Here is a 57,671-nt window from a genome sequence, read left to right as displayed (position 1 = left end):
CACCGCTTAGGTATTGGTCACATCAAGTGGGAGCTCGAAGATCTTGCTTTCCGCTACCTCCATCCTGAGGAGTATGTGCGCATCGCTAAATTGCTGGATGAGCGCCGACTGGACCGCCAGGAGTTTATCGATAAGGTGGTGGCCACACTGGATGAGCAGTTAGCCGAGGCTCATATCACCGCTTCTATCATGGGGCGCGCCAAGCATATCTACAGTATCTGGCGCAAAATGCAGCGCAAAGAGATCGGTTTCTCCCAGGTGTACGACATCCGTGCCGTGCGTATTCTGGTGCCAACCGTGCGTGACTGTTATGCCGCACTGGGCGTGGTGCACTCGCTCTGGCGCAATATTCCCAACGAATTTGATGACTACATCGCCTCTCCCAAAGAGAACGGCTACCGTTCTCTGCACACTGCGGTTATCGGCCCGGAGCAGAAGGTACTGGAGGTACAAATCCGTACTGAATCCATGCATGAGGAGGCGGAGTTTGGTGTCTGCGCTCATTGGCGCTACAAGGGTGCCGATGACGAGGGGCCGGAGGACAGCTACGAGCAGAAGATCGCCTGGCTGCGACAAGTGCTTGAATGGCACGATGAGGTGGGCGGTGGTAACCCCTTGGAAGATCACCTCAGCCACGGCATCGAGCAGGATCGAATCTACGTCTTCACCCCCGATGGCCATATCGTCGACCTGCCCCAGGGGGCAACACCACTCGATTTCGCCTACCAGATCCACACCGATATTGGCCACTGCTGTCGTGGCGCCAAGGTTAACGGCCGCATAGTGCCGCTAAACCACCCGCTGAAAACCTCCGATCAGGTAGAGATTCTGAAGGGCAAGCGTGAGGCGCCAAGCCGCGATTGGCTGTCACCCGCACTCGGCTATCTACGTACCTCGCGCGCCCGGGCCAAGGTACAGCAGTGGTTTAAAATGCAGGCCCGGGATCGCAATATCGCCGATGGCCGTGCACTGCTCGATCGCGAATTTCGCCGCATGGCGCTGGCCGATCTGGACTTTGATCAGCTGATCAAGGCGATGAATCTGCACAGCCTGGACGATCTCTACGCCGCCGTTGGCGCCAATGACCTGGGTGTTAATCAGGTGCTCAACGCCGCCCAACGGCTGCTGGGTTCACCACAACCGACGCCGGTCATCTCTTTAACTTCCAAAGCTCAAAGTGATGTGGGAGCCGATATCTACATCGATGGCGTTGGTAACATGCTCACCAGCATTGCCAACTGCTGCCATCCGGTACCCGGTGATGCCATTCTTGGCTACATCACCCAGGGGCGTGGGGTGTCGGTACACAGGCAGGATTGCCAAAACGTCTTGCACCTGTATGAAGACGAGCCCGAGCGGATTATCAAGGTGGACTGGGGTGTGGCGCCGCAGAACTCCTATTCAGTGGATATCATGGTCGAGGCCTTCGACCGCCATGGCCTGCTGCGCGATATCACCACACTGCTTGATAAAGAGCGTATAAATATCAGTGCACTACAGACTCTTTCTGATAAACGACTGAACACAGTGGATATGCAAATCACCATGGAAATTCGCAGCTTTGAAGAGTTGAGCCGAGTGCTGGCCAAGCTCAACCAACTGCCCAATATCGCCTCGGCGCGACGCAAGCAGCCAATGGCGGAACGTCATTGATCGTTATCCTTGGCGCGAACCAACAGCCAGTAGGGAAGATTTGATTGTGTATACCATTGCCGACCTGCAAGCGGTTATGGCTCGCCTGCGTGACCCCGAGGGCGGTTGCCCTTGGGATTTGCAGCAGTCTTTCAAAACCATTGCCCCTTCAACTATAGAAGAAGCGTACGAGGTGGCCGATGCCATCGAGCGCGACGACCTTAAACACCTGCCCGAGGAGCTGGGCGACCTGCTGTTTCAGGTGATCTTCTACAGCCAACTGGGTGAAGAGCAGTCGCTGTTCACCTTCGAAGAGATCGTCCACACCATCGTCAGCAAGCTATTGCGGCGCCACCCCCACGTATTTCCCTCTGGTCAGCTGAATGGCGAGTCAACTCAAACCACAGCGCTCGACCAGGCGCAGGTAAAAGAGAATTGGGAGGCGATTAAAGCTGAAGAGCGTAGTAGCAAAGGGCTGGCGAGTATTGTCGACGATGTTCCAGTGGGCTTGCCGGCGCTGAGCAGGGCGCAAAAGCTGCAAAAGCGGCTGGCACGGGCTGGTTGGGATTGGCAGGCGGTGGCCGAGCTGCTCGATAAGCTCGATGAGGAGGTGGCTGAGTTAAAAGCCGCGCTGGCTGAGGCGGAGCAAGCCGAGAACTCACTCGGCGCCGATCCTCATGTCGTCGAGGAGTTGGGGGATGTGCTGTTTATGGCAGTAAACCTGGCGAGGTTTCTCGATATCGACGCTGAAAACTGCCTGCGAGCCGGCAATCGCAAGTTTGAATCCCGGGTTAAATTTATAGAGCGCCAATTGGCGAACCAGGGGCAGAGCTTCACGGAAGCTTCCTCTGGTGCACTGGAAGTACTATGGCAACAAGCCAAGTCGTATGACTAAGGTTGTATGGAGCTTAGCCGGCGCTTGGTCAACAATAGACCAGTTCCACATTGAGTGGCAATGTTAGCGAATGCTTCTCATCCAGGCTAGCGTGGCCACAGCGACAGCAAAGAGAGCGACGAGCAGCGGCGACATCCGGCTTGAGATAAATGCAACACGAGTGTAAGGTACGCGCCAATTGATGGTGGTCTGTCGCAAGTGGCCTAGTGTGTAAAAATTAGTCAGATTTTGATATTGCATTAAAGTTAATAGGAGCATTTGTATGCGGATCATACTTCTGGGTGCGCCCGGTGCAGGTAAGGGCACTCAAGCCAAATTGATCATGGATGAGTTCTCTATACCTCAAATTTCCACGGGTGATATGTTACGGGCAGCGGTTGCCGCCGAAACTCCACTCGGTCTGCAGGTGAAAGATATTATGGCCTCTGGTGGCCTGGTGTCTGACGAAATCATCATTAATTTGGTAAAGGAACGAATCACCCAGGACGATTGTGCCAACGGTTTTCTATTTGATGGTTTCCCACGCACTATCCCGCAGGCGGAAGCTCTGCTCGAAGGAGGGGTAGTTATCGACCACGTGATGGAAATCGCTGTCGATGATGAGGAGATTGTTTCCCGTCTCAGTGGTCGCCGCGTTCATGAAGCCTCCGGCCGCATCTATCATGTTAAGTACAATCCACCTAAGCAGGAGGGATTGGATGACGAGACCGGTGAGGCGCTAATTCAGCGTGCCGACGACAACGAAGAGACCGTACGCAAGCGTTTGCAGGTCTACCATGAGCAGACCGAGCCTCTGGTAGAGTTCTACAGCAGTCTTACCAGCCAGGGTTCCTCTCCCGGCCCGGTATTTACCAAAATTGCAGGTGTTGGTGACGTATCTGATATCAAAGCCAAGGTCTTCGCTGCTCTTAAATAGTTGCCAGCCGCAAGCCTTTCCTACAACGCTATTGGCTAAACAAGCGCCCATTTATGGGCGCTTTGTCCTTCCCAAATGACCAAAATACTCTGTTTAGAATCCTCCTCAGAAGCCTGCAGCGTCGCGCTTTGCTCTGGTGAAGAGCAGCTATATAAAATCCATACTCAGGCTCGCCAACACGCCCAGGTTTTTCTGCCGCTGGTCGACGAACTCCTGGCCGAAGCGGGAGTCCCACTCTCCCAGTTGGACGCGATCGGTTTTGGTTGTGGGCCTGGATCCTTTACTGGTGTTCGCATCTGCCTGAGTATTACCCAAGGGTTGGCGATGGGAGCCGATTTGCCGGTGCTGCCTATCTCGACACTACAAGCCTTGGCCTGTGCGGCAGAAGCGAGTGGCGTGGCGGGCAACAACGACCGCGTGATGGCTGCACTGGATGCCCGCATGAATGAGGTCTATTTTGCGGTTTACCAACTGACTGGCCAAATGCCGAAGCTGCTAGACGCAGAAGCTGTACTGCCTGTAACTGAGGCGGCCAGCTGGTTGCCTGAGCAACAGGGCGTTGCAGTGGGCTCGGGCTGGCAGTATGAGGCGTTGGTGGGCCGGTTAACCGGTAGCCATTTTCCCGAGTTGACGGTATCGGCGCTGGATATTTTGCGTTTAGCTCGATTATCATGGCAGCAGGGTGCAGCGCTACCAGTGGAGAGTGTTACCCCTGTGTATTTGCGTGATGAAGTCACATGGAAAAAACGTGAGCCTATCCGCCAGTCCACGTTGAAGTAACCGTACTTGGTGCGGTGATATTAAGGACACCCCGGACACCGTTTGATGGATCTATTTCAAATTGTTTTTCTGGCCCTGATACAGGGTCTGACTGAATTCCTGCCGATTTCCAGTTCCGCACATCTTATCCTGCCGAAAGAGATACTGCTCTGGCCCGACCAGGGCTTGGCGTTTGATGTGGCCGTGCACTTCGGCTCGTTAATCGCGGTACTTGCCTATTTCCGCAAAGATGTTTCCCGTCTGATAATCGCTTTCTTTCAGCAGTTTGGCAGCCGAGGTCAAACCCCAGACAGCCGCCTGGCCTGGATGGTGGTGATTGCGACCATACCCGCAGGCATTGCCGGGTTATTGTTTAACGACTATATCGAGACGAACTTCCGCACCTCTTTGGTTATTGCCATTACCACTATCCTGTTTGGATTGGTGTTGTGGGCCGCAGATCGTAGGTCCAATCTTAGCAAGGGTGTTTACCAGATAGGGGTTGCTACGGCGCTGATTATCGGCGTTGCTCAGGCCTTAGCCCTGATCCCGGGCACCTCCCGCTCGGGCATAACTATTACCGCTGCGCTGTTTTTGGGGTTCACACGCTCCGACTCCGCCCGTTTCTCATTTTTGATGGCGATCCCCATTATTGTGCTGGGGGCGGCATTTGAGACTCTGGAACTGTTCAAGGAGCATACTATCGCCTGGTCCGATATCTTCCTCGGAGCCGCGCTCTCGGCAGTGAGTGCCTATCTCTGCATTCACTACTTTCTGACCTTTATCGAGCGCCTGGGTATGTTGCCCTTTGTGGTTTACCGGCTGTTGCTTGGTGGCGCGCTGTTTGCGATGTTGGCTTTCAATTAGCCCTAGAGTTGACCGCTAAGTTATTCATAATTCAATGAAATGTCTGAAGTTTGATGGCGCTCACTATTTTACATGGGTGTACATCAATATTTCCGTCCATACTCTCTATAAAATAAGTTCCCCATTATAGATGTGTCGGGTTTAGGAGCTCAGGCCTATGTCACTAACGACCCAACTGTTAGGTCAATTTCACCCATTCTCTCAGCTTGCCCCCGAATATTTAGATCGGATTGCCGAACACAGTGAAACGGTCACTGTGGCGAAAGGAAAGTTAGTATTTCAGCGGGGTAAGAATCTTAGCCACCTCTTCTATCTATTAGAAGGCGAGGTCAATCTGGTTGATGCCAGCTTCCAAACCACCACTCTCTCCGCCGAGAGCGACGCAAGCCACTATGCGCTCAATGAGATCAACCCCAGTAAAACCTCTGCGGTTGCTGCCACAGAAGTGGCGGTACTGGCGGTAAATCGCCGACAGTTGGATCTGGTAATGGCGGCCAGTGAGGCCGGCCCGGAGCTGCCTATAGATGCAGATCCAGCTGCAGCCGACATGGTTACCGCGCAGATTAACTACCTCGACGCCTACGCCTACCCACAGCATGTGGAAGTAGACAGCGGTGGTCAGCAGGATTGGATGTCTCGCTTATTGGATTCACCGCTGTTCCACTCCGTCCCCGCCGGTAATATTCAGCAGCTGTTTTCCCGGTTTGAATCGATAGGATTTATGCGCGGTCAGCGCGTGGTCGAAGAGGGCGAGCCCGGGGACTATTTCTATGTGATCGCCAGTGGCCGTGCCCAGGTGGCGACCACCAAAGGGGAACAGATTCTACTTGAATGTGGCGACTATTTTGGCGAAGAGGCGCTGGTGGGCGATACCACACGCAATGCCACTATTACCATGGAGAGTGATGGCGAACTGATGCGCCTGGCCAAGGAGGACTTCGTAAAACTGTTGCAGGAACCCCTGTTCCGCTACGTTGAGTTTGATCAGCTAACCGACATGGGGCCACAGGTCGAAATTCTGGATGTCCGTCTACCGGTGGAACACCGCCATATCAGTGTCCGCGGCAGCCGCAATATCGCCCTCAACAAGTTGCGCGCGAACCTGAAAAGCCTCGACCCCGGGTTGACCTACATAGTCACCGATGACGGTGGCAGCCGCTCCAAGGTGGCAGTACAGCTACTGATTCAGCGCGGTTTAAGCGCCGCTATTCTAACCAACTCTGATCGCGCGTATCATTAAGCCTCTGTACTTATAAGATACAGCACTATTAATCCGCTGTACCTCGGGGAGCCAAGGAGCTTCGGCGCCCCGCCCGGCATTCAATTTAGGGATAATCCACGCCGTAACGCCCATGAAACGAGTTCTATTGCTCTCTGCTTATCACGCAGCCAGCCATATGCGCTGGTGCCGTGGTTTGATGAATTATCTGGCTGATTGGGAGTGGACCCTCGAGAGCCTGCCGGCTCGATTTTTCAACTGGCGCAGCCGTAGTAACAGCCTCACCTGGGGGGTAGGGGATTATCCACAGCTGGATCAGAGCTACGATCTGCTGGTGGTCACCTCCATGGTCGACCTGAGTGCGCTTAAGGGGTTTCGGCCGGGGCTGGCCAGGGTGCCCTCAGTTGTCTATTTCCACGAGAATCAATTTGCCTATCCCGCCCGAGAGCAGCAGCAAGGCTTACTGGAGATTCAGCTCACCAGTATCTACACCGCCCTGGCAGCAGACCAGGTGGTCTTTAACTCCCGTTTCAATTGTGACTCCTTTCTGGCTGGCGCCAGGGCGTTGTTGGCGAAAATGCCCGATGCGGTACCGGCCAACATCATCGGCCGTATAAAAGCCAAGAGCCAAGTGTTGCCGGTGCCTTTGGAGGATGAGCTGTTTGAGGCTCAAATCGGTCGCCCATCCACATCAGCGCCGGTAGAGCTGTTGTGGAATCATCGCTGGGAGTGGGACAAAGGACCAGAGCGTTTACTGATGTTGGCGGAAGAGCTGGCCGAACGGGGCTATCTGGGACCGGGCTTTAAGTTGCACGTGGTGGGTGAGCAGTTTCGACAAATCCCCGAACCCTTCAACCGATTGCGACAGTTGTTGGATGATCACGATGCCCTCGGCCACTGGGGCTACGGCGAATCGTTGACAGACTACCGCGATCTGCTGGCGCGCAGTCACGCGGTGATCTCCACCGCTACCCATGACTTTCAGGGGCTCTCCATGATCGAGGCGGCACTGCTCGGCTGTGTGCCTTTTGCCCCGGGTCGACTGGCTTACCCTGAGTGGTTTAATCGCGAACATCTCTATACCTCGCTACCCGATAAACCCCAACACGAGGCGGAAAAGGCAGCGGCGGCCCTCATCCAATGGTTCTACCCGGAGGGGTTGGCGGGCGAGATTGCTCACTATCCCGATGAGGATCGCAACCAGGCATTTCTGCATCTCTCCTGGCGCGAGCTGGGCCCACTCTATCGCGACCTGCTCACCTGAAAGCTATCCATTCACCACGCGCCTCGTTGCTTGCGAGCCATTGGTCAAACCCGGGCCATTTTCCAATCACTGGTTAATAAGTTTCATCAAAACCGCTATTATCCCCACCTCAGCATCCTCCTCCAGCCTGGAAAGGCGAGTATTGATTGGAAAGTAGCCGAAATTTATGAGCAAGCAACGAATTTTAACCGGTATCACCACCACAGGAATGCCGCATCTGGGCAACTATGTGGGTGCCATCCGCCCCGCGATTCGCGCAAGTTTAAGTGATGACAATCTCTCCTTCTTTTTTCTGGCTGATTACCATGCGTTGATCAAATGTACCGACCCTAATCAGGTCCATGAATCAACCAAACAGATCGCTGCCACCTGGCTTGCCTGTGGCCTGGACCCTGAGCGGGTGCTCTTTTACCGGCAGTCGGACATACCGGAAATTCCTGAACTCTGCTGGCTGTTAACCTGTATGACCGCCAAGGGGTTAATGAATAGGGCGCATGCCTATAAAGATGCGGTGGCCGGCAATCAGGCCGCTGGCGAAGATCCGGATTTCGGCATCACCATGGGGCTCTACAGCTATCCGATTCTGATGGCGGCCGATATCCTCATGTTCAATGCCAATAAGGTGCCGGTCGGCAGAGACCAGATCCAGCACATTGAGATGGCGCGCGATGTGGCCGCCCGTTTCAACCACCACTACGGTGAGAAATTTGTACTGCCCGAGGCGGTGGTAGATGATCAGGTAGCGGTGTTGAATGGCCTGGATGGGCGCAAGATGAGTAAGAGTTACGGCAACACCATACCGCTCTTTTTAGCGCCCAAACAGCTGCAAAAACATATCAATAAGATCCAAACCAACCTGCTGGAGCCGGGCGAGCCAAAAGACCCGGATACCTCCACGGTATTCCAGATTTGGCAGGCCTTTGCCACACCCGAACAGACCGCCGAAATGCGCCAAAAATTTGCTGATGGGATTGCCTGGGGGGAGTCCAAGAAGCAGTTGTTTGAATTGATTAATGCCGAGCTGGAAGAGCCACGGGCCAAATACGAAGAGCTAATGGCCAAGCCTGACGAGGTGGAAGCAGCCCTCCTGGCTGGTGCTGACAAGGCCCGCGGTTACGCCACAGCCCTGATTAAAGAGCTGCGTGCAGCGGTGGGTATCAAACCTTTAGGTTAACGGCCGAATTTCAATCTTGTAATTTCAGACTCATAACAGCGGGAAAAGGGGGCGGCGTTGGTTAATTTTACCGAGCAGGAATTTGAGCTCGAGCACCTGACGTTGACGGCGCGAGTGTGGGGCCATGGCCGTAGGCACAAGGTGTTGGCGCTGCATGGTTGGCTGGATAACTGCGCCAGTTTCAACTGGCTGGCACCGGCGTTGGATGCTCACGTGGTGGCTCTGGATATGGCCGGGCATGGTCTGAGTGGTCATCGCAACCACATGGCCCCCTACAATATTTGGGAAGACGTGGTTGAGATCTTCGCCGTTGCCGATCAGCTGGGTTGGGAAGAGTTTACACTGCTTGGCCACTCGCGCGGAGCCATGGTGGCCATGGTGGCGGCAGGGACCTGGGCCCGCCGGGTAACCCATCTTATTATGTTGGATGGTATCTGGCCGGAATCGACTCCCGACGAATACGCCCCTAAACAGCTATCACGCAGTGTTCGCCAAACCTTAAGCCCCTCGCGTAAGCGGGCAACCGTGTACGAATCCTGGGAGAAGGCCATAGTTGCGCGTATGAATTCCGCCTGGCCCATCGTTCGAACCTCCTCTGAAGCCCTGGCCGAGCGCGGTTTGATTGCGGTCGATGGTGGCTTTATTTGGCGGGCCGATCCAAAACTGCAGTTGCCCTCCGCGGTGAAGCTGACCAAAGCCCAGATTCATGCGTTTATGCACGAGGTAACCGCCAGGTGTCTGCTGATATTGGCGGACGAGGGAATTACCTCCAAATTTGAGGATCTACTTCAAGGTGTTCACCACTTCCCTAAAATAGAAGTGATGAACCTGCCAGGCAGCCACCACTTCCATATGGAAGGGCAGGCCGATGGCGTTGCCGCGCTGGCGAACCCGTTTATTGAATTGGGGCCGTTGGTGGTTGAGTAAAATCGAGTCAACCAGATCAGACCCAATAAGCCTTCAACCAAAGAGTGGCTAGTGACAATTATAAAAAGAGTGATGAACCAGGGTTTGCCGCAATCGATGCGGCGGCAGGCCATAAATCCAACAGGGCAGGTGGGTAGACCTTTAGTCTGGAGGAGTACAGTGGCAAATGGAGGCCGGTTACCCCGAGCTTCTATCACTTCTCTTTTTAGCCGCACACTGGCCGCTCTTTTACTCACCCTCTCTAGCTACGTTTACGCCTTTGATATTACCCCTATCCATGGGTCCTCGGTGACCGACACCAGTGACCTCAGTGGCGATTACAGCCTGGCACTGGGGCCGATGAAAAACATCAACGGCAATTGGCAACCAGAAACAGAACGGTTGCTGGAGGTGGTTGGTCAGCGCACGCTTTATGAGTTGCCGCGTAACCGTAACCTGCAGGAGACGTTGGCGTATTTTCAGCAGGAGCTACACGCCAGTGGTGCCGTGCCGCTCTTCTTCTGCTCTGGCCACAACTGTGGCAGCAGCGCCAGTTGGGCCAATGAACATTTCCATGAGCGCCGCGTTTATGGTCTGGACCAGTACCAGCACTATTTGGTCTACCAAGTTAAGGCCAGCAATCGCTCACAGTTGGTTATTCTTTATCTGGTGACACGGGGCAATCAGCGCAGTTATCTGTTGATGGACGTGGTGCAAACGGAGCAGAGCGTCGAGCAGGTGCCTACCCGGCAAACTTTGGTGAATCTGTTCGATAACAACCAGAGTTTTGTTTTGCCATTGCAGCAGCAAGGACAAGCCTGGCTGCTGCCCGATGAATATGTGCAGCTGTTAGTGCTGCTGACCAAATACTCGCCCACCACTAAACTGGCAATGGTTGCTGCAGACTACCGCAGCAAGCAGTTGGACGATAACCTGGCCGGATCAAAAATGGTGGCGGAGGGGGTTGTAGAGCAGTTGCTTGCGGCGGGTGTTGATAGTGGCCGATTGCGGGCGGAGGGGATTGGTAACTTGGCCCCTCGCCGGGGCGGGGAGGTATCGATCTGGGTTATGCAATACCGTTAAATCTTGCTCAATAAATGCAGATTGCAAACCGCAGATCGTTAAATCGATAGGTTAACGGTTAGTGCCGCTGACGAGCGAGAGAAACTCGTAGCGGGTTGCCTGGTTGTCGCGGAAGCTACCCAGCATGGCCGAGGTTTTCATCACGGAATTTTGCTTCTCGACGCCGCGCATCATCATACACATGTGCTTGGCCTCAATAACTACTCCAACGCCGCTGGCCCCGGTTACCTCTTCTACTGTTTGTGCCACCTGCATGGTCAGCTGTTCCTGGATTTGTAAACGGCGTGCATACATATCAACAATACGAGCCACCTTGGAAAGCCCCAACACTTTGCCGGTGGGAATGTAAGCCACATGGGCACGGCCGATGAAGGGCAGCAGGTGGTGCTCGCACATGGAGTAGAGTTCAATATCCTGTACCAGGATCATTTCACTGGAGTCAGAGGGGAAGAGGGCGTCGTTGATCACCTCATCCAGGGTCTGATGGTAACCGCGAGTCAGATATTGAAATGCTTTGGCAGCGCGCTCTGGTGTATCCTGCAGACCGGGACGCTCCAGGTCCTCACCGACAGCTTCAATAATCGCAGCAAAATGTTCTTTCATGACTCAGTTCCTAAGCTGAATAGGCGCGCAGCACTACCCGGGTGGAGGGTTATTAGAATACTCACCCCTAACTTCGCTGCACAGGCTGGTTGAAAACGCTAACAGTACCATTTGATGTTTATAGCCGCCAGCGCTCCGGGGGGCATACCCTACGACAAGGCAGGCAGAGGGTAAAGCTATAATTACGCCTGGCGCGGCTATCCAGATGATAGCGCTGGTTAATTATTGCATAGCCGTTAAAATAGCCGCCTTACACGATATGAGAAGCGTTCACCATGTCTGTCACCGACTGGCAACTAGACACCAAAACATTACGAACAGTGCGTGATTTTGTGCGGTTTGGCGCTTCGCAAATGGCCAATGCCGATATCTATTTCGGGCATGGTACCGATAACGCTTGGGATGAAGCGGTTTTTCTTACTCTGGAAACCCTGCACCTGCCTTATTCCTTGTTGGATCAGATCATGGAGGCTGCGCTCACCGAAAGCGAGCGGGCCACGCTCCTGCAACATTTTGATACTCGTATCCGTGATCGCGTACCCGCTGCTTATTTGGTCGGTAAAGCCTGGTTTGCAGGGCTGCCCTTTATCATTAATGAAAACGTGTTGGTGCCGCGATCACCCATCGCCGAGTTGATCGAAAAGCAGTTCAGCCCCTGGCTGTTGGAGCCGCCGCAGAAAATTCTCGATCTCTGTTGTGGCAGTGGTTGCATCGGTATTGCGGCCGCCACCGTCTTTCCCGAAGCCCTGGTCGATTTAGCCGATATTTCGCCAGAGGCGGTTGATGTCGCCTGGCAAAATATCGATCTGCACGGGATGGACGAACGGGTACAGGCGATTGAATCGGATCTCTTCTCCGATTTGCAAGAGGAGGTATACGACCTGATTCTCTGTAACCCACCCTATGTGGATGCCGAGGATATGGCGACCATGCCTGAAGAGTACCAGCGGGAACCAGCCCTGGGGTTGGAGTCTGGTACTGATGGCCTCGATTTTACCCGTCGTCTCCTGGTCGAGGCGCGTGACCACCTCACCGATAATGGTCTGTTGGTGTGTGAGGTGGGCAACAGTTGTTACGCCCTGGAAGAGGCCTACCCGGAGGTGGCCTTTACCTGGGTTGATTTTGAAAAAGGCGGTCACGGCGTGTTTATCATGACCGCCACGGAGCTGGATGCGCTGTTGGATTACGACGTCTAAGCGTTGCCAACCAATAGCAGAGGAATGAGAGCAGTATGTCTGGAAATACCTTTGGAAAGTTGTTCACCGTAACCACCTTTGGTGAGAGCCATGGTCAGGCCCTGGGCGCTATTGTCGATGGTTGTCCGCCGGGTATGGCGCTAACGGAAGAGGATCTGCAAAAAGATTTAAATCGGCGCAAACCCGGCCAGTCCAAGTTCACCACCCAACGCCAGGAAGCGGACGCGGTAAAAATTCTCTCTGGCGTGTTTGAAGGTAAAACCACCGGCACCCCAATTGGTTTGCTTATCGAAAATACCGATCAACGCTCCAAAGATTACGGCAACATCAAAGATATTTTTCGCCCGGCCCACGCCGACTACACCTACAGCCACAAATACGGTGTGCGCGATTATCGCGGCGGTGGCCGCTCCTCGGCGCGCGAGACCGCCATGCGTGTCGCCGCCGGTGCAATCGCCAAAAAGTACCTCAATGAATTTCATGGCATAACGGTACGTGGTTACCTCAGCCAGCTTGGCCCTATTAAGGTTGAAACTATCGACTGGGATTTTATTGAACAGAACCCCTTCTTCTGCCCAGACCCAAGCAAGATAGAGGCGATGGAAGCCTTTATGAAAGGCTTAAAGGGCGACTCCATCGGCGCCAAAATTACTGTGGTAGCGAGTGGCGTTAAACCGGGTTTGGGCGAGCCTATTTTTGATCGTCTGGATGCTGACATCGCCCACGCTTTAATGAGCATTAACGCGGTGAAGGGTATAGAGATTGGCGCCGGCTTTGCGAGTGTCGAACAACTGGGAACTGAGCATCGCGATGAGCTCACCCCGGAGGGCTTCCTCTCCAATAACGCCGGTGGTGTTTTGGGGGGTATCTCCAGTGGCCAGGATATTATTGCCCACCTGGCGTTAAAGCCAACCTCCAGTCTCTCCATCCCTGGGCGCAGTATTAATCTGCAGGGGGAGCCGGTGGAGGTGGTCACCAAAGGGCGCCATGACCCCTGTGTTGGAATTCGGGCAACCCCCATCGCTGAAGCGATGCTGGCAATCACGCTCATGGATCACCTGCTGCGTCACCGCGGCCAGAATGGCGACGTTAAGCACTCCATTCCCATCATTACCAAGTAACCGCTTTGCGGGTACTCATGCTTAGCCTGTTGTTGCTGCCGGCCAGTTCGGTTTGGGCCGGGTGGGTGGTCCAGCAAAATCCGGTGGCGCCGGCGGAGACCCGGTGGGTCTACCAGGCCGCGCAGAGCGGCGCCGACTGGCAGCCGGTATTGGCCGTGCCCATCAAACAGGCGCTGTTAGTTTCGGCTCCTGTGCGTGAAATTCAGTGGCTACTGCAAACCCAGAGCCATACGGTTATTGATCTGCAGTGGCAAAGTATTGCTTTGCTGAATAACCAGCGCCGACTCAACTTCGATGCGTTCACGTGGTTGCTAATGAGCCAGCAGAGCCGCAGTAGGCGTTGCCAGCCAACAAACAAGACGATGACCCCCAACCACGTTAACCACAGCGATTTTCCCGCCAGCAAGCTGCACTGATATGACCAGCCTGCCATACACCCGTCTCTCTGCGTGGTATTTTTGCTACTTCGCCATTGTCGGTACCATCAGCCCCTACTGGACGCTCTATCTGCACTCGCTCAATTTTTCCGCCAGTGAGATTGGCTGGGTGGCGGCATCACTCTTTGTTACCAAAATCGTTGCCCCTAATCTCTGGGCCAGGGCGGGTGAACGCTGGGGTCGAATGACGCTGGTGCGCCTTGGCTGTCTGTTGGCATTTCTCCTCTTTCTGCCAATCTTTATAACGCGTCACTTTGTCCCGGTGTTGTTGGTCTGCCTGCTGTTCAGCTTTTTCTGGAATGCCGTATTGGCGAGCTGGGAGACCCTTACCTTGCAGTATCTACGGGGCAGGCCGGAACGCTATAGCCAGGTTCGCCTCTGGGGGTCGTTGGGTTTCACCGCGGCGGTAATACTGCTTGGCTACTGCTTTGAACACTACACCATTGGTTGGGTACCACCCGCTATTGCCCTGTTGTTAGCCCTGGTCTGGTTGGTGAGTACCCGAGTGAATGAGCCAGAGGCAGCTGCTGATACGGCAGCCAGCGCGGGGCGTTCGCCACTGGGGCTCGGCATCGTGCTCTTTTTGTTGGCTCAGGCTCTGTTGCAGATAAGCCACGGGGCCTACTACACCTTTTTCAGTCTCTACCTGGAGCAGAACCACTATTCACGCACGGCCATTGGCCTGCTCTGGGCCTTGGCGGTCGCTGCCGAAATTATCCTGTTTGTCTACATGTATCGTCTGCTGGAGCGCTACAACGTTTACCACCTGTTGCTAATCAGCCTGATATTGACCGCCTTACGCTGGTGGTTAACCGCCTTTCTGGTTGATCAGCCGCTGTTTATTGCGGCTGCCCAACTGTTGCACGCGTTCAGTTTCGCTACGGCCCACGCCTGTACGGTTGAGATCATTCGCCGGCTCTATCGGGGTAGTTATCAGGCCCGGGGTCAGGCTCTCTATAGCTCCATGGGCTTTGGTTTGGGCGGTGCTTTAGGGGCGCTTATCAGTGGTTATCTGTGGCCCTGGGGGGCCGAGCTGACCTTCCTGGTGGCCGCCTTGTCGTCGATGGTGGCGGCGCTGCTGATTGTACTGGTACGAAAACGTCTGGAAGGGGAGCGAGTGTCGGTAGTGGCATCTGGTTAACGCTCTGCCGTCTCCTCTGCGAAGAGTCTGAGAAACGCCTTGCTGGCGTTGCTCAGGCTGCGCTCCTTGTGATGGATAATCCCCAGCCGCCGCACCAGCGGCGGGCTGTCGATGGCTATCTCCTTTAAGCCGGCACCCTCCAACAGGGTTTTCGGCAGCACACCCCAGCCCAAGCCAATGGAGACCATCATCTTGATCGTCTCCAAATAGTTAGTCGCCATGCGCAGCTCCAATTCGGTGCCCTGTTGTTGAAACAGCTGGCTGACCAAGCGCGTGGTAAAGGTGTTCTCTTCCGGCAAAATAGCGGTAAAACGGCTCAGGTCGCTCATCTGCGGTTGGCTGAGTTGCGCCAGTGGGTGGTCGACGGCTGCCACAAAACAGAGTGGGTCGTCCCACACCACTGCCTCCTCCAGCTTGGGGTGGGGCTGTTGGGCGAGGGTGAGTGCCGCCATCTCTACCTTGCCTTGCAGCACCTGTGCAAGAGCCACCTCGGAGTCCTGAAAATCGAGTTTGAGCTTCACTTGGGGGTAGTTGTCGTTAAAGCGGCGCAGGTGCTTGGGCAGGTGGTGCAGGCCGATGTGGTGGCTGGTACTCAGGTTGAGCTCACCCCGCACATCGCCGGAGAGGTCGTTAATGGCCTGCAGGGCATCCGCGGTTGCCGCCAAAATGGCCTGCGCACGGGGTAGCAGCTCCCGGCCGGCCTCGGTAAGGGTAATGGTGCGGCCGACGCGGTCGAACAGCTGGCAGTCGAGCAGCCCCTCCAGAGTGGCGATACGCTTGCTTACCGCCGGTTGGGTGAGAAAGAGCCGCTCGCCGGCCAGTGAGAACGAGCCCAGTTCGGCAATGGCGACAAAGGCTTTAAGGGCGTCGGTATCCATAATTCCTGCTCTTTCATTCCAGTTGGTTATTCAAATTATAAAAATAATGAATTTGTTTTATCAATCGCTGATCATTAGAATTTCAGCCTTTACCGTGACTGATGACCGTAAATCAGGAGAAGAAAATGGCCGGCAAAACCCTGTACGACAAATTATGGGACGCCCATCTGGTGCAAAACCGCGATGATGGCTCGGCGTTGATCTATATCGATCGCCATATCATCCACGAGGTAACCTCGCCGCAGGCTTTTGAAGGGCTGCGAATGGCGGGCCGCAAACCCTGGCGGGTGGATAGCGTGCTGGCCACCCCAGACCACAATGTGCCCACCACCGTCGATGAGCGGACCCGCGGTGTGGCTGGTATCGAAGATGATATCTCGCGTATTCAGGTACAGACTCTGGACGACAACTGCGACGATTTCGGCATTGTCGAGTACAAGATCAACGATGACCGCCAGGGTATCGTGCATGTCATCGGCCCCGAAAGCGGCGCCTGTCTGCCCGGTATGACCATCGTCTGTGGTGACTCCCACACCGCCACCAACGGCGCTCTGGGCGCCCTGGCGCACGGCATCGGCACCAGTGAGGTGGAACATGTGTTGGCCACCCAGTGTCTGGTGGCGAAGAAGATGAAAAGCATGCTGATTAAAGTTGACGGTGTGCTGGGCAATGGCGTCAGCCCGAAAGATGTGGTGCTGGCCATTATCGCCAAGATTGGCACCGCCGGTGGTACCGGTTACGCCATCGAATTTGGCGGCCAGGTGATGCGGGATATGACCATGGAGGGCCGCATGACGGTCTGTAATATGGCCATTGAAGCGGGGGCCCGTGCTGGTATGGTGGCCGTGGATGAGACCACCATCAATTACGTTCAGGGCCGCACCTACACCCCCAAAGGCGAGCAGTGGCAGCAGGCGGTGGACTACTGGCAAACCCTGGTGAGCGATGCCGATGCCCAATTCGACTGTATCGTTGAGCTGGACGGCAGCACCATTGAGCCGCAGGTAAGCTGGGGTACTTCACCGGAGATGGTACTGCCGGTGGGCGCCAATGTGCCCAACCCGGCGGCCGAGTCCGACCCGGTGAAAAAATCGGGCATCGAGCGTGCCCTGCAGTACATGGGCTTGCAGGCTGGCCAAAAAATTACCGATATCCCGGTTGACCAGGTCTTTATCGGCTCCTGTACCAACTCCCGCATTGAAGATATCCGCGCCGCAGCGGAGGTGGCCAAGGGGCGCAAAGTGGCGGGTTCGGTTAAACGCGCCCTGGTAGTACCTGGCTCCGGTTTGGTGAAAGCCCAGGCGGAGGCCGAAGGGCTGGATAAAATTCTGGTCGACGCCGGTTTTGAGTGGCGCGAGGCTGGTTGCTCCATGTGCCTGGCCATGAACGCCGACAAACTCGGTAATGGTGAGCACTGCGCCTCCACCTCCAACCGTAACTTTGAAGGGCGCCAAGGCTATGGTGGCCGTACCCACCTGGTCAGTCCGGCTATGGCGGCGGCGGCCGCGATTGCCGGCCATTTTGTCGACGTACGTGAACTGTAAGGGGGCCAGACAATGAAAAGCTTCACGCAAGTAACAGGTTTAGTGGCGCCAATGGATCGCGCCAATGTCGATACCGACATGATCATTCCCAAAAACTTCTTAAAATCGATCAAACGTACCGGTTTTGGTAAGAATCTGTTTGATGAGCTGCGCTATCTGGACGAAGGTATTCCCGATCAGGACTGTTCCGGGCGGCCGTTGAATATGGAGTTTCCGCTTAACTTTCCCCGCTACCAGGGTGCACAGATCCTGCTGGCGCGGGAGAACTTCGGCTGTGGTTCCAGCCGAGAGCACGCCCCCTGGGCACTGGATGACTACGGCTTCCGTTCGGTAATTGCACCGAGCTTCGCCGATATCTTCTACAACAACTCCTTTAAAAATGGATTGCTGCCGATTGTGTTACCGGCCGCTGTGGTAGAGCAGCTGTTCCAGGAGATGTACACCAACGAGGGCTATACCCTGACTATCGACCTGGCGGCTCAGGCGGTGATCACCCCCAGCGGTGACAGCTTCAACTTTGAGGTCGACGAGTTCCGCAAACACTGCCTGTTAAACGGCCTGGACGACATCGGTTTAACGCTGCAGCAGGAGGAGGCCATCAAGGCCTACGAAGTTAAGGCCAAGTCCGCCACCCCATGGATATTTGGCGCGGTCCAGAGCGAGAGCTAAGGTCCAACGCGAACGAACAGCTAGGGTTCAGCAAATGACAAAAAATGTATTGATTATTGAAGGTGATGGTATCGGTCTGGAGATTGTGGCCCAGGCGGAGAAGGTTCTGCGCGCGGTGAATGAGCTCGACGGGCTTAACCTCGAGTTCGACTACGCCATGCTGGGTGGCCGCGCTTACGACAAGTATGGCCACCCCTACCCGGAAGAGACCAAAGCCAAGGCTCACAAATCCGATGGCATTCTTTTTGGTGCCCTGGGTGGCCCCAAATGGGACGGTAAAACCGAGCGCCACCTGCGGCCCGAGCAGGGTTTGTTGGATATCCGTGCCGACCTCGGCCTGTTTGCCAACCTGCGCCCGGCCACCGCCTTCAAGCAGCTGGTGGATGCCTCGCCACTGAAGCCGGAGCTGGTTGCCGGCCTGGATATTCTCATCGTGCGGGAGCTGACTGGTGGCATCTACTTTGGCCAGCCACGCGGTATTCGCACCCTGGACAACGGCGAGCGGCAGGGTTTCAACACCGACGTCTACAGTGAATCTGAGATTCGCCGTATCGCCAAGGTCGCCTTTGACTCCGCCCAGAAGCGCAACAAGCGCGTCTGTTCAGTCGACAAAGCCAACGTGCTTGAGGTGACTGTGCTGTGGCGGGAGGTGATGGAAGAGGTGGCCAAGGAGTACCCGGATGTGACTCTGTCGCATATGTATGTCGACAACGCCGCCATGCAGCTGGTTATCAACCCTAAACAATTTGATGTGATTGTAACCGGCAATCTGTTTGGCGATATTCTCTCCGACGAGGCCTCCATGCTGACCGGCTCCATCGGTATGCTGCCTTCGGCCTCCTTGAATGAGAGCAGCCTGGGTTTTTATGAGCCAAGCCACGGCTCAGCGCCGGATATTGCCGGCCAGGATATCGCCAACCCGCTAGCGACCATCATGTCGGCTGCGATGTTGCTGCGTTACTCCCTCGGTGAGGTGGCTTCAGCCGACCGCGTTCAACGTGCGGTAGCCAAGGTGCTGGACGATGGCCTGCGCACTGGGGATATCATGTCTGAAGGCTGTACTCGGGTAGGTTGCACGGCAATGGGTGATGCCGTGGTTGCCGCTCTGGCTGAGGTGTAACCAAGAATACTCTCTCCCCGGGGTGGCGCTTAGCGGTTTCCCGGTTGTCGCCCATGGCCATTGAGGCCATGGACGGCTCCGCAAAAGGCCGATGGAAAATCCCATTCGGACCTACCCCTCAATTTTTAGTCCCTCTGTCACACCTTCCCATCTCCGCTGTTTGAGAATTAGAAGTCTATAATTCAAACTCCAAGGCTGAATCCCTGCGCTTGCTGATGGATTACACGGGTAACAACCATAAATTCAAACGGATCAACGCCGGGTGTCGCACAGTGCCACAGGATGGGCCGCCAACGTCTGCTCACCCTCTGTGCTCCCGCTCTGAGGTACGCTGATTGAAAGTCCTAGTGGTGGATGCACTGGCTGCGAAGCGCCAGAAATTAACCGAACTGCTCAGTGCTCTATCGCTTGAGGTGGCCGCTGCCAGTACTCATTGGGAGGCGGTCAACGCGGTGGCGCAGTCTGGTGATTGGAGCATGATCTTTATCTCCCTCGACGCCCCCGAGCTTGATGGCCTGGAGACTACCCGGCAGCTAAAAAAGCAACTTGGACGCAGCCATATTCCGGTGATTTTGCTCTCCTCCCGCTTGGATAGGGCGCTGGTGGAATCCAGCTTTGCGGCTGGCGGAGATGACCACCTACCGTGGCCGATTGATGAAACCCTGTTGTTTAGTCGCATAACGGCGCACCAACGCAGCGCCCGCCTGCATCGCCAGCAAGAGCGTGAAAATAGCGATCTGCTGCGTTATCAGAATGCGATAGCCCGGGAGCATTTGGTGCTCGAGCATGTGTTTGATCACGTGATTAAACCCGCCCGGCTGGAGTGTGAATCACTCAATGTCTTGCTGGCACCACTATCAACCTTCAATGGCGATCTCTATCTGGCCTACCGTACCGATGGGGGCGCCACCTATCTCTTTTTGGGCGATTTTACCGGCCATGGCCTCTCGGCGGCGATTGGCTGTATGCCGGTGGCAGACCTCTTCTACGCCATGGCCGCCAAGAGCGCGCCGGTGGGCGATATCGCTGCCGAGGCCAACCGCAAGCTGCTGAAGATTCTGCCACACCATATGTTCTGCTGTGCGGCGATTGTAAAGCTCTCGCCTGGTATGACCTCGGCGGAGCTGTGGTTGGGGGGAATGAACGACCTCTACATCATCAACCCCGCGGGTGGGGAGGTGGCCACCCTGCAATCGCTGCATATGCCCTTGGGGGTGCTCGACAACCACGAATTCAGTCGCCAGGAACAACAGCTTAGCCTGTTGCCCGGCAGCCGCCTGCTGGCCTATACCGACGGCGTGATTGAAGCGCAAAACAGCGCTGGCGAACTCTTTGGTGAGCAGCGTCTGGCCGAGGTTATAGGCCGGGCAGGAGATAATCTGGTGGCCACGGTGGTCGCCGCGTTGAATGGCTTTCGTGGGGCGACTGAACAAAAGGACGATATCACGCTGCTGGAGATCATCACTGCCAAGGCGCCGCCGGCTCGGGCCACTGGTACCCTAGTTGAAGAATTGAGCAGAGAGTATCTACCGACGGTCATCGACCCGACACTGACGATTCAGGCCGGCGCTGAGCCTTGGCAGGTGCAGATAAAATTTCTGCCCACACGAATGCAAAAAATACCGGGCATGCTCGATCTGCTGCAGCGTCTGTCGTTGAACGTTGATGCGCAAAATAATATTGCAGTGTTACTTTCGCAGGTGATGACTGAGCTGCTGCAAACTCCGTTGCTGGTCATTCATCTTCAGCCTGGCCAACCAGTGGTGTTGAGCCTGCGTGAGTTGGATCGGGAGGTGTCGGTCCATATCGAAATGCAGGAGCGCCCGCTGTTTCGCCTCTCGCTGCGATTGATGCTGCCGGAGTCAGAGCCCGGTAGCGAAGCGCTTCATTTTCTAGCACAAGAGGCGATGCCCCAGCAGTTGGTTGAGCGGTTCGACAAGTTGGAGCTGCACGCTGAGCGCAGCGTGCTGCTGCTGGAAATTTCCGCTTAGGGGTGAATGGTTTTTACCACCTCCACCAGTGCCCGGCAGAGTTTGGTTAAGTCCAGCTCAGAGATGACAAACGGCGGCATGATATAAACCAGCTTGCCAAAGGGCCGCACCCAGATACCGGCCTGGACAAATTTATCCTGTTCGTTGGCGAGCGTGATCGGCTCTTTCAATTCAATAACACCAATGCCTCCCAGTACCCGTACATCAGCCACCTGAGGTAGCTCCCGCGCTGGGCTCAGCTCTTTACTCATCACCTGTTCCAGCCTGGCCACCCACTTTTGCCAGGGCTCGCGTTCCAAAATCTCGCAGCTTTTCAGCGCCACCGAGCAGGCCAGGGGGTTGGCCATAAAGGTTGGGCCATGCATAAAGACCGATGCCTCGCCTTCGCTGATGCCGACGGCGATTTCGTCGGTGCAGAGGGTGGCAGCCAGGGTCATGTAGCCAGCGGTCAGCGATTTGCCCAGGCAGAGAATATCGGGGCTGATACCGGCGTGTTCACAGGCAAACAATTTTCCGGTGCGGCCAAAGCCGGTGGCGATTTCGTCGGCAATCAGCAACACATTGTGTTTGCTACAGAGCGCGCGTACCCGCCGTAAAAATTCTGGCGAGTAGAAATTCATGCCGCCGGTACCCTGCACAATGGGTTCCAAAATAACGGCGGCCAACTGCTCACTGTGGCTGGTGATTTGTGTTTCAAAATCCTGTATGTAGGCGTCGTCCCAGGGCTGGTCAAAGCGGCAGCCGGGAGAGTCGGAGAAAATCTGTTGCACCAGAATTTCGTGAAACAGATGGTGCATGCCGGTATCGGGGTCACACACCGACATGGCGGCAAAGGTATCGCCATGGTAGCCGCGGCGCAGAGAGAGAAGCTTGTGTTTGCCGCTCTGCCCGCGCGATTGCCAGTACTGCAGGACCATTTTAATGGCTACTTCCACCGCCACCGAGCCGCTGTCGCTGAAGAACACCCGGTTGAGCCCCTCGGGTGTTAAGCGAACCAGAGTCTCGGCCAGCTGCACGGCGGGCTCGTGGGTTAAACCACCAAACATCACGTGCGCCATTTTATCGAGCTGCTGAGTGATAGCTTCGTTCAGCTCCGCGTGGTTGTAGCCGTGGATAACCGACCACCAGGAGGACATGCCATCAATCAGTACCCGGCCATCTTTTAAATAAAGGCGTACCCCCTCGGCCCGGGCGATGGGGTAAAGCGGCGGGTGCTGGGTGGCAGAGGAGTAGGGGTGCCAGATGTGTTGGCGGTCGCGGGCGACCAGTTGTTCAGCGAGTTTTTTAGTTTGCGATGATTGCATAGTGGCCCCTTTTGGAAGCCGGCTATTGTAGCCATGCTATCTGCCCGTTGAAACCGCAAAGGCCGCAAACTTGGTTTCCTGCTTGCTCTGTTAGGGATTACGACTAAAATAGCGGGCTTTTCGATTTTGGCGAATTATTGATCATCGCCTGGCCCCGTTGAAGTGAAGGAATAACCCGCATTAATTATGACCGCACCCAATATCCGCAAAGACCGACTCGAATATAACAAGCTGCAAAAACGCCTGCGCCGGCAGGTGGGGCAGGCCATTGCTGACTTCAATATGATTGAGGCCGGCGATAAGGTGATGGTTTGTCTCTCCGGCGGCAAAGACTCCTATGCGATGTTGGATATTCTGCGGGCGTTACAGAAAACCGCGCCCATCGATTTTGAGTTGGTTGCTGTTAACCTCGACCAGAAGCAGCCCGGCTTTCCCGAGCATGTACTGCCGGAATATCTCACCAAGCTTGGCGTTTCCTTTCATATTATTGAGCGCGACACCTACAGTGTGGTGCAGCGGGTGATTCCCGAGGGGAAAACCACCTGTGGCCTCTGTTCGCGCTTGCGGCGCGGCACACTCTACGGTTTTGCCGAAGAGATTGGCGCTACCAAGATTGCCCTGGGCCACCACAAAGATGACATCGTCGAAACCCTGTTTCTCAATCTGTTTCACAGTGGCCGGCTGAAGGCGATGCCTCCGAAACTGCTGGCCGACGATGGCCGCAATATTGTGATCCGGCCCATGAGCTACTGCCGGGAGGCGGATCTCACGCTGTGGGCGGAACATAAGGGTTTCCCGATCATTCCGTGTAATTTGTGTGGCTCCCAGGAGAATCTGCAGCGTCAGGCGGTCAAGGCGATGTTGGCTCAGTGGGAGAAAGAGAGCCCCGGGCGCACCGAGACTATTTTTGGTGCTCTGCAGCGGGTATCACTGTCGCAGTTGGCTGATCGCGAACTGTTCGATTTTGTGAATCTGAAAGTGGACCGTTCCGGTGTGGCCCAGAGCGATGAGGAGGTTGAGGTGGGCGACGCGGTCAATCTGATTGATGTGTTGCAGCTCTAACCGCCTTCAATAGCGGCCGCTTTGGTCGGAAGTTGACCTACCTGAAAGAGTCCCGTGGCAAGGTTTGTCTATTCTGTTGAACTAAAATGATGTTATTGCCGAATACATGAGTAATCGGTCGGTAATATCGTGAAAATCAGCGCTCTATTAGAAGCATCAACTATACTATCAACGGAAAAGACAGGATGAGGCTCTTCTCAGGGGGTTAGGCCGCTATTTTTATTGGAATTACTTATCGTCTAGCGCTCGTCGGCCTATTGATCACTTTTGGCTTGGGTCTGTTGCTTGGGGGTATCCAGATCTACTGGGACTTCCAAAGGCAACAACGCGAGTTCAGCAAGACCAACGACTACATCATCGAACTGGTTACTCCAACCGCAGCCCGTGCCGTTCATACCCTCGATAGCGAACTGGCGGCGGAAGTCGTTGCCGGGCTGCTCAGCTACAACTTTGTGAAATCGGTTCAGGTGGTTGATGAGCTCGGCAATGTTCTGGCCGAGGCTGAAAACAGCAACGACGCCCCCTCTAAACTGCTGTGGATGACCGAGCTGTTAGGCGACCGCTACCAAACTTATCAGGCAGACCTAGTGTTGAACGAGTACGAGGGCTACCAGGCTGGCAGAGTCGCCTACACTGTCGATTTGAGCATCGCTTACCAGTCACTCTATCAGCGCTCGATCACCTATTTGGGCTCCGATCTGTTTCGCAACTTTGTCTTGATCGGCCTCTTGTGCGTTATCTTTTACTCCTACTTCACCCGGCCCATATTGCGGTTGGCGCGGGAGATGGAGTCGATCAACTTCTATAAGCCGGGTTCCCGGCGTTTTTCGCTGATTAAGTATCGCTCGGATGAGATCTCGCGGTTGGTGGATAACGGCAACCGTTTGCTGGAATCGGTTGAGCTGGCGCTGGATTCCCAGCGCTCGGTGGAGATCGCACTGCGTAAAAGTGAAGAGCACCTGCGGCAATTGATTGATCGCTTGCCGGTGTTCGTTGCTGCCCGTAACCGGGACGGTTACCTGGTGTTTGTGAATAAGGCCTGGGCTTCGGTGTTTGGTATGAGCCCGGATCACCTGCGCTATGTAAAGTTCAAGGATGTGGTGGGCGAGAAGCTGACCAACGCCGATGAAATCCTCGCCCGCGATAAGAAGGTTTTTGATTCTCACGAAGATTTCTTTGTTGCCGAAGAGCGCTGGTTTGACCACAACCACCAACCGCTCTACTGGCAGAGCCACTATACCTTGCTGCAATTTCACGATGAGCCTGTGGCTTTGGTGGTCTCCACTGATATCAGCGACCGCAAAAAGTCAGAGGCCGATATCGCCTACATGGCCTACCACGACTCGCTCACCCGCCTGCCCAATCGCATGCATTTAGTTGAGCGGTTGGAGAACGAGCTGCACCGGGCCAAACGGCACAAGTACTACGGTGCGGTTCTGTTTATCGACCTGGACCAGTTTAAAAACATTAACGACTCCCTCGGCCACCCCGTGGGTGATGTGGTGCTGGTGGAGATCGCCCGGCGCCTGCAACAGACGGTCCGCGATGAAGATCTGGTTGCCCGTCTGGGTGGCGATGAATTTGTGTTGGTATTGACGGTGCTCGACACCGATCTGACCCAGGCGATACATAAAGCCACCGAGGTGGGTGAAAAGATCCGTGTCTGCCTGGCGGACCCGGTTTATCACGATAATCTCGAACTGCGGGTTACCTGCAGTATCGGCGCGGTGATGTTCCCCGACGAAGGCCTAAGTGTGCACGAGCTGCTGCGCTACGCTGATACCGCCATGTATCGGGTGAAAGAGGGGGGCCGGAACTCCATCGCCTTCTTCAATGAGACCATGGCGGAGCAGGTGAAAAGCCAACTGGTGTTGGAAGGACAGCTGCATAAAGCGGTGGAGGAGCACCAATTTGAACTGGTCTACCAGGCCAAGGTGAGTGTCGCCACCGGCGAACTGACCGGTGCCGAGGCGCTGCTGCGTTGGAAACACCCGGAGAAGGGACTGATCGGCCCGGGCTACTTTATTGGCACGCTCGAGAATACCGGCCTGATTGTGGAGGTGGGGCAGTGGATTCTGGAAGAGGCCTGTCGCAAGTTGCAGGAGTGGCAGCAGATGGGGGTTTGGCAATCTGGTATGCGCTTAAGCATCAATATCAGCCCCCGTCAGTTCCGCCGCAGTGAGTTTGTCGATGATGTAAAAGCGACTCTGCGCGATATTCCCATCGAGTATGGCTCTCTCGATATAGAAGTGACCGAAGGGGTGGTGATCGGCAATATCGACGACACCGCCAGCACCATGCGCGAGCTGTGTGACATCGGCATCAGCTTCTCGCTGGATGACTTTGGAACTGGTTACTCCTCCATCAGCTACCTGAAGCGACTGCCGGTGGCCACCTTAAAAATTGATCAGAGCTTTGTGCGGGATATCCGTATCGACCGCAGCGACAAGGTGCTGGTGGAATCCATGGCCAGTATGGGGCGTCTGCTTGGCTTGAAAGTGGTGGCGGAAGGGGTGGAAGAGGCTGAGCAGTTGGCTCTGATTAAGGAGTTTGGCTGTGATGAGTACCAGGGTTACTACTTCAGCCGGCCGATATCGGCGGACAAATTTCTCGAGCTGTTGCGTGATTCGCACGGAGAAATCCAGCTTTCTGGTTCCTAATTCCCCGTTCCTTGACGCAGGTTCCTAACCCCTGCCCATAATGGGCGGGGGTTGGTTCTGGCAACTACTCTTTCGGCATTAGTTCCATCAGGGCCAGCACGGTCGCCTCCACACCGGCGGTGACGGCCGGTTCTGGCACAATCTTGAACAGAGGCGAGTGGTGGCTGGGTACCGGCTCTCCGCCATCGGCCATGCGTTCGAAATCCTCTTTCGGTGTACCGCCGACACTAAAATAGACACTTGGAATATAGGGCTCCTCGGTAAACATCGGGAAGTCCTCCGCCCCCATTCCGGATGGGGCTTCACTCACCACCCGCTGAGCCCCCATTTTCTCCGTCCACAGGGCTTTCAGGCGCAGGGCCAACTCCTCGTTATTGACGGTCGGCGGAACGCTCTCCTGGGAGTAGATCACCTCGGGCAGCTTATCCTCGGGCAGCCCGGCAACGCGGCCCATGTTAACGGCTATGCGTTTGATGCCGTCGAGCAGGAGTTTGCGGGTCTCTGGGTTGGTGTTGCGCACAGTAAGCTGCAAATGAGCTTCGTCGGAGATAATGTTGTGTTTGGTTCCGGCGTGGAAGGAGCCGACAGTGACCACGCCAGGCTCACGGGGTGACAGCTCGCGGGAGACCAACGTCTGCAGTGCCAACACGATTTGCGAGGCCAGGACGATGGGGTCTTTACCGGCGTGGGGGCTGGCGCCGTGGGCACCTATGCCATGGACAATGATATCGACCGAGTCAGAGCCGGCGTAGGGGCTGCCTGGCACCACGTTTACGAAGCCGGCCTCTAAGGCTGAGGAGACATGCAGCGCCAGCGCATAATCGGGGGTACCAAAGCGGTCCCACAGGGAGTCGGCCATCATGGCGCGGGCACCCATAATGCGCTCCTCGGCCGGCTGGCCAATCAGCATCAGTGTGCCGGACCACTGGTCGCTCATGGCCTTCATACGGCGGGCGGTACCAATCAGGCTGGTGATGTGCACATCGTGGCCACAGGCGTGCATCACCGGCACCTCTTTACCGGTAATGGGGCTGATTTGCGTCGCTTTGGAGGCGTAGGGCAGGCCGGATTTCTCGGCCACCGGCAGGCCGTCCATATCGGCGCGCATCATCACCAGCGGGCCTGGGCCATTTTCGAGGATGGCAACCACACCGGTGCCACCTACCTTCTCGGTCACTTTAAAGCCGGCTTTGCGCAACTCCTGGGCTAGGCGCTTGGCGGTTTTGGTTTCAACCGTGCTCAACTCCGGGTTGGTGTGAAAATATTTAAAGAGTGGGTCGAGGTATTTGTTGTAATCGGTTTGAATCGCCGATTCCAACGGCGTCTCGGCCATTGTGCCAGCGCTGAGGGCTAGTAGCAGGCCAGTTAACAGGGTGCGGGTGGGGCTGATTGCAGGTTTCTGCAGGCGTTTAATCATGGTTGTGAGCCTTGAATTTAACTTGGGGAATCAATCGTGCGCGATGGCAGGACCAGGGTAGGTGGCTCAGATTGGTTGGGCAAGTCTTTATTGACCTGAGCGGAGAGAGGGGAGACAGGAGCGCGGAGCAGTTTTACACCACCCTGCTGGCTGAGCCGATTGGTTGGCAGGCCGCCAGAAGAGTGCGAGGCACACTCTTTGCTCGGTGTTTTGAGGGGCAGTGAGTGTGCCAGCTGGTTAAGGTGGCTACCACAGCCCAGAATTTTGCCAGAGTTACTGTAGACGTAGTTAGACGAAAGCGTAGGGGGTTGCATGGGTATTGAATTGAATGTGTTGAAAGAGCTGGCCAACATCAGTGTCACGGCGGTGGAGGTGGCCAGTGCCGGTGCGGTAATCAACATGGCTGTGCGCAAACCGGAGTTTAAGGCAGAATTTCACGATTTGATGGTCGATATTATTGCCAGCTACGAGGTGGTGGTGGATAACTTTAACCCGCTGCTGGCCATTAGCAGTGAAAGCGAGTTTGAACAGAGTTTTGTCGATTTTTATAAGCGGTTTTCTGAAGTTTATCTCTCTGAGATCAGCCGGCCTCGGGTTTATGCGGAGAACACCTTCCACAAAAATCTGCAATTCTGGAAATTAAAAGAGACCCAAACCAGCAACCCGTTGGTGAAATTAAATTTCGCCCGTCTGCGGGAGTTTATCGATAAATGGATCGACAATGATATCTGGCTATCGATGACCATCGATGGGCTGTTTAAGTCGGGCCACCGATTAATGACTGAAATTGATGCCATGAACAGCAAGGATTCCGAGTTGGCGTACCTCCATTTTCAGGCGAGCTTTGGCAATTTTGCCCCGTATTTACAGCTTATTGACCAGAAAATTGCGCAGATGCGCACCTTTTAATTGTTCTTTGTTCGCCTGCGCTTTTAAACCATTTTCTTTCCAGCCATAATCCGCCAGGTTTGCTCATGTTGGTCGATGTGAGCAAACCACACCCTATCTCCGATTATTTCCTCCTTGGTTACAAGCGCCCACAGTTACTGTGTGGGATTTTTTTAGAAGGTAGTTCATCAGCGTGTTTGGCTTATTTAATTTGGGGCGTGCCAGCGCCGGTTTTGTTGCGGTATTGGTCGGTTACACCAGCTCGGCGGCAATAATTTTTCAGGCAGCAAACAGCTTAGGAGCCAGCGCGGCGGAGGTAACCTCCTGGTTCTGGGCGCTGGGTATTGGTTTGAGTGTGCTGACCATCGGCCTCTCCTGGTGGTTTCGGTCGCCGGTGATGATGGCCTGGTCGACGCCAGGTGCGGCACTGCTGGTGACCGGGTTGCAGGACTTGTCGATGGCCGAGGCCGTGGCTGTGTTTCTGTTGAGTTCGGTATTGATTCTGATCACCGGCCTGACCAAACTCTTTGACCGCCTGATGCGCCTCATTCCCGGCCCCATCGCTGCGGCTATGCTGGCCGGAGTTTTGTTGCGTTTTGGCCTGGATGTGTTTGTTTCCCTACAAAGCCAGCCCTGGTTGGTTGGCATCATGTTGTTGGTCTATCTGGTTTTGAAACCGCTGCTGCCGCGCTACTGTGTACCTCTGACGTTAGTGGCGGGGCTGGTGGTGGCGCTGGTGCAGGGAGATACCCATTTTGCCGAGGTGAGTTGGCAGATGGCCCAACCCCACTGGGTGACGCCCGAGTGGAATTGGAGCGCCATGATTGGGGTGGGGGTGCCGCTCTTTCTGGTGACCATGGCCTCCCAGAATATGCCGGGTCTGGCGGTGATTCGCGCCCATGGCTATCACACCCCCGCCTCGCCGATTATTACTGCCTCCGGCTTCGTGGGGGTATTGCTCGCCCCCTTTGGTGGCTTCGCCTATAACCTGGCCGCCATTACTGCGGCTATCTGCATGGGTGAAGAGGCTGATCCCGATCCCAAAAAACGCTACTGGGCCGCTATCTGGGCGGGGATTTTCTACGCTCTGGCCGGCCTGTTTGCGGCCTCGGTGGTAGCGGTATTCGATGCCTTGCCGTTGGCGCTGGTGGCGGCGATTGCCGGCCTGGCGCTGTTGGCCACCATCGGTTCCAGCCTACAGGCGGCGGTGGTGGACCAGAGCTACCGCGAAGCCGCGATTATTACCTTTCTGGTGACCGCTTCCGGGCTCACTATCGCCGGAATTGGCAGTGCCTTCTGGGGGCTGATGATTGGCGTGCTGGCGGCAACGGTATGGGGTAGCCTGGCCAAGCCCCGTTAATGAGGAGAGGCTACCCGGCAAACAGCTTGCGAAAACTGAGCAGCGCCGCGGTAACCGCCACGTTGAGGGATTCCACACCGTTATTCATAGGGATCGCCAAGCTGTGGCTGGCCAGTTTCCGCACCGCGCTGCTCACCCCATCCGTTTCATTACCCAATATGTAAATCCTGGGTCGTTCACCACTCAACGAGGCGAGTGACTCTTTGCCATCGCCAGCCAGGCAGTAGAGCTCACTGCCCGCCTTTTTATATTCCGCCAGTGTCTCTGCCAGCGACTGGCAGCGCAAAACCTTGGCTTTAAATACCGTTCCGGCGCTGGCTTTAATGGCCAGGGCATCAATCTGGGCGGTGCCTTTTTCCGGGAGCAGTATGCCGTCGACAAAGCCGGCAGTGGCTGAGCGAATAATCATGCCCAGGTTTTGCGGGTTGGTAATACCGTCGAGCGCCAAGAGCTCAAAATTGCGTTGGTGGTTGTTCGCCAGAAAATCGTGGGCGTCCTCAAACCCGGGGCACTCCAGGTCCACACAGATACCCTGATCCTGCTTGCTGTTTTTTGAGATGCGCGACAGCTGTTGGCGGGAGTGGTAGAGCACCTCCGCGCCCTGTTCAGTGGCCAGCGCAATAATCTGGTCGAGAATCGGGGCCGGTTTGTTGCTGTCGGCCAGGTGCAGGCGGTAGGCCCTGGCGCTATCGGCCTGCAACGCCTCCAGTACAGGCTTGCGGCCATAAACGGTAAGCAGCCTGCGCAGTTGCGCACGCTTGGCGCGGTAGGCTTCGGAGTCTTGTGGAGGGTTAACCATACTGTTATTGGTCGCTCATTTCGGTGAGAGAGGCCAGAGGCTGCTGAAACAGTGCCTGCATCTGTTGCCAGGCTTGGCTGGCTTGTTGTTGGGGGCTAGCCATGGCCATGGTGGCCTGGGCCAGGGCACGATAGAGCTCGGCCAGTTTTGGGTCCAGTTGGGTGATTGCCTGCCACTGCTGTTGCAGAAGCGAGACCTCAGCGCGCTGCACTGGCCCGGTTAAGGCCGCTGTAGGCCCCAGGCTGAGCGTATTGCTTAGGGTCTGTTCTATGAGTGGCCGCAGGATGGCTAAATTCAGATTGTTGTCACTGCCGGCGGCCTGCAGGCACTGTTCGGCCGAGTGCAACAGCGTCACGAAGTAGTTGCAGGCGAATACGGCGGCGGCGTGATAGAGCTTTTTGTGCTCGCCATTGAGCGTTAACCAATGCAGACCAATACCCGTGAACAGGGGTTGCAACTGTGCCAGCGCCTGGGGTTCACCCTCGGCACCGGCGTAGCAGCCAGCCAGGCTGGCGAGGCTGGCCTCAGGGTTGGCGAAACTGTGGATGGGATGAACACTGGCGATTGCGGCACCACGCTCAGCCAGTGCTGCCAGCAGCTGCGAGCCGTGGGCGCCAGAGCAGTGGCAGACAACGCTCCCGCTCCACGCCAGCGGCAGCGCAGCCAGCTGTTCCGCCAGGCTGGCGATGGCGCCATCCGGGGCGGTGACCAGCCAAATATCGGCTGGCTGCAGATCTTGCAACCGCTGGCAGAGGCTGCCGGCACCGATAAATGCCAGCGCCGCTTGGCTCTGTTCGGGGCTGCGGTTAACTATCTGGCCGATCTCCGCCAGGGCTGAATCCTGCCAGCGCCTGGCCAGGGTACGGCCGACCCGGCCGCTGCCAATAATGTTGATGCGTGGCTTCATTCGCCAACGGCACAGAGGCTAAGGTAGCAGCCAATGGCTGTGGTCATGCCCATGGCAATAGAGTCCACCGTCAACGCATGGCCAATGGAGACCTCGGCCAAGCCCGGCAGGTGACGGTACAGGGTCATATTGGCCAGGTTGAGGTCGTGGCCGGCGTTCACTTCCAGGCCGAGCCCGGTGGCGTATTGGGCGGCGGCCACATGCTGGTTGAAGATTGGCAGTGGTTGGCCTTCGGCATAGGCTTTGGCAAAGGGGCCGGTGTAGAGCTCAATGCGGTCGGCACCTATCTGTTTGGCCAGGGCAATCTGCTCCAGGTCCGGGTCCATAAACAGGCTTACGCGAATCCCTTCATTCTTCAGCTGCGCAATAATGGGTGCCAGCCGTTTGCCGCTGGTTTTCAGGTCGAAACCGTGGTCAGAGGTTAGCTGTGACTGGCCGTCGGGCACCAGGGTGGCTTGATCGGGCATGCTGGCCAGCACCAGCTCCATAAAGCCGGGGTAGCTGCCCTGTGCCCCCTCAAACGGGTTGCCTTCGATATTGAACTCAATATCCGACAGGGGGGTAATGAGTTGCGTCAGGTGCCGGCAGTCGTCCGGACGGATGTGGCGCTGGTCCGGGCGGGGGTGCACGGTAATGCCCTGGACGCCGGCGGCGATGCAGGTTTCGGCGTGTTCGATAAGATCGGGGAAATTACCTTCCCGGGAGTTGCGCAGCAGCGCTATTTTGTTGAGATTTACACTTAGTGCGATGGCCATAATGGGTAGGCTCAATAGAATCCGTAACAGAGTAGATTAAGAAAAGGGATAATCGGCAACCGGCCTAAAGTCGGTAACAGAAAGGGGCGATAGTATCGCCCCTTGCGCTTGCAGCCAAATTAACCGGGCCGTGGCTACGGCAGCCGCTTCGCTTTTAGAATTCGCACCGGGGCATTGGGGGCATTGGGGTAGTTGCGATAGAGCCCCTGGGGTTCGGCAACAATGGCTTCCACCACCGCCATACCCTGAATTACCTCGCCAAAGACGGTATAGCCCGCTTTATTGGCTTTGGGGTCGAGGTTGGTGTTGTCTTTTAAATTGATAAAAAACTGTGAGGTGGCGCTGTCTGGATCTGAGTAGCGGGCCATGGAGAGAGTGCCGCGCCGGTTCAGGAGGCCGTTACTGGACTCGTTAACAATGGGGTCGTTGGTCTCTTTCTGGGTGAAGTCGTAGCGTAAGCCGCCGCCTTGCACCACAAAATTGGCGATCACCCGATGGAAAATAGTGCCATCGTAAAAGTGGCTATCGACATACTTCAGGAAGTTGGCGGTGGTGACCGGGGCCTTGTCGCTGTAGAGCTCAATAACAATCTTGCCCAGGTCGGTCTCGAGTTCCACCTGCTCAGCCCAGCTGTTGAACGGCAGGGCCAGCCAGAGCACCAGGCTGGCCAGAAGGGCCTGGATTGGGGGGGGTGCGTTACGGTTTTTCATCTTGGCTCTAGTACCCTTAGTTCAACCATTCACTTTTCTTGCGTCGCACCCGGAAGATGGGTACCACCAACGCAATCACAACGCCCAGTGCCACTGCACCGGCGCCGTAGGCGAACCACTTCTGGCTGTCGTCTTTGCGATAGCGGTTGTTCTCCGCTTTCAGTACATCCAGCTCAGTTTGCAGCATTTGGTGGGCGTTGAGCAGCTCCTGGTGGCGCTTATTGAGATCGACAGCACCAGCGGAGATACGTTTGATCTCCTCCAGTTGGGTTTCGGTATTGGACAGGGTTTGGTCGCGGGAGGAGAGCTGGTTCTGCAGCTGTTGATGCTCGGACTGAAGCTCTTCGAAGTTGGCTTGCAACTTACGGTAGTTGCTGGTGACCTTGGCCAATTCGGCTTGGGCCGCGACCAGTTTCAGCTGGGCGGTGGGCTCCTTTTCTACGTACTGCGCGCGGATATACCCCTCCACGCCATCCTCCGTGCGAGCGTGCACCCACTCTTCGTCCTCGTCCAATATCTGCAGTCGGGTACCCGATTTGAGGGCACTGTTGATAATCCGGAACTGATTGCCCTTACCGGACCTTAATGGCACGTAAAGCTTGTCGGAGATGTAGCCGGTTTCAGCGTGAGCGGATGGCCCGCCAAAGGCGAATAAGATAAGGCAGCAGAGCGCGCCCAGTAGATGTTTATGTGAGATGGCAGACATGGTGATCGCTTTATAGGTTTTAGTGGGTCTATTTATGAGTACCCGTTAGGAGTACTAGTGTTATCGGGTACTGATGCATCATTTGTTGTGGTTAAACAGGCGCTACCAGCACTGTTGTGGGGCCATCACGGCAGCACCTTGATAAAGGGTTTAACGCTGACAGACTGATAAACCCCGGCCAATACGTAGGGGTCGGCATTGGCCCAGGCTTCTGCGTCGGCCAGAGAGGCGAACTCGGCAATGATGATACTGCCGGTAAAACCGGCTTCACCGGGCGCGGTGGTATCGGCGGCGGGATTGGGACCTGCCACCAACAGACGGCCGGCATCCTGCAAGGCTTTGACCCTCTCCAGGTGTGCGGGGCGAGCCTCAAGACGCTTTGCCAGGGAACCGGGCGTGTCGGTTCCAACCACGCTATACCACATGCTTTTTTCCTTTTGTTAGGGCTACTGTTGAATCAGGATTTCATCGAGCGACAATTTGGTGAGGCGGGTGATGTTCCGGAACAGGTAAAACATGGAGCCCATAAGAATGAGCATGCCCGGCAGTACGATCACGGGGTAGCTGAGCGCTGTCATTTTGCCAAGCTCCTGGGTGTATTCGACACTGCCGGGGGCACTGACAACGATCATTTTCGCCAGTACGTAGTTGAGCACTGATGAGAGTAGGAAGGAGGAGGCTACCAGATAGGAGGCTATGGTCAGCACCCGGTCGAAGTCGGCACGGGTATTCTGCTCCTGCAGTGCCTGGTTGATCGCCTCCATTTTCAGCACGCTGTCATTGAGCATGATGGTTTTAACCAACGGGTAGCGGGTGTAGTTCGAGATAAGAGTAGCCAGCGCCAAAATACCAGGTACTGCGGCCTCTTTAATAGCGATGTATTTTGGGTCGAGCTCCAGCAGGCTGATGCCACCGGTGAGCAGAACCCCCGCCATACCCAGGCCAGAGAGGAAGTTCCATTTGCGGCGGGTGAAGTAGTCCCAAATGCCGTAGCCAATGGGGAAAGCGAGGGCGATGATCAGAGCCAGCGTTGGCCCCAAGTACTCCTCTTTGCTCAGCTTGGTTAGGATCAACGTGGGCACCACCACGTTCAACAGGAGGTTGATCCAGAGATTTTCCTTTTTGGGGGGCGTTGTTTGTGGGGGAGTGGTGACTTCGCTCATATGCTCTTAAATTCGGTAAATCTTACTGGGCTGCTTCTGCTAAATCTTGCGGGCTTCGGCTTGTGTCTCTTGTCAACCTAAACGGGTGGTTGTATCCGGGTTTTGTTAGCTGGTTGTGCTAACTGGCTCTGTTAACTGTTTGTGTTAACTGTCTGTGTTAACTCAGAGAGCTGCACACTTGGCTGTTGTGTAGATTTTCAATGTCGGCCCTGCCGCTGAATCTGTTGTGTGTTAATCTACGCGCTTGGCATTTTAACGTGTACTTGGCGTGGCTTTCAAAGCGCTAAATCACTGTTTGGCCAAATAAAATTGCGTTTGTAGCCCTGTTTCTCAAAACCTGCAGCCCAGCAATAGCTGATTGCCGATTTTCCTGGTACGGAGTTGTTTCCCATACTGTACGATTTGCACTGCCATTCCCTCCGCTCCGACGGCGCCTTAAGCCCCCAAGCACTGGTTGAGCTGGCGGCGGAACAGGGGGTTAGCCATTTGGCCCTGACTGACCACGACACCCTGGCCGGGGTGGCAGAGGCCCGCCAGGCGGCGCTGACGACAGGTATAGACTTGATCAACGGTGTGGAGTTCTCCTGCCAGTGGCAAAATCGGGGTATCCACGTGGTGGGGCTCAATTTTGATCTCACCGACAGCGCCCTGTTGGCTGCCATAGGGCGTATGGCGACTATCCGCCAGCAGCGCAGTGAGCAGATTGCTGAACGCCTGGGCAAGTTGGGCTTCCCGGGTTGTTTGCAGGGGGCGCAGCGCTATGCCAATGGCGCTGTGGTGGGCCGGCCACACTTTGCCCAGTATCTGATCGAGCTCGGTGTGGTCAAAGATTTCAACCAGGCTTTCAAGCGTTACCTGGGTAATGGCAAGGCGGGAGATGTCCGCCATCAGTGGCCGGAACTCGCCGAAGTTGTGGGCTGGATTGTCGCGGCTGGCGGTGTCGCCGTTATTGCTCACCCACTCAAGTACGATCTAACCCGTACCAAGCTGGTGGCGCTGTTGAGCAGCTTCCTGGAAGCTGGAGGCAAAGCGCTGGAGGTGATCAGCGGCAGCGACCAGAGTCCCGACCAGACCCGCAATCTGGCGGCGCTGGCGGGCAAAATGGGGCTCTATGCCTCCGTTGGCAGCGACTTCCACAGCCCCGGCATGCCCTGGCAGATGCTTGGCCGCACGGGGCAGTTACCCGATACCATCGCGCCCGTTTGGCAGTGCTGGTCATAGCGCCCTGGCGGCTACTGCCCAACTGCGCCAATCTTTCGAACAACAAGGAGCTTAAGTGTCCCAATTTTTTCAAATCCACCCCGACAACCCGCAGGCGCGTCTGATCAAGCAGGCGGTCGAAATTATTCGCAGCGGCGGTTTGGTGGTCTATCCGACAGATTCCGCCTATGCCCTGGGCTGTCATCTGGGTGACAAGATGGCGCTGGAGCGTATCCGAATGATCCGCCAGTTGGGCAAGGAGCATAACTTTACCCTTATGTGCCGCGATCTTTCGGAGCTTGCCACCTACGCCAAGGTCGACAACCAGGTCTTTCGGGCGCTGAAGGCGCACACCCCCGGGCCTTACACCTTTGTCCTGGCGGCCACCTCCGAGGTGCCCCGCCGACTGATGCATCCCAAGCGTAAAACCATTGGCATGCGCGTGCCCAATAACGCTATTGCCCTGGCATTGATGGAGGAGTTGGGTGAGCCTTTGATGAGCAGTACGTTGATTCTGCCTGGGGAAGAGCTGCCGTTAACCGATCCTTACGAGATTCGTGAGATCCTGGAGCACCAGTTGGAGTTGATCATCGATGGCGGCTACTGCGGCATGGAGCCCACCACCGTTATCGACTTCAGTGAGGGCGAACCACGTCTGCTGCGTCAAGGGCTGGGCGACAGCGCCGGTTTCGACCTGGTCGATTAAGGGCGGCACCTCCGCGGGCACCGGCTTTGCGCCTTGTGTGAGGGTTCTATGAACCCGTTAACTTAGTCGCTATAATCTCCCGCCCGAATACACCCGGGTCTTTACTGAATCATTCAACAAATACAACCAGTTACAGGCGGCGTGTGAGCCAAGATACCGAGTCAATCGAGAGCCAGGAAGAGGCTGCTGACGCCACTGAGGTGGCCGAACAGGGTCAATCCGAGTTACTGCCGGAGGCAGAAGAGGCTCAACCCAGCCAAGGTGAAATGCCGTTCGCTATCGTTGCGGGCAAGGCGATTACCGAGGTTCCCAAGGACCTCTACATCCCCCCTGATGCTTTGGAAATCATTCTAGAGGTGTTCGAGGGGCCGCTGGATCTGCTGCTTTATCTGATACGTCGCCAGAATATCGATATTCTGGAGATCAACGTCGCCGATATCACCCGCCAATACATCGACTATGTGGAGATGATGAACTCTCTCCAGTTTGAACTGGCGGCTGAGTATCTCGTGATGGCGGCCATGCTGGCCGAGATAAAATCGCGTATGCTGCTGCCGCGGCCACCCACCGATGATGAGGACGAGGAAGATCCGCGAGCCATGCTGATCCGCCGTCTGCAGGAGTATGAACGCTTCAAGCAGGCGGCAGAGGATCTCGACGAGCTGCCGCGCGTGGGCCGTGACATTCACACAGCGCGCGCCCAGGCGCCGGACCGCAACCTGACCCGGCCGGAGCCGGAGGTAGACATAAAAGAGCTATTGTTGGCGTTGTCAGAGGTGTTACGGCGGGCGGATATGTTCACCAGCCACCATGTCGAGAAAGAGAAACTCTCCACCCGGGAGCGTATGGCGCAGGTATTGGAAAAGTTATCTCACCGCCAATTTATGCCCTTTGTAAGCCTGTTTAGTGTCGCTGAGGGGCGCTTGGGTGTCGTGGTTACCTTCCTGGCCGTGATGGAACTGATAAAAGAGTCCCTGGTGGAAATTATTCAAAACGAACCTTTTGGTCCCATCCATGTGAAGTCGCGGATGCAATGACAATCGAATCCAATCAACTCAAAAAAATAATAGAGGGCGCGCTGCTGGCTGCCGGCCAACCGCTGGACCTAAAACGCCTGTCCGACCTGTTTGTAACGGAGGAGGGGCTGTTAGAGCAACCTTCGGTAAGCAATGACGAAATCAAGGCCGCTTTGACCGCCATCGAGACCGACTGTGAGGGTCGTGGCTTTGAATTGAAGGAGGTCGGCTCGGGCTGGCGCTTTCAGGTGCGGGAGGAGACTGCCCCCTGGGTCAACCGCCTGTGGGAAGAGAAGCCGCAAAAGTACTCGCGCGCCATGCTCGAGACGCTGGCTTTGATCGCCTACCGCCAGCCGATCACCCGCGGCGATATCGAAGAGATTCGCGGTGTGGCGGTGAGTTCGCACATCATCAAAACTTTGACCGAGCGCGAGTGGGTGAAGGTGGTTGGGCACCGGGATGTACCGGGGCGGCCCTCGCTTTACGCCACCACCAAGGCGTTTCTCGACTATTTCAACCTCAAAAATCTGGAAGATCTTCCCTCCCTGGGTGAACTGGCTGATCTTGATCAGCTCAATCCGGAGCTGAACCTGGCGGGTATAGAGCAGGAGGCGGGCAGCGATAATGGAGATGGTTCCGAAGCTGCCAATTCCGACGAGCCCGATCTGATTGCCGAAGCTCTGGCCGGCGAGGCTGAATTTGAGCCGGAGGAGGATGAGCTCGGCGAATTCGCCGACGGCGATAAAGGGGATGAAGTCAGCGAAGAGTACGAAAAAGAGGAAGTTGTAGACGAGGATGAAGTGTCGCTGCTTGCCGATGGCATCAGCCCGGACGCCGGCTCGCTCTTCGAGACGCTCGATGGCGAAACCGCTCCGGTTACTGATGAAACCGATGCGACTGTGGATGATTCCGACTGCGCGGCCGGCGGGGCTCTACAGGAGCTTATTGAAAACGAAGATGAAGCTGAGCACTCCCCCTCTGAAGATGAACAGGAAAGCTTGGCCGACGAAGACGACTCGATAGCCGAGTGGGAGGAGCCCACAGTGGCAGCGCTCGCAGCCGAGGATGCTCAGCCATCGGACGCAGCAGATACCCCGGATGAAGAGGAGGAGTCGACACCGGCTCCTTCTGTACCTCCTTCATTGTTTGATCGCAGCTAGAGGCTTGCCGTAACTATGTCGGAAGGCGAAAAAATCCAAAAAGTCCTGGCCCGAGCCGGGCTCGGCTCTCGACGGGAGATGGAACGTGCTATCTCCCAGGGCGAGGTATTGGTTAATGGCAAGCCAGCTACCTTGGGCGACCGGGTAGGCAGTGAAGACAAACTGCAATTTCGCGGCAAGGTGGTGGATAACGCCGCCGCCGAGGATAAATTGCGGGTTCTGCTCTACAACAAACCGGAAGGCGAGATCTGTTCCCGTTCCGACCCAGAAGGCCGGCGCACTGTTTACGATCGCCTGCCAAAACTGAAAGCCGGGCGCTGGATCTCCGTTGGCCGGCTCGACTTCAATACCAGTGGCTTGTTGCTGTTTACCAACGACGGTGAGCTGGCGCACAAGCTGATGCACCCCTCCTCGGTTATTGATCGCGAGTACTTGGTTCGTGTACAGGGTGAGGTTGACGACGATATGAAAGCGCGCCTGGTGCAAGGGGTGCTGTTGGATGACGGTGTCGCCAAATTTACCGATATCGTCGATGGTGCCGGCGAAGGTAAAAACCGCTGGTTTTATTGTGTGGTGATGGAAGGTCGCAACCGGGAGGTTCGCCGCCTGTGGGAGTCGCAGGGGGTGAAGGTGAGCCGCCTGAAACGGGTACGCTACGGCAATATATTTATCCCTTCCCACGTTCGCGTTGGTCAGTGGGTGGAGCTGTTACCGAAGGAGATCAAAGATCTCTGCCTGACCGCCGGTATCAGTGCGCCATCCACCAAACCGCTGCGCCAGCAAGAAAAAGAGCAGTATCAACGGCGTGATCGAAAGCTCAGATCCAAAGGCCCCAAACACTGATTAGATTGGGGTTAACCGCAGACAACATTGCGGCCACTGCGTTTTGCCATGTAGAGATTGTTGTCCGCCTGTTCGAACAGTTCCCGATCATTGTTTGAATCGCGCAGGCTGCCAATGCCAATGCTGATGGTTACGTGAATCGATTGGTCGTCATGTTGGATAACCAGGTTGCCAATCCGCTCGCGAATACGCTCGGCAATGACTCTGGCGCCTTCGGTATCGGTCTCCGTCAGAATGGCCGTAAACTCCTCTCCGCCGTAACGAAAGATCATGTCGGTTTGGCGCATGGCCGTCTGCAGGGTCTGTGCAACTTCTTTCAGCACCTTATCTCCCACCAAGTGACCGTAGTGGTCGTTAATGCGTTTAAAGTGGTCGACATCCATCACCAGCAGTGACAGATGGTAGTTGTGACGCTGGGCCAGCAGGTATTCCCGCTCAAAGGAGCGACTAAAGGCAAATCGATTGCCGACTCCGGTCAGGGCATCCAGACGCGCATTTTTTACCGCCTGCTGATAGAGAATGGCATTGCGCAGCGGATAGAGCAGGTAGGCAAGGCTCTGCTCAATCACTTGCAATGCGTTTTCAGAGAAGCGGGTTGAGTTGCTGATACGGATTTCGCCGAGCTTGTCCTGGTCGGTTTTCAGCTGGTAGAAGCACTTGTTTTTCAGACTGGGGCCACCCAACTCGATATTGATGTTGAGCTCGTTGTGCTGATACAGCAGGCGACAACCGGGTACGCTGATGCGGATATGATCCAGCAAAAAGGGTAGGATGACCTCCAGTTCGAGGCTCGATTGCAGGCTTTGGACAAAGCCCAGGGTATCGTTGGGATCCAAAACCCTGGCTTTAGGAGTTACCAATGCCGGACCTTTACCCAGTCGGCTGCGTGCATCTGTTTGGGAAAGCATACCTCTATTCCTGTCTCGATTGCGTTGAGTGACGCCTGTTCCTTGGCATTCGACCGGGCTTTTGCTGGCTGTTATGCAATATGCCCGTCAACTGTGTCGGCCTGTTTGGCCGCGACTTGATTATTGCAACGATGGCGTCATTAAAAGTTCTGTGATTACTGTAAAGCGATATTTATGCCAAATTTCTAATAAAGTAAAAAGTATATTAAAAATAATGAGATAGGTGGTTGTTTAAGGGGGTGTTGGTGAGCGTCAAAGTTTTGTCGATGGTTAAGCGGAATGAATTTGCCGCCTTTACCGGTGGAGCCATTGATCCGCTAACAGCGTGCGGCAGCCGTTGACTGTGGTGATTCTATTGCTATGAGCCTAATGATCTATCCCGGTACAGCGTTGTTGTGGTTCTGTTTGATCGCCAGCGGCGGGCTACTGCTCATAGCATTTTTGCTAACCCCATGGCGAGCCTTTCTCGCCGTGCGCGATCGCAGCCTGATGTGGTTGGGTTACTGGCTGGTGGTCAGCTTTGTGTGGCTGTTAAAAATCCCCCTGGCGGGAATTTTGGCCATGCACCTCACGGTACTGACGGCGGCAGTATTTATCTTCGGCTGGGCGCTGACGCTGCTGATTGGCGCCCTGGCCCTGCTGGCTGGACAGCTGCTGCAGCCATTGCCCTGGTACACACTGCCAGTCAACTTTTGGCTGGGTGTGGCCATGCCGGTAGCGGCCAGCTGGCTGGTGCAGCAGTTTATAGCGCGGGTACCGGTAAACAATCTCTTTATGTTTATTTTGGGGGGCGGCTTTGCTGGTTCTATCTTTACAGTGTTTGTCACCTTGCTGGCGTCGCTCTTTTGGTACTGGCTCTTCTCGCTGGATAGCCTGCTGGTTACCCTGAGCGACCATGCCTGGCTGTATGTGATGTCGATCTTCCCGGAGGGCTTTATTGGGGGAGCGGTGTTATCCACGGTGACGGTGCTAAAGCCCGACCTGGTTAAAAGCTACGATGATGACCGGTATCTCTCCGACTAGGGGAGAGCTTCACTATTGGGCGCTGGGCTGATAGGGGGCGGGTTGGTGAATCTCCAGCTTCTGGGCTACTGGCAGGATAACCCGTACCGCGAGCCCGGTCGGCTGGTGGTTGCTGGCACTTATCTTCCCGCCGTGGACCTCGACTGTGCGCTCGGCAATGGCCAGGCCTAATCCGTAACCTCCCAAGTCCCGGGAGCGGGCGCTGTCGGAGCGGAAAAACGGCTGAAAGATATAGCTTAAATCGGCTTCCGGCACACCTGGGCCCTCATCCTCTATGTCTATCTGGGCAACCCGGCCCCGCTCTTTGTAAGCCAGGGTAATGGTGATGGTGGAGTTGCTGTTGGTATAGCGGATGGCATTGCGCAAGATGTTCTCAAACACACTATTGAGAATGTTGCCCCGCGTGGCGACCAGAATCTCCAACGGTTTGGCATCCAGTTTTATGGCCACGTGTTTGTTCTCGGCATCCTCCAGATTTTGCTCAACCAGAGCTTCTAACATCGACACCAGGTCGATGGTGTCTTCCAAGTCGTAATGATCATGCTCGGTAATGGGCATGGAGAGAATCTGAGTGATGATCTCTTCCAGGGAATCGGCCGCCTGGCGAATCGTGTTCAACTCCTTATCCACTACGCCATGGCTACGATCTGATGCCAGCTCCAGGGCCACCTGCAGCCTGGCCAGTGGCGAGCGCAGTTCATGGGAGACATCCTTGATCAACCGCCGCTGATGGTGCATGGCGGTTTCCAGGCGCTCGGCCATGTGATCGAAATCGACGGCCAGCGCGGTGAACTCAAAAGCGGTGTGTTTGAATTTGGGGGCGATACGGACGGCCAGATTCCCGGCAGCGATGCTGCGGGTGGCGTTTTTTAGCATGGTGAGATCGCGCGACAAAATACGGGCAAAAATGTAGCTGGCCAGGGCGCTGACCAACATGCCACTGAGCAGCCAGGGGAGAGCATTGAGGAAGTAGATTTTGAAAAAGATATGGGTGCCTGGCTCAATGTAGGTGATGGCCTTTAGCTGTGTGCCATCGGTCAGTGTTACCAGGCGGCCAATGTTGTCGCCCAGTTCCGCTGTTAGCTGTTGATCGTCCAGCTGGCTGGCCAATGGTTTTATCGCCTCGGGCAGCGTGCGGTTGAGCAGGTCGCGATTATCTTGATCGAGCAGGTAGATATGTTGGGTGATGCGTTGGGGGCTATGGGCGAGCATTTCGCCAAGTGAGCGCATGTCGTGGCTGACAACCGAGGCCAATAGATCATTGGTTAGCCGCACTGCAGGAGAGACCGGGTGTTTTTGCCCGGCCAGCAGCGAAAGAGGAGTGCGGTGGTGTGTGGTTTCGTAGAGCAGTCCGGCTATGAGAATCAAGCCGGAGAGCAGCCAAAAATAGAAGAAGATCTTTAGGCAGAGCTTGGTCATTCAGCCGCGCCGGGAAGGGTAAACATGTAACCCGCTCCCCGGACATTGATGATCTGGTCTTTATTGACCCCAATAGAGGAGAGCTTTTTACGGATGTTGCTTACGTGCACATCGATACTGCGATCATAAGGCGTCAGCTTTCGGCTTAGCGCGCGTTCAGTGAGCGACTCCTTGCTCAAAATATTGCCGGCTTTGGACATTAATTGGTCGAGAATGGAGAACTCAGCACCGGTGATATTGAGTGTGTTGCCATTGTACAGACAACTGCGATTGCCACGGTTGAGGACAATACCATTCACCTCCAACAGGTCACTGTTGCTCTGGCCAAGTTTATGATCCAGGCGACGAAGAATGGCATTGATACGTGCGACCAATTCCCGCGGGTTGCAGGGCTTGGCAACATAGTCATCTGCGCCCATATCCAGGCCGATAATACGGTCAATCGAATCGCCTTTGGCGGTGAGCATTATGAGGGGAACATCGGAGATTTCGCGGACTTTGGTGATCAGTTCAAAGCCGTTGTAGAAGGGGAGCATGACATCAAGAATTACCGCATCGAACTGTTTGGCTTTAATAAGCGCCAATCCTTCACTGCCATCGTGCGCACTTGAGGTTGAAAACCCCTCGTCGTTCAAATAATCCGTTAGAAGATTGCAGAGATCCTTGTCGTCATCGACCAGTAAAATGTTGCTCATGTCCTGTTTCGCTATGCTGGCGGAAAATCCTTTCCCGGGATTCTGCCCCAGATTTGCATTTATTTACAGTCTGGTTGAGAAATTAATTGATAGAAATTAACCAATTAAGTACGAGCGGTTCTAGTCACTACGATTTTTAATAGTGAGCAGGCGTGAGGAGTGCATTTCGGAAATCACAGGCCGGCTGATGGAGTGTTGCTGCGTGATGGTAGCGCTGCTAAGTTGCGGCATAAGTGCTAATTTTTCATCAGCGAGTGGAGGAGAGCGGGGTTGATCCTCTATAATCCGCCACCGTTGGAGGCAGTGCGGGCGCTGCCAGGTTTTAAAAGATAGAGGCCGCTATGACGAAGATCGGATTATTTTTTGGCAGCGACGAAGGTAACACCGAGTCGGTGGCCGAGAAGATCCAAAGCTGTTTAGGCTCGGACGTTGTTGATATACACGACATCGCAGATGTTACTCAGTTGGAGTTTGACCAGTACGACAAGATTATCCTGGGCATCTCAACTTGGGATTTCGGTCAGATTCAATCCGACTGGGAGGAGTTCTGGCCAGATCTGGAGGCTCTGGACTTCAGCGGTAAAACCATTGCCCTGTTTGGCCTGGGTGATCAGTTTGGTTATGGCGACTTCTTTCTCGATGCCTTGGGTATGTTGCACGATGTCTGCCTGGATAGCGGCGCTCATATCATTGGCCACTGGTCAGCCGAGGGTTACGAGTTCGATGCCTCCAAAGCCTACCTGGAAGACGAGCACTGCTTCGTTGGCCTGGGTATCGATGAGGATCAGCAGGAGGATTTGAGCACTGGCCGCATCAATCGTTGGTGCCAACAGATACACCAGGAGTTTGGCCTGAGTACCCCATTGGCGACTATTGCCGAGTAGTCCACTTCCTGACTAGACAGGATTTCTTAATTAGTCACTCAGACTAGTCTTACAGCGCTTCTTGGGCGCTGTCCACCCAACCACTAAATGACCCTGGCCTTAGGTTTTACGCCTCGGCAATAAACACGGCCCGTTTCGGTCGCGGGTAACCCTCAATGGTTTTGGTGGAGTCGTTTGGATCCAAAAATTGGCTGAGGGAGTGGAAGCGCATCCAATGGGTCTGGCGCTGCTCCTCCAGGCTGGTCTCATTGACGTCGACCAAGTGGATATTGCTGAAGCCCAGCTTCGCCAGCCAGCTGGCTAAGGTCGGGCAGGAGGGCAGGAACCAGACGTTATTCATCATGGCGTAGCGCTGTTTGGGTACCAGGCTATAGCCCTCCGGGCCATCCACCACCAGGGTTTCCAGCACCAACTGGCCACCGGGACGGAGCGTCTCCTTCAGAGCTTTCAAATGGTCCATGGGGGAACGTCGATGGTAGAGCACGCCCATGCTGAAGGTGGTATCGAATGCTGCTAAGGATTCGGGCAGCTGTTCCAGAGTTACGGGCACCACATCCACCGGAATCTCGCCAAGTAATCGTTTGATCATCGCGAACTGCACCACGAAGCGGGGCGATGGATCGACGCCAATCACCCGCGCGGCTCCTGCGCCATAGGCTCTTAGGCAGTGGTAGCCATTACCGCAGCCCACATCGAGCACCTGCCGTCCCGCCAAAGGCTGAATGTGGGGCAGTACCCGGTGCCATTTCCAGTCGGAACGCCACTCTGTGTCGATATCAACGCCATGTATGTGGAAGGGCCCTTTGCGCCAGGGAATGAGCGCTTCGAGGCTGGACCGCAGCTCTGCCAACTGCTCTGCGTCGCCATCATTGGTACTGCCAATGGTGACCGAGTTTTCCAGATCAACGTGGCTGGGTTTGATGACAGGCATCGTTTGATAGGCGGCAAGCCAGGCGGGTAGATCACCGTAACGTTGGCTGCTTAACCCCTCTTCAATCTGTGCGGGGAGGATTTTCGCCCACTCAGCCAACTTGCCCTGTTGCATCGCGGTGAGGAGGTTTTGGTACCAGTCGCTGATAGTCATTTTTGAGCGATAAGTGAGGCAAAGTTAAAACATTGAAACCAGACGTCGGCGTCGGCAAAGCCGGCACTTTTCAGACGTTGGCGGTGTTGATCGAGAGTCTCCGGGATAAGCACGTTCTCCAGGGCGTCACGCTTCTGGGCGATCTCCAGATCGCTGTAGCCGTTGCCCCGTTTAAAACAGTGGTAGAGGTCGATCATCAGTTCATGGTGGCGAGTGTCGTTAAAGGCGACCTTTTCCGAGAGGATCAGCACGCCACCGGGCAACAGGCCGTTAAAGATCTTGGCCATAATGGCGTCGCGCTCGGCGGGGGAGATGAACTGCAGGGTAAAGTTCAACACCACCACTGAGGCCCGCTCGATTTCGATATCCTGCAGATTCGCGCAATGCACGCTAACCGGGGTGGCACTGTGATCTCGGGCCACCACCCGCTGGCACTGCTCCACCATGGCGGCGGAGTTGTCGATCGCGATGATTTCACAGTGGTTGGCGGAAATGCGCCGGCGCATGGCCAGGCTGGCGGCGCCCAGGGAGCAACCCAGGTCGTAGCAGCGGCTGTTGTCGGTGGCGAAGCGCTCGGCCAAATCACCAATCATGCCAATGATCGTGCTGTACCCCGGTATTGAACGCTGGATCATATCGGGGAAGACATCGACAACCGACTTATTAAAGCTAAAGCGTTCGATCTGCTGCAGAGGCTCGGCGAAGAGCTGATCGGTGGCAGTTCGGGTAGATTCGTCTATATCTTTAGTCATGTCTGGTGCGGGTTCATTGGGGGCTGGGATTTTAGACAAATCAACCGCCACTGGAAAGTTGATTTGGCGCGCCATTGTGGCCCTATTTTCCTGTCAGCCAAGCAATTAGTACTAAACTGTTATAGAACCTGGCCCCCGATATTCCAGAGGGGTGTACATTCTGTTTGAAATGAGTGGCTATGCCTTACCAAGGATACGACAAACTTAACGTTTTGGTGTTGGATGATTTTGAAGGCTTTCGTTCAACGCTCAGTAGCATGTTGGAGACCTTTGGGATTTCGCGCGTCGATACGGCAAGTAATGCAGAAGACGCATTAAAAGCCTGCAAAACACGCTATTACGATGTCATTTTAAGTGACTACAACCTGGGTCACGGCCGCACCGGATTGCAGCTGTTAGAAGAGCTGCGTTACCGGGAGATTATCAAGCAGACCCAGGCCTTTATTCTGATCTCGGCTGAAAACAGCAAACAGATAGTCTTGGCGGCAACGGACGTTGAGCCAGATGCCTACCTGTCCAAGCCCATTACCGCCAAAGCGTTACAGCACCGTCTGGATCGTATTCTGCTGCAGCGGCGGGAGCTGCGCGAACTCTTTCAGGCACTCGATAAGCGGGAAATTCCCGCCGCCATTGCCGTTTGCCGGCAACACATCGAAGCCCGCGGCCACCAATCTTCGCTCTGTCAGAAACATCTGGGGCAGCTGCTGTTGCAGATGGGGGAGTTGGATCAGGCGGAGCTGGTCTATCAATCGGTACTGGAAGTACGTCCCCTGGAGTGGGCCAAGTTGGGGATGGCGCAAATCAAGTGCCTGCGTGGAGATCTGAATACCGCCGAGCGTTGGTACCGGGAGCTGATCACCGCTAACCCCCTCTGTCTGCGCGCCTACGATGGCCTGGCTGAAGTCTATAAAGAGCTGCAGGACGACGAAAATCTGCAAAAAGTCTTGCAGGATGCGGTTGCTGTTTCGCCGTTGGCACTCTTACGCCAGGAGCAGCTGGCGGAGATCGCCACCAGCAATTGTGACTTTGCAACCAGCGCCAGAGCTTATCGCCGTGTTGTTCGCCTGGCGGACCAATCGGTCTATAAGTCACCCGAACAGAACCTTGCCTTTGCCCGGGCCACGTTGAGGTTGGAAGAGCAGGATTCCAAAGCGGCGGTGGAGCTGGGCCGGGATGCGCTGAAAAAGCTGGTTGATCTGGAGGCGGATATACTGGATGAGGATCTGCAGCTGCAGGCACAGTTGCTACAAACTCAACTCTATCTGCAGCAGAAGGATTCAAGCCGGGCGGAGCTGAGTTTCGAGGCGTGCCAGGAGATGATTGATCAGGCCACCGATTCTCTCTCCTTTGAAGTGGAGGTGGAGATGGTGAAAACTCTGCGCGCGATTTCGAAAGAGGCGGAGGCGAAAGAGAAGCTGGATTCCCTTTGTAGCAAATACGAAGACGACGAGGAGAAGCTGGAAGTTCTGGATAGTCTGTTGGAAGAGCCCAAGAGTGCCAAAAACCGCAAATTGGTGTCACGTATCAACAAAGAGGGTATTCGCCACTATCAGGCGAAAAACTTTGTGCAGGCGGTGGAATCGTTTAGCTACGCCAAACGGCTCTTTCCCAACCACGTGGGTGTGCAGCTTAATCTGGTACAGGTGCTGTTGGCTGAGATGGAAGAGTTTGGTTGTAAGCAGGAGACCTTACAGACCATCGAGGAGTCTCTGGCTCGGGTTACTCATCAGATTCAAGCTACCAATACCCAGTACAATCGATTTGTTCAACTTAGGGAAATGCACAAGGCCATGGTGCGCCAACTGCAATAGATTGCACCAACAACAATAGGTTGCGCTAACTGCAATAGGTAAAGGTTATGTCACAAGCGGGTCAGTCCGACGAATTCTCTCTTATTCTTGCTTCCAGTGTGCACGATATGAAGAACTCACTGGGAATGCTGTTGAGCTCTTTGGAGGAGGTGGTCGGCGAAACCAAAGCACAAAACGAAAGGCAGGCGCAGCTGTTTGCCACACTGCAATATGAGGCCTCCCGTATCAATGGCGAGCTCATTCAGCTGCTGTCGATCTATCGCATGCAAAAAAACCGCATGCCGGTGGCTATTGATGAGCACTATGTGGTTGAGGTGTTGGATGATCTGCTGGCGCGCAATGAGTCTCTGTTTGCGATGCGCGCAGTGGCGGTCGATCTACAATGTGACCCGGAGCTTATCTGGTATTTCGATTCTGATCTGATTACCAGTGTGGTTAACGATGCGCTGGTTAACTGTTCGCGCTATAGCAAAGATCGGGTGCAACTCTCTGCCGCTATCGTCAACGAGTGTCTGGAGATACGGGTGAGTGACAATGGCAACGGCTACCCACCCTCCATGCTGGGTGTGCAGGATGCCAAACAGGAGCCATCGGTGTTTGACCAAGGGAGAACCAATCTGGGGCTCTATTTCGCCACTCGGGTGGCGGCGTTGCATACGCGCGGGGAGTTGCAAGGGGAGCTCAGGCTTGAGAACAGCGGCCAATTTGGCGGCGGTGAATTTGTGTTAACCCTGCCCTGATCCTCAGCAGTTTGCTGCTTCAACCATCTACTCACCGATAATAATCTACTCATCGATAATAAAAAGCAGCCCAAACCATAGCTTCCGCACTGGTTTGGGCTGCTTTAGGCCAATTGCCACCGGTTTTTATCAAAGATTGATTGTGGCCAACTCCAACTGATCAAACGCGGCCTGGTTGCCAGAGTGGCTGATGACGGCGATGCTTGCCTTCTCCGGCTGGAGGTAGGTGTTGGCCACTCGCTTCAACGACTCTGCCGTAACCGCCAGCACCTGTTTACGGAAATTCTCTCTTGTGGCCCGGTCGCGTCCGGCTAACTCTGCGTGGTAGGTCTGTTTGGCCTCTCCAGCGGGGGAGCTGGGTTTATCCAGCGAGGCAACCACCCCTAAAATAGCCTCTTCTACCGCCTGCGGGCTGTGCTCGGTTGCCTGCAACCACTCCAGAGCGGCGTCGAAGTCCTGCAAGGTCTCTTGCAGGCGAGGATCGCGATAGGAGTAGAAGCGGAAACTGGCGCTGTTGGCGTCGTGGCTGGCGCCACCACCGTAGGCGCCACCCTGTTCGCGGATGGCGCGGTGTAGAAAGCCGTTGCGCAGAAAACCGGAGAGCACGGTGAGGACAGCGGCGTCCGGATGGCTCATGGGTACCGTTGGGTAGGCCTTGGCGCAGAAGTTAACCTGGGTGTTAGTGACCCAAGCCTGTTTCACCTGGGTGCTGACCGGCTCCGCTTTAAAACCGGCTTCTGCGCCATCGGGCAGGCTGGCCGCCCAACTGCTCTCCAACTGGTGGATACAGGTGTCGCTGTGCTCGGCATCGGTGGCCAGGAAGAAGCGGCGGTTGGCTTTGACTACCCGGCTGTGAATGTCGTTTAACTTTTGGCCGAAAGCGGCCAGATGTTCGGGGTCATCCAGCTGTTTGTCGAGGGCTTTCAGCGCCTTGATGCCGGCCAGACCTGAGAGCTCGTGACTCAGTTTTGCGCCTGGGCTCAAGCCGCTGGCGGCAGCCGTCATGGCCAGGCTATGACCGGAGCCGGTGACGCTCATCTCCCGTCGTGCGCGGGTCTGCGAGATCAATTCGTGGATACGGCTCAATTCATCAAAGCGCACCTGCTCCAGGGTGGTTAGCATCAGCTCGCTCAGCGCGGCCTGGTTGCGCACCAGCGCCTTGCCCGACAGGGTGATAAAACCGATCAGATCCTGGGCGTTATCGATCTTGCCGCGCAGGCTGCTAAAGGCGTTAAGGCCACCGGTGACCTGCGACTGCCACTGTTGCACTTGCAGGTAGTCTTTGTCGGCCAGACCCAATTCGGTCAGGCAGAGGCTGTAGAAGGGGAGGATGGCGAGCAGCTCGGCGGGGAGTTCCGGCAGCTCCATAATGATTTGTTGATAGACCAGACCATTGGTGCCCGCGTGATAAACGCTCAGGTCAGCACCGCCCAACTTTTGGTGGTTGCCCTGCACGTAGTGCATTGCGGCGGGAACATCGGCTACGGTCACCTTGGGCAGCAGGCTTTCGTCGTCGACGCGTTGTTGCCGTTCGACCAGCTTGGCCGCCTGTTCCACTACGGCCTGGCTTTGCTCGGCGCTGAGGGTGCTTTTTAACTCTACCAGACGGGCTTTTTCAGCGGCGACCTTACGGGCGCTGATGTCAGCGTCGGGCACCATGCAGAGCCGTACCCTATGGGGGTTGTCGAGCAGTAGTTTACGGGCCAGATTCTGAACAAAATTGGGGGCGCTGGCGGCTTCGCGCAATTTTTGCAGTGCCGGTTCGACATCGAGCAGGGCGATTGGGTCGCCGCGGTGGGTGGCTGAGGTGAGTGCGGAGAGAATCAGCTGCAGGCCGTAGGGGTAGGAGTCGCCACCGATTTCGCGCTGGGCCAGCTCGAGTTGGTGCAGACTGGCTTGTAACTGGGCCTCGGAGACTCCGTTGTTGGCGATCTCTTCGATAACCGCCAACACCTGTTGTTCGAACTGGTCGGCCAGCTCGGCGTCGCTGCCCTCAATACCACACAGGAAGGAGAGCTCTTTTTGCGAGTCGTCCAAGCCGCACAGGGGCGAGGGGGCGGAGCCGAGATCGGTGGTTTCCAGCAGCTTCTGCAGTGGCGAGGCGCTGTTGTCCAACAGTAGATTATTGAGCAGTTGTGCTTGTAGTACGGCATCGAGATCGGTCGATTTGCCCAACAGCCAGCCCATCACCAGGTGGGTTTTGTGCTCCAGGGTTTCGGAGTCATCCAGGGGGTAGGACTCTTGTACACGCAGCGGGGCGTAATAGCGCTGTTCATTAGCCACGCTCACGTGGTAATCGAGGCGCTCAAATCGGGCGAGGGCCTGCTGCTGAAACTTCTCCTGGTGTTCGATTACCGGAATATTGCCGAAGGTCATGAAGATGGCATTGCTCGGATGGTAGTGGGTGCGATAAAAACGCTGCAGCTGTTCATAGCTGAGGTTGGGTATCACATCCGGGTCACCGCCACTGTTGAAGTGGTAAGTGGTGGTGGGGAAGAGGTATTTACAGATCGCCTGCCAGAGCTGGGAGGGTACAGAGCTCATGGCGCCTTTCATCTCGTTGTAGACAACACCCTTATAAACCAGTGGCGAGTTGGGGTTGGTTGGCTCCTCAAATTCGATACGATGGCCTTCCTGAGCAAAATCGAGCGGATCCAGGCGTGAGAAAAAGACCGCGTCGAGATAGACATCAAGCAGGTTGTTAAAGTCTTTTCTATTCTGGCTGGCAAAAGGGTAGGCGGTCCAGTCGGAGCTGGTAAAGGCGTTCATGAAGGTATTTAGCGAGCGCCGGATCATCATAAAAAACGGGTCGCGCACCGGGTATTTTTCGCTGCCACAGAGGGCGGTGTGTTCAAGGATATGGGCGACACCGGAGGAGTCCATGGGCACGGTGCGCAGAGCGACCAGAAAGACGTTTTCGTCGCTGTCTGCGGTGAGGTGGATGTGCTGAGCACCCGTTGTCTTGTGGCGAAACTCTTCGACTTGGATATTCAGTGATTCAATGGTGTGGCTTCGAAGGCGTTCGAACGCCGGGTGAATGGTGGACTGCATAGGCTCCTCAAATTCTTGAGCGTAACTGCGATTGGATAGAGTGCTTAGGTGGTTGTTTTTCAACCAGTGCATGCTGGGTGTTAATCGCAGGTGGCTGCAACAGGCCTGCCAATGTCGGTAAAAGAATGCGACGTAAAGGCCGGCCTGCCGATGGCAAAAGCACAGTGTACACCTTTGCTGGATTGGGGCAAACGCGGCTAACTTCAGATTAGATGGCTACTGGCCGAAGGGCGGAATCGCTGATCAGTTGCAGTTTTTGTGCTCGCGTCAGTTGTTTGATTAATGCTTCCCGTTGACTGGCGCTGGCTTTGGTGTGGTTCTCCTCGTACCAGACCACCTGCTTGGGTGCATTGCTACGAAAATATTTTGCTCCGCGGCCGCTCTTGTGTTGTGCTACACGGCGCTGTAAATCATTAGTGATGCCTGTATAAAGATGGCCTTTGTCGGTTTCGATGATATAAACCAACCAACCTTTTTCAGCTTTTTCTATTGTGGACGTCATGAATAACAAGTATCAGCTGCCGGATTTATTGGTTGCACCGGCGGTAAATTTAATTTGGGCCTCTGGCCAATGAGCGGCGATCGCAATTTTGATGACCTTGCCCACCGTTTTGCAAGTAATGTTTACCAGACCTTAAAAGGGCAGATACGACTGGCCGTCATCGAGCGGGATTTAAAAAAGTGGCTACCCGAGCTCTATCAAGCAGGGCAACTAACGATATTGGATGCCGGTTGTGGCCGGGCGCCTGTGTCGGTGCCGCTGCTTGGGGCGGGGCATCATCTCACGCTGGTCGACCTCTCGGTGGAGATGCTCAAGCTGGCCCTGGCCGATGCCGAACGGTTTTCGCCACTGAAGCCTGTTTGGTTCCACGATTCCATTGTGCATTTTCAGCAGCAGAGCTGGAGTGGCCAGCCATTCGACCTGGTGTTGTGCCACGCGGTACTGGAGTGGGTGGCAGAGCCGACAGAGTTGCTTGCCAGCCTGCAGCAGATGGTTAAACCCGGCGGTTGGCTCTCTATTATTTTCTACAATGTTGACGGCCTTATTTATAAAAATCTATTGCGCACCAATTTTCGTAAAATCCGGGAGGGCAAGCTGCAAGGCGGTAAACGCAGCTTGACACCAACCTACCCGCGCTGCATCGATGAGGTTCTTGGTTGGTTGGCGGAGCTTAACCTGTCTGTGGTCGCACACAGTGGTATACGGGTGTTTCACGATTACATCTTTAATGAGGCTGATCGCACCCGGGCCCCAGAAGAGCTTCTGGCCATGGAGTTACAATTTTCCCAGCGCTCCCCTTATCGTGAATTGGGTCGCTATCAACATCTTCTGTTGCGGCGCATTTGACGGCGACTAGTTAAACTGCTTGATGAGCACGTCTTTGGCGGAGTTGATCTGCGCGGCCAGGAAATCACTGCCGCCGCGATCCGGGTGTAATTTGTTGATGAGTCGGCGGTGTGCGGCGATCACATCCTGCTTATTGAAGTTACCCTCCAAGCCCAAAATTTGCTGCGCCTCTTTCGCGCTCATTGTACCGGGCGGCGCACTGTGCTGGTACGCCCGATGCCGGTGAGGGTAGTATTTATTGAGGTAGGCCGCCAACAACTGCTGGGTATCCCGGCAACTGGCGCACTCCTGTTGGAAGGCTAGTAGCTGTTGCTCTGATAAATCTTTGAGTTGTTTGCCGGCCAAGCTGCCCTTCAGTATTAGCCCACCCATATCGCCCCGACCATCAATCACAAATTGCAGGTAGGGTGTATTGGTGGAGCGGGCTTGAAACGGACGCTGTTGTCTTCGACTCAAGGCGAGGAACGGTAAAAAGCGGACGGCTAAATTGGTTATTGTCTTGCCGAGTGGTATCAGGGCACCCAATAGAATACCGATCCAGTGCAATTTACCCGTTAACGCCAGAAGCGCGAAGGTGATGAATGCCGCCAGTAGAATCGATTGCAGCCAGAGCTTCTTCTGTTTTTCCGGTGGTTGTTGTCGTATCTGTTTAATGGCGTACATCACCACAAAAAGTACAACGCCAAGTAAAACGAGCCTAATCATTGGACGCTAGGCTCTCGCTGAATTGAGACAACGGTTTCAGGTGGGTCGATCTAGGGTGGGGCATAGTGTAAGCGAACTACCGCAATTCCATTTTGATACCAATGCGCGCCAGGTAATCCCGCTCTTGTAGCAGTGAGCGTTGAGTGAGGGGGTTGGCACCAAGCCATCCCTCGCCAAACTCCAGACGAACGCTATCGCCGTCACGGACAATGTGTGGTTGGCTGTCGAGATTATCCCGTTTGCGGTTGAAGACCACAGCCAGTCGCAGGCAGAGGGTCATGATCAGAATGGTGTCGCGGTGATTGGGGTTGAGGGATTCCAGAATCTGCGTGTTGATTTTACGACGGTGCAAGCCAACCAGCGTGGCCAGCAAAAATTGCTCGTATTGATTGAAGCCGGCCAAGTCACAATTTTCGAGAATATATTTGCCGTGGTGGTGATATCCGGAGTGGGAGAGCGCCAAACCGACCTCGTGCAGTAAGGCTGCCCACCCCAAAATTTTATGGGGGTTGATGCCGTCAACATCGGCCAGGTTTAATTGATCCATCAGTGCCAGCGCAGTGATTTTTACCCGCTTTGCCTGAGCGCGATCAATCCGGTACTTGCGTTGCTGTTTCTCTACCGTCTCGTCACGAATATCGTAATGCTTGAGGCGGCCCACGGTTTCGTGAATAACGCCTTCTTTTAATGCCGCGTTGGAGACGTGCAGTTCGCTGATATTCAGCTGGTCGAATACGGCCTTTAATATGGCGATACCACCGGCCAAGACATGACGTCGGGCTTTAGGGATATCGTCAAAGCGTATCCTGCCGTCATTGACCACCTGGGCATAGAGCCAATGAATGCCATCGCGGGTGATTACGCCGGTTGGAGTTTTCTCTGGCATCAGGTCGGCCACGGATTTCATGGTGCCCGAGGTGCCGTAGGTGATATCCCAACCCTCATTGCAGTAGATGCGTCGGATTGCCTCCAGCTCTTCACAGGCGGCTAAATAGGCATTGCTCATGGTGCCGGCGTCGATGATCAGTTCACCATTTTCATTGCTTAAATATTGATCGGTAAAGGTGACACAACCCATGGTCTGGCTTTCGAGGAGGAGAGGGCGATAGCCCTGGCCGATAATAAACTCTGTGCTGGCGCCACCGATATCGACCACTAATCGTTTGCGGTGGTCGTGAGAGATGGATTGGGCAACACCGATGTAGACCAGCCGCGCCTCTTCGAAACCGGATACCAACTGGATTGGAATACCCAGGGTCTGCTCGGCACTGCGTAAAAAAGCTGGGGCGTTAGTGGCGGCACGCAGAGCTTTGGTGCCAATGGCTTTCACTTGTGTACGGGGAATTTCCTGGATGCGCTCTTTGAAACAGGCCAGGCAGGTGAGTGCTCTATCAATTGCCTCTTCGGTCAATGTGCCATTCTTTAACCCGCGGGCAATTTGCACCATGTCCTTGACCCGATCGATAACCTCTATGCTGCCTTGATTCTCCCTAACGATGAGCATGTGAAAGCTGTTTGATCCAAGGTCTATGGCGACGTAATAGTGGGAGTGATCTTGAGGGCTTATAGAATCAGTGTTCACAGCGTCATCCATTCATAATTTGTGTGCATTATAACAACGTGTCGGCAATGCGCCCATGGATAGTGGTCAAAGATACGGATAAGGGGGATGAGCTGCGGGTGGCTATGCTTCATTTGGGTGCGCGTTATGGTCGCTTTGCTGTATCTACAGGGATTTGAAGTTGCCTTGGTCTTGCTCGATACAAAATTCTTTCGGTAGTTATGGATAACAGTTAAATGGCCAAGGAATAGGTGTCAGGGGCTGATGCCTGACTATCCTGCCATACCTGAATATCCATTATCGATTGAGAGAAATAATCTCCATTTTTGTTCACGACAAGCTCGGTTAGGCCCTCTTTTGGGCGGTAATGCATTGAGTAGAGAATTTTGTTGCGATAATTATAATTTTGGTATTTTTTATGCTGGGGCTAAGCATCAAGTTAAATGGCTAGTTTTGCAGTAGCTGCATTGTTGTAAGTTGCTGTGACCTTTGATGCATGATCCCGGGTCTACGTCACAAAGAGTAAAATAAGATCGCTAAGTAATGAGGGGATAATCATGCGCTTCGGTACACAACAAAAACTATCGATTCCCAAGCCAGAAGATTGCCTGCCTGGGCGGCAAGAAAAAATGCCGATACCAGAAGCACATGAAGTGTTGGGAACACCACTGAATGTTGATAGTGGACAGTTGCAGAAAATCTTTTTGGGCATGGGTTGTTTTTGGGGCGCCGAACGCCTGTTCTGGCGACTGCCTGGAGTATATTCAACCGCTGTTGGCTATGCTGGTGGGATTACGCCGAACCCAACTTACGAAGAGGTCTGCTCCGGCTTGACCGGACACACCGAGGTTGTACAAGTGGTCTTTGATTCGAATGCTATAGCATTATCTGACCTGTTAACCAAGTTTTGGGAAGAGCACGATCCGACACAGGGATTCAGACAAGGCAACGACCTCGGCACACAGTATCGATCTGCAATTTATTGCACTAGCCAGGAGCAGGAAGCAGAGTGTCATGCTTCTCTGCAAAAATATCAGGAAGCCTTGGTAAAGGCAGGCAAAAGTGAAATTACCTCCGAGGTAAAATTGATTGATAACTTCTATTTTGCTGAGCCGTATCATCAGCAATACCTGGCTAAAAATCCGAACGGATATTGTGGATTAGCTGGAACAGGTATTAAGTGCATACCGTAAAATGGTCTGCAAAAAGCAAAAGAGTAGCAACAGAGTTTAATCAAAAAAATTCATAGAATTTACAATATTGCTGAGTTAGGCTAGTTTTTTTATTTTACGTCCTATCTCGAATGCCGGTGAGCAGCGTATCTACCCGAGAGCAGAATTACGACGACTCACAAGGACCAATTGCTAGATACGCTTAGTCATAAAGAGTGATATCGAGTAATAAAATAAAGAGTGGTAAGTAGATACACTCTCTTTTGTTGGGTTGGATGTGGATATATAAGCAACTGTTGCGCCGTCGAATGGCGCGTGGTGCCACACTTAACCGTACTTGCCAGGTACAGCCGCTATTAATCGGGATGCTATTTATTGAGTGCTGGGCTTTTGTTAAAAATTCACAATGGTCGGTCAAGCAGAATATTTATCTGAAAAAGACATTTG

At 55.0% G+C, this 57,671-nt stretch carries 53 protein-coding genes (1 of these 53 cut by a window edge); 33 read left to right on the top strand and 20 right to left on the bottom strand.

The genetic code is table 11. The features are described 5' to 3' along the window. The 10 genes from relA to SBL51_RS03905 form a co-directional block, all read left to right on the top strand. A protein-coding gene (relA, locus tag SBL51_RS03950) for a GTP diphosphokinase (RefSeq protein ID WP_317929354.1) crosses the window boundary here: on the top strand, nt 1-1,653 show its 3' portion. The gene continues 600 nt to the left of window position 1, outside the view; 1,653 of the gene's 2,253 nt are visible here — the last part of the coding sequence; the start codon falls outside the window, past its left edge; it ends in the stop codon at nt 1,651-1,653. Nucleotides 1,654-1,699: 46 nt separating this feature from the next. After that, a complete protein-coding gene (mazG, locus tag SBL51_RS03945; RefSeq protein WP_317929353.1) occupies nt 1,700-2,527 on the top strand; it encodes a nucleoside triphosphate pyrophosphohydrolase in 828 nt (275 codons plus the stop codon). 262 nt (nt 2,528-2,789) lie between these two features. After that, nucleotides 2,790-3,443: an adenylate kinase gene (gene adk, locus SBL51_RS03940; RefSeq protein WP_317929352.1), complete on the top strand. Its 654-nt coding sequence runs from the start codon at nt 2,790-2,792 to the stop codon at nt 3,441-3,443. A 75-nt stretch (nt 3,444-3,518) separates the two neighbouring features. Continuing rightward, complete coding sequence (gene tsaB / locus SBL51_RS03935) at nt 3,519-4,223, top strand: tRNA (adenosine(37)-N6)-threonylcarbamoyltransferase complex dimerization subunit type 1 TsaB (protein WP_317929351.1); 705 nt, start codon at nt 3,519-3,521, stop codon at nt 4,221-4,223. 45 nt (nt 4,224-4,268) lie between these two features. Beyond that, entirely contained in the window at nt 4,269-5,069 is an 801-nt protein-coding gene (locus tag SBL51_RS03930; RefSeq protein ID WP_317929350.1) for an undecaprenyl-diphosphate phosphatase, read from the top strand. A 157-nt stretch (nt 5,070-5,226) separates the two neighbouring features. Beyond that, on the top strand, nt 5,227-6,309 hold the full coding sequence (locus SBL51_RS03925; RefSeq protein WP_317929348.1) for a cyclic nucleotide-binding domain-containing protein: 1,083 nt from the start codon (nt 5,227-5,229) through the stop codon (nt 6,307-6,309). A 112-nt stretch (nt 6,310-6,421) separates the two neighbouring features. Next, nucleotides 6,422-7,552: a DUF3524 domain-containing protein gene (locus SBL51_RS03920; RefSeq protein ID WP_317929346.1), complete on the top strand. Its 1,131-nt coding sequence runs from the start codon at nt 6,422-6,424 to the stop codon at nt 7,550-7,552. A gap of 166 nt (nt 7,553-7,718) precedes the next feature. Then, a complete protein-coding gene (locus SBL51_RS03915; RefSeq protein ID WP_317929344.1) occupies nt 7,719-8,726 on the top strand; it encodes a tryptophan--tRNA ligase in 1,008 nt (335 codons plus the stop codon). Between the two features lie 57 nt (nt 8,727-8,783). Then, nucleotides 8,784-9,653: an alpha/beta hydrolase gene (locus tag SBL51_RS03910; protein ID WP_317929343.1), complete on the top strand. Its 870-nt coding sequence runs from the start codon at nt 8,784-8,786 to the stop codon at nt 9,651-9,653. 159 nt (nt 9,654-9,812) lie between these two features. Then, nucleotides 9,813-10,715: a DUF4892 domain-containing protein gene (locus SBL51_RS03905; RefSeq protein WP_317929341.1), complete on the top strand. Its 903-nt coding sequence runs from the start codon at nt 9,813-9,815 to the stop codon at nt 10,713-10,715. 51 nt (nt 10,716-10,766) lie between these two features. Here the strand turns inward: SBL51_RS03905 and folE are convergent, their stop codons facing one another. Beyond that, nucleotides 10,767-11,318 carry a GTP cyclohydrolase I FolE gene (gene folE / locus SBL51_RS03900; protein WP_317929339.1) on the bottom strand — a complete coding sequence of 184 codons (552 nt, stop codon included), beginning with the start codon at nt 11,316-11,318 and terminating at the stop codon, nt 10,767-10,769. A 275-nt stretch (nt 11,319-11,593) separates the two neighbouring features. Here folE and prmB point away from each other — a divergent pair, with 275 nt between their 5' ends. From prmB to SBL51_RS03880, 4 genes are read left to right on the top strand one after another with little or no spacing between them, the layout of a single operon-like run. After that, nucleotides 11,594-12,514: a 50S ribosomal protein L3 N(5)-glutamine methyltransferase gene (gene prmB / locus SBL51_RS03895; protein ID WP_317929337.1), complete on the top strand. Its 921-nt coding sequence runs from the start codon at nt 11,594-11,596 to the stop codon at nt 12,512-12,514. Between the two features lie 35 nt (nt 12,515-12,549). Beyond that, nucleotides 12,550-13,635 (top strand): chorismate synthase, encoded by a 1,086-nt coding sequence (gene aroC / locus SBL51_RS03890; RefSeq protein ID WP_317929335.1) that lies wholly within the window; start codon nt 12,550-12,552, stop codon nt 13,633-13,635. Nucleotides 13,636-13,652: 17 nt separating this feature from the next. Then, nucleotides 13,653-14,051 (top strand): hypothetical protein, encoded by a 399-nt coding sequence (locus SBL51_RS03885; protein WP_317929334.1) that lies wholly within the window; start codon nt 13,653-13,655, stop codon nt 14,049-14,051. A gap of 1 nt (nt 14,052) precedes the next feature. After that, complete coding sequence (locus SBL51_RS03880) at nt 14,053-15,213, top strand: MFS transporter (protein WP_317929333.1); 1,161 nt, start codon at nt 14,053-14,055, stop codon at nt 15,211-15,213. Here SBL51_RS03880 and SBL51_RS03875 read toward each other — a convergent pair. Continuing rightward, a complete protein-coding gene (locus SBL51_RS03875; RefSeq protein WP_317929331.1) occupies nt 15,210-16,091 on the bottom strand; it encodes a LysR family transcriptional regulator in 882 nt (293 codons plus the stop codon). The genes SBL51_RS03880 and SBL51_RS03875 overlap by 4 nt on opposite strands. A gap of 125 nt (nt 16,092-16,216) precedes the next feature. Between SBL51_RS03875 and leuC the strand changes: the two genes are divergently transcribed. The 4 genes from leuC to SBL51_RS03855 all read left to right on the top strand — a co-directional run bounded on the left by leuC (nt 16,217) and on the right by SBL51_RS03855 (nt 21,415). Further along, entirely contained in the window at nt 16,217-17,635 is a 1,419-nt protein-coding gene (gene leuC, locus SBL51_RS03870) for a 3-isopropylmalate dehydratase large subunit (protein WP_317929329.1), read from the top strand. A 12-nt stretch (nt 17,636-17,647) separates the two neighbouring features. Then, nucleotides 17,648-18,304, top strand: coding sequence for a 3-isopropylmalate dehydratase small subunit (gene leuD, locus SBL51_RS03865; protein ID WP_317929327.1), 657 nt, complete (start codon nt 17,648-17,650; stop codon nt 18,302-18,304). Between the two features lie 34 nt (nt 18,305-18,338). Further along, complete coding sequence (gene leuB / locus SBL51_RS03860; RefSeq protein ID WP_317929325.1) at nt 18,339-19,424, top strand: 3-isopropylmalate dehydrogenase; 1,086 nt, start codon at nt 18,339-18,341, stop codon at nt 19,422-19,424. Between the two features lie 335 nt (nt 19,425-19,759). After that, nucleotides 19,760-21,415, top strand: coding sequence for a PP2C family protein-serine/threonine phosphatase (locus SBL51_RS03855; protein ID WP_317929323.1), 1,656 nt, complete (start codon nt 19,760-19,762; stop codon nt 21,413-21,415). Here the strand turns inward: SBL51_RS03855 and bioA are convergent. Continuing rightward, entirely contained in the window at nt 21,412-22,719 is a 1,308-nt protein-coding gene (gene bioA, locus SBL51_RS03850; protein WP_317929322.1) for an adenosylmethionine--8-amino-7-oxononanoate transaminase, read from the bottom strand. The two genes, SBL51_RS03855 and bioA, sit on opposite strands and share 4 nt — an antisense overlap. Nucleotides 22,720-22,905: 186 nt before the next feature. Here bioA and ttcA point away from each other — a divergent pair, with 186 nt between their 5' ends. Both ttcA and SBL51_RS03840 read left to right on the top strand, forming a co-directional pair. Next, nucleotides 22,906-23,781, top strand: a complete 876-nt coding sequence (gene ttcA / locus SBL51_RS03845) for a tRNA 2-thiocytidine(32) synthetase TtcA (RefSeq protein WP_317929320.1) — start codon at nt 22,906-22,908, stop codon at nt 23,779-23,781. 257 nt (nt 23,782-24,038) lie between these two features. Then, a complete protein-coding gene (locus tag SBL51_RS03840; RefSeq protein ID WP_317929318.1) occupies nt 24,039-26,441 on the top strand; it encodes a putative bifunctional diguanylate cyclase/phosphodiesterase in 2,403 nt (800 codons plus the stop codon). Nucleotides 26,442-26,505: 64 nt separating this feature from the next. On the opposite strand, the gene SBL51_RS03835 is transcribed toward SBL51_RS03840, so the two are convergent. Then, nucleotides 26,506-27,858 carry an amidohydrolase gene (locus SBL51_RS03835; RefSeq protein WP_317929316.1) on the bottom strand — a complete coding sequence of 451 codons (1,353 nt, stop codon included), beginning with the start codon at nt 27,856-27,858 and terminating at the stop codon, nt 26,506-26,508. A gap of 312 nt (nt 27,859-28,170) precedes the next feature. Between SBL51_RS03835 and SBL51_RS03830 the strand changes: the two genes are divergently transcribed. Next, nucleotides 28,171-28,767 (top strand): hypothetical protein, encoded by a 597-nt coding sequence (locus SBL51_RS03830; protein WP_317929314.1) that lies wholly within the window; start codon nt 28,171-28,173, stop codon nt 28,765-28,767. Nucleotides 28,768-28,939: 172 nt separating this feature from the next. Beyond that, entirely contained in the window at nt 28,940-30,106 is a 1,167-nt protein-coding gene (locus SBL51_RS03825; protein WP_317929313.1) for a benzoate/H(+) symporter BenE family transporter, read from the top strand. A 10-nt stretch (nt 30,107-30,116) separates the two neighbouring features. Here the strand turns inward: SBL51_RS03825 and SBL51_RS03820 are convergent, their stop codons facing one another. The 7 genes from SBL51_RS03820 to SBL51_RS03790 all read right to left on the bottom strand — a co-directional run bounded on the left by SBL51_RS03820 (nt 30,117) and on the right by SBL51_RS03790 (nt 35,146). Further along, entirely contained in the window at nt 30,117-30,905 is a 789-nt protein-coding gene (locus SBL51_RS03820; protein ID WP_317929312.1) for an RNA methyltransferase, read from the bottom strand. Nucleotides 30,906-30,909: 4 nt separating this feature from the next. Next, on the bottom strand, nt 30,910-31,812 hold the full coding sequence (locus tag SBL51_RS03815) for a Rossmann-like and DUF2520 domain-containing protein (RefSeq protein ID WP_317929311.1): 903 nt from the start codon (nt 31,810-31,812) through the stop codon (nt 30,910-30,912). Then, nucleotides 31,809-32,567: a pyridoxine 5'-phosphate synthase gene (locus SBL51_RS03810; RefSeq protein ID WP_317929310.1), complete on the bottom strand. Its 759-nt coding sequence runs from the start codon at nt 32,565-32,567 to the stop codon at nt 31,809-31,811. The genes SBL51_RS03815 and SBL51_RS03810 overlap by 4 nt, the downstream gene beginning before the upstream one ends. 134 nt (nt 32,568-32,701) lie before the next feature. Continuing rightward, nucleotides 32,702-33,277 (bottom strand): peptidylprolyl isomerase, encoded by a 576-nt coding sequence (locus SBL51_RS03805; protein ID WP_317929308.1) that lies wholly within the window; start codon nt 33,275-33,277, stop codon nt 32,702-32,704. Nucleotides 33,278-33,293: 16 nt separating this feature from the next. Beyond that, nucleotides 33,294-33,983, bottom strand: a complete 690-nt coding sequence (locus tag SBL51_RS03800) for a TIGR04211 family SH3 domain-containing protein (RefSeq protein WP_317929307.1) — start codon at nt 33,981-33,983, stop codon at nt 33,294-33,296. A 125-nt stretch (nt 33,984-34,108) separates the two neighbouring features. Then, entirely contained in the window at nt 34,109-34,408 is a 300-nt protein-coding gene (locus SBL51_RS03795) for a YciI family protein (RefSeq protein WP_317929305.1), read from the bottom strand. A gap of 21 nt (nt 34,409-34,429) precedes the next feature. Beyond that, nucleotides 34,430-35,146 (bottom strand): VC0807 family protein, encoded by a 717-nt coding sequence (locus SBL51_RS03790; protein ID WP_317929304.1) that lies wholly within the window; start codon nt 35,144-35,146, stop codon nt 34,430-34,432. Between the two features lie 381 nt (nt 35,147-35,527). Between SBL51_RS03790 and SBL51_RS03785 the strand changes: the two genes are divergently transcribed. The 5 genes from SBL51_RS03785 (at nt 35,528) to rluB (ending at nt 40,071) form a co-directional block, all read left to right on the top strand. Continuing rightward, entirely contained in the window at nt 35,528-36,367 is an 840-nt protein-coding gene (locus SBL51_RS03785; protein ID WP_317929303.1) for a PHP domain-containing protein, read from the top strand. Between the two features lie 55 nt (nt 36,368-36,422). Next, on the top strand, nt 36,423-37,052 hold the full coding sequence (locus SBL51_RS03780; RefSeq protein ID WP_317929302.1) for an L-threonylcarbamoyladenylate synthase: 630 nt from the start codon (nt 36,423-36,425) through the stop codon (nt 37,050-37,052). 143 nt (nt 37,053-37,195) lie between these two features. Then, the gene (locus SBL51_RS03775; RefSeq protein ID WP_317929301.1) at nt 37,196-38,089 is read left to right on the top strand and encodes a ScpA family protein; all 894 of its coding nucleotides are present in this window, start codon (nt 37,196-37,198) and stop codon (nt 38,087-38,089) included. After that, nucleotides 38,086-39,228: an SMC-Scp complex subunit ScpB gene (gene scpB, locus SBL51_RS03770; protein ID WP_317929300.1), complete on the top strand. Its 1,143-nt coding sequence runs from the start codon at nt 38,086-38,088 to the stop codon at nt 39,226-39,228. The genes SBL51_RS03775 and scpB overlap by 4 nt, the downstream gene beginning before the upstream one ends. Before the next feature lie 15 nt (nt 39,229-39,243). Further along, nucleotides 39,244-40,071 carry a 23S rRNA pseudouridine(2605) synthase RluB gene (gene rluB, locus SBL51_RS03765; RefSeq protein WP_317929299.1) on the top strand — a complete coding sequence of 276 codons (828 nt, stop codon included), beginning with the start codon at nt 39,244-39,246 and terminating at the stop codon, nt 40,069-40,071. 11 nt (nt 40,072-40,082) lie between these two features. Here rluB and SBL51_RS03760 read toward each other — a convergent pair whose 3' ends face one another. After that, on the bottom strand, nt 40,083-40,979 hold the full coding sequence (locus tag SBL51_RS03760; RefSeq protein ID WP_317929298.1) for a GGDEF domain-containing protein: 897 nt from the start codon (nt 40,977-40,979) through the stop codon (nt 40,083-40,085). A gap of 360 nt (nt 40,980-41,339) precedes the next feature. Here SBL51_RS03760 and SBL51_RS03755 point away from each other — a divergent pair, with 360 nt between their 5' ends. Beyond that, complete coding sequence (locus SBL51_RS03755) at nt 41,340-42,002, top strand: energy-coupling factor ABC transporter permease (protein ID WP_317929297.1); 663 nt, start codon at nt 41,340-41,342, stop codon at nt 42,000-42,002. Nucleotides 42,003-42,014: 12 nt separating this feature from the next. Here the strand turns inward: SBL51_RS03755 and SBL51_RS03750 are convergent, their stop codons facing one another. Together SBL51_RS03750 and SBL51_RS03745 are read right to left on the bottom strand one after the other, a co-directional pair. Further along, nucleotides 42,015-43,421, bottom strand: coding sequence for an ATP-binding protein (locus tag SBL51_RS03750; RefSeq protein WP_317929296.1), 1,407 nt, complete (start codon nt 43,419-43,421; stop codon nt 42,015-42,017). Then, nucleotides 43,418-44,116: a response regulator transcription factor gene (locus SBL51_RS03745; RefSeq protein WP_317929295.1), complete on the bottom strand. Its 699-nt coding sequence runs from the start codon at nt 44,114-44,116 to the stop codon at nt 43,418-43,420. Before SBL51_RS03745 ends, SBL51_RS03750 begins: the two co-directional genes overlap by 4 nt. Before the next feature lie 341 nt (nt 44,117-44,457). On the opposite strand from SBL51_RS03745, the gene fldB reads away from it, so the two are divergent. Beyond that, complete coding sequence (fldB, locus tag SBL51_RS03740; RefSeq protein ID WP_317929294.1) at nt 44,458-45,000, top strand: flavodoxin FldB; 543 nt, start codon at nt 44,458-44,460, stop codon at nt 44,998-45,000. A 106-nt stretch (nt 45,001-45,106) separates the two neighbouring features. Here the strand turns inward: fldB and cmoB are convergent, their stop codons facing one another. Beyond that, nucleotides 45,107-46,084, bottom strand: a complete 978-nt coding sequence (gene cmoB / locus SBL51_RS03735; protein ID WP_317929292.1) for a tRNA 5-methoxyuridine(34)/uridine 5-oxyacetic acid(34) synthase CmoB — start codon at nt 46,082-46,084, stop codon at nt 45,107-45,109. Next, nucleotides 46,081-46,836 carry a carboxy-S-adenosyl-L-methionine synthase CmoA gene (gene cmoA, locus SBL51_RS03730; protein WP_317929290.1) on the bottom strand — a complete coding sequence of 252 codons (756 nt, stop codon included), beginning with the start codon at nt 46,834-46,836 and terminating at the stop codon, nt 46,081-46,083. The genes cmoB and cmoA overlap by 4 nt, the downstream gene beginning before the upstream one ends. Nucleotides 46,837-47,015: 179 nt before the next feature. Here cmoA and SBL51_RS03725 point away from each other — a divergent pair, with 179 nt between their 5' ends. Both SBL51_RS03725 and SBL51_RS03720 read left to right on the top strand, forming a co-directional pair. Then, a complete protein-coding gene (locus SBL51_RS03725) occupies nt 47,016-48,647 on the top strand; it encodes a response regulator (RefSeq protein ID WP_317929288.1) in 1,632 nt (543 codons plus the stop codon). Between the two features lie 47 nt (nt 48,648-48,694). Further along, a complete protein-coding gene (locus tag SBL51_RS03720) occupies nt 48,695-49,387 on the top strand; it encodes a HAMP domain-containing sensor histidine kinase (RefSeq protein WP_317929286.1) in 693 nt (230 codons plus the stop codon). A 129-nt stretch (nt 49,388-49,516) separates the two neighbouring features. Here the strand turns inward: SBL51_RS03720 and SBL51_RS03715 are convergent, their stop codons facing one another. Together SBL51_RS03715 and SBL51_RS03710 are read right to left on the bottom strand one after the other, a co-directional pair. Beyond that, nucleotides 49,517-52,438, bottom strand: a complete 2,922-nt coding sequence (locus SBL51_RS03715; RefSeq protein ID WP_317929284.1) for an insulinase family protein — start codon at nt 52,436-52,438, stop codon at nt 49,517-49,519. Nucleotides 52,439-52,646: 208 nt separating this feature from the next. Continuing rightward, entirely contained in the window at nt 52,647-52,940 is a 294-nt protein-coding gene (locus SBL51_RS03710) for a GIY-YIG nuclease family protein (protein ID WP_317929283.1), read from the bottom strand. 69 nt (nt 52,941-53,009) lie between these two features. On the opposite strand from SBL51_RS03710, the gene SBL51_RS03705 reads away from it, so the two are divergent. Next, on the top strand, nt 53,010-53,786 hold the full coding sequence (locus SBL51_RS03705) for a methyltransferase (protein ID WP_317929281.1): 777 nt from the start codon (nt 53,010-53,012) through the stop codon (nt 53,784-53,786). A 6-nt stretch (nt 53,787-53,792) separates the two neighbouring features. Here the strand turns inward: SBL51_RS03705 and SBL51_RS03700 are convergent, their stop codons facing one another. Both SBL51_RS03700 and SBL51_RS03695 read right to left on the bottom strand, forming a co-directional pair. Beyond that, complete coding sequence (locus tag SBL51_RS03700) at nt 53,793-54,491, bottom strand: hypothetical protein (protein ID WP_317929279.1); 699 nt, start codon at nt 54,489-54,491, stop codon at nt 53,793-53,795. A gap of 76 nt (nt 54,492-54,567) precedes the next feature. Beyond that, nucleotides 54,568-55,995 carry an exopolyphosphatase gene (locus SBL51_RS03695; protein WP_317929276.1) on the bottom strand — a complete coding sequence of 476 codons (1,428 nt, stop codon included), beginning with the start codon at nt 55,993-55,995 and terminating at the stop codon, nt 54,568-54,570. 614 nt (nt 55,996-56,609) lie between these two features. Here SBL51_RS03695 and msrA point away from each other — a divergent pair. Next, nucleotides 56,610-57,245 (top strand): peptide-methionine (S)-S-oxide reductase MsrA, encoded by a 636-nt coding sequence (gene msrA, locus SBL51_RS03690; RefSeq protein ID WP_317929274.1) that lies wholly within the window; start codon nt 56,610-56,612, stop codon nt 57,243-57,245. Nucleotides 57,246-57,671 lie beyond the last annotated feature (426 nt).

Origin of the sequence: Halioxenophilus sp. WMMB6 (assembly GCF_033283405.1) — a bacterium.
Taxonomy (GTDB): domain Bacteria; phylum Pseudomonadota; class Gammaproteobacteria; order Pseudomonadales; family Cellvibrionaceae; genus Halioxenophilus.
The sequence above is the reverse complement of the archived record's forward strand: the minus strand, read 5'-3'. Positions and strand labels throughout refer to the sequence as shown.

Bases quoted from the DNA above. Each gene is read 5' to 3' on its own strand.
- SBL51_RS03700 (WP_317929279.1), bottom strand. From the start codon at position 54,491: ATGATTAGGCTCGTTTTACTTGGCGTTGTACTTTTTGTGGTGATGTAC.
- cmoA (WP_317929290.1), bottom strand. From the start codon at position 46,836: ATGACTAAAGATATAGACGAATCTACCCGAACTGCCACCGATCAGCTC.
- prmB (WP_317929337.1), top strand. From the start codon at position 11,594: ATGTCTGTCACCGACTGGCAACTAGACACCAAAACATTACGAACAGTG.
- leuD (WP_317929327.1), top strand. From the start codon at position 17,648: ATGAAAAGCTTCACGCAAGTAACAGGTTTAGTGGCGCCAATGGATCGC.
- SBL51_RS03915 (WP_317929344.1), top strand. From the start codon at position 7,719: ATGAGCAAGCAACGAATTTTAACCGGTATCACCACCACAGGAATGCCG.
- SBL51_RS03790 (WP_317929304.1), bottom strand. From the start codon at position 35,146: ATGAGCGAAGTCACCACTCCCCCACAAACAACGCCCCCCAAAAAGGAA.
- SBL51_RS03705 (WP_317929281.1), top strand. From the start codon at position 53,010: ATGAGCGGCGATCGCAATTTTGATGACCTTGCCCACCGTTTTGCAAGT.
- SBL51_RS03920 (WP_317929346.1), top strand. From the start codon at position 6,422: ATGAAACGAGTTCTATTGCTCTCTGCTTATCACGCAGCCAGCCATATG.
- msrA (WP_317929274.1), top strand. From the start codon at position 56,610: ATGCGCTTCGGTACACAACAAAAACTATCGATTCCCAAGCCAGAAGAT.
- rluB (WP_317929299.1), top strand. From the start codon at position 39,244: ATGTCGGAAGGCGAAAAAATCCAAAAAGTCCTGGCCCGAGCCGGGCTC.
- cmoB (WP_317929292.1), bottom strand. From the start codon at position 46,084: ATGACTATCAGCGACTGGTACCAAAACCTCCTCACCGCGATGCAACAG.
- SBL51_RS03815 (WP_317929311.1), bottom strand. From the start codon at position 31,812: ATGAAGCCACGCATCAACATTATTGGCAGCGGCCGGGTCGGCCGTACC.
- aroC (WP_317929335.1), top strand. From the start codon at position 12,550: ATGTCTGGAAATACCTTTGGAAAGTTGTTCACCGTAACCACCTTTGGT.
- SBL51_RS03725 (WP_317929288.1), top strand. From the start codon at position 47,016: ATGCCTTACCAAGGATACGACAAACTTAACGTTTTGGTGTTGGATGAT.
- SBL51_RS03810 (WP_317929310.1), bottom strand. From the start codon at position 32,567: ATGGCCATCGCACTAAGTGTAAATCTCAACAAAATAGCGCTGCTGCGC.
- ttcA (WP_317929320.1), top strand. From the start codon at position 22,906: ATGACCGCACCCAATATCCGCAAAGACCGACTCGAATATAACAAGCTG.
- SBL51_RS03755 (WP_317929297.1), top strand. From the start codon at position 41,340: ATGAGCCTAATGATCTATCCCGGTACAGCGTTGTTGTGGTTCTGTTTG.
- SBL51_RS03835 (WP_317929316.1), bottom strand. From the start codon at position 27,858: ATGATTAAACGCCTGCAGAAACCTGCAATCAGCCCCACCCGCACCCTG.
- SBL51_RS03930 (WP_317929350.1), top strand. From the start codon at position 4,269: ATGGATCTATTTCAAATTGTTTTTCTGGCCCTGATACAGGGTCTGACT.
- SBL51_RS03760 (WP_317929298.1), bottom strand. From the start codon at position 40,979: ATGCTTTCCCAAACAGATGCACGCAGCCGACTGGGTAAAGGTCCGGCA.
- SBL51_RS03710 (WP_317929283.1), bottom strand. From the start codon at position 52,940: ATGACGTCCACAATAGAAAAAGCTGAAAAAGGTTGGTTGGTTTATATC.
- SBL51_RS03715 (WP_317929284.1), bottom strand. From the start codon at position 52,438: ATGCAGTCCACCATTCACCCGGCGTTCGAACGCCTTCGAAGCCACACC.
- bioA (WP_317929322.1), bottom strand. From the start codon at position 22,719: ATGCAATCATCGCAAACTAAAAAACTCGCTGAACAACTGGTCGCCCGC.
- fldB (WP_317929294.1), top strand. From the start codon at position 44,458: ATGACGAAGATCGGATTATTTTTTGGCAGCGACGAAGGTAACACCGAG.
- scpB (WP_317929300.1), top strand. From the start codon at position 38,086: ATGACAATCGAATCCAATCAACTCAAAAAAATAATAGAGGGCGCGCTG.
- leuC (WP_317929329.1), top strand. From the start codon at position 16,217: ATGGCCGGCAAAACCCTGTACGACAAATTATGGGACGCCCATCTGGTG.
- SBL51_RS03750 (WP_317929296.1), bottom strand. From the start codon at position 43,421: ATGACCAAGCTCTGCCTAAAGATCTTCTTCTATTTTTGGCTGCTCTCC.
- SBL51_RS03830 (WP_317929314.1), top strand. From the start codon at position 28,171: ATGGGTATTGAATTGAATGTGTTGAAAGAGCTGGCCAACATCAGTGTC.
- SBL51_RS03745 (WP_317929295.1), bottom strand. From the start codon at position 44,116: ATGAGCAACATTTTACTGGTCGATGACGACAAGGATCTCTGCAATCTT.
- SBL51_RS03805 (WP_317929308.1), bottom strand. From the start codon at position 33,277: ATGAAAAACCGTAACGCACCCCCCCCAATCCAGGCCCTTCTGGCCAGC.
- SBL51_RS03795 (WP_317929305.1), bottom strand. From the start codon at position 34,408: ATGTGGTATAGCGTGGTTGGAACCGACACGCCCGGTTCCCTGGCAAAG.
- SBL51_RS03875 (WP_317929331.1), bottom strand. From the start codon at position 16,091: ATGGATACCGACGCCCTTAAAGCCTTTGTCGCCATTGCCGAACTGGGC.
- SBL51_RS03880 (WP_317929333.1), top strand. From the start codon at position 14,053: ATGACCAGCCTGCCATACACCCGTCTCTCTGCGTGGTATTTTTGCTAC.
- tsaB (WP_317929351.1), top strand. From the start codon at position 3,519: ATGACCAAAATACTCTGTTTAGAATCCTCCTCAGAAGCCTGCAGCGTC.
- SBL51_RS03820 (WP_317929312.1), bottom strand. From the start codon at position 30,905: ATGGTTAACCCTCCACAAGACTCCGAAGCCTACCGCGCCAAGCGTGCG.
- SBL51_RS03800 (WP_317929307.1), bottom strand. From the start codon at position 33,983: ATGTCTGCCATCTCACATAAACATCTACTGGGCGCGCTCTGCTGCCTT.
- folE (WP_317929339.1), bottom strand. From the start codon at position 11,318: ATGAAAGAACATTTTGCTGCGATTATTGAAGCTGTCGGTGAGGACCTG.
- leuB (WP_317929325.1), top strand. From the start codon at position 18,339: ATGACAAAAAATGTATTGATTATTGAAGGTGATGGTATCGGTCTGGAG.
- adk (WP_317929352.1), top strand. From the start codon at position 2,790: ATGCGGATCATACTTCTGGGTGCGCCCGGTGCAGGTAAGGGCACTCAA.
- SBL51_RS03695 (WP_317929276.1), bottom strand. From the start codon at position 55,995: ATGCTCATCGTTAGGGAGAATCAAGGCAGCATAGAGGTTATCGATCGG.
- SBL51_RS03925 (WP_317929348.1), top strand. From the start codon at position 5,227: ATGTCACTAACGACCCAACTGTTAGGTCAATTTCACCCATTCTCTCAG.
- SBL51_RS03885 (WP_317929334.1), top strand. From the start codon at position 13,653: ATGCTTAGCCTGTTGTTGCTGCCGGCCAGTTCGGTTTGGGCCGGGTGG.
- SBL51_RS03720 (WP_317929286.1), top strand. From the start codon at position 48,695: ATGTCACAAGCGGGTCAGTCCGACGAATTCTCTCTTATTCTTGCTTCC.